Here is a 57,671-nt window from a genome sequence, read left to right on the forward strand (position 1 = left end):
CCGAGTCCCGGTCCCCGGTGTCCAGGTTCTCCAGCTTGGACTCCTGCAGCGCGGTGGCCAGCGCGATCACCACGGCCCGCTCGGGCATCTTGCGGCGCACGCCGACCGCGGTGATCGTGGCCGCATTGGCCATCTGCACCAGGTCCAGGGCGACTTCGCCGTCCGCCCGGACGATGCACTCCGGGCCCAGCTGGGGGAGCTTGATCTTGCCACCGACGGAGGTGACGGCCACGACCACGCCGAGGGCGCCGAGGAGCGCGAGCAGGGCCACGACCACTACCGGCTTCCTCCGCACGCACACTCCCTCCGTCGAGTGACAAGCGTAGTCAACGGGCGCTGGTCTCCTGCGGCGCCGGCACCCAGGAGGCCGGGCGCTTCTCCCGGAAGGCCGCCACGCCCTCGCGTCCCTCGCTCGACCGGAAGTATCCGGCCGAGCGCTCCGACAGCTCGGCCAGGTCGGCCCGTACGGACTCGGCGGGCCGGCGGCGCAGCAGCTGCTTGGCCCCGGCCAGGGCCAGCGGACCACCCCGCACCAGGGAATCGGTGTACGCGCCCACGGCCGCGTCCAGCCCCTCGGCCTCGACGGCCGCGGTGACCAGCCCGATCTCGGCCGCGCGGACCCCGTCGAACACGTCACCGGTCAGATACAGCTCGGCCGCGGCCCGGGGCGCCAGCCGGGGCAGCACCGTGGCGCTGATCACCGCCGGGATGACGCCGAGGCGCACCTCGGAGAACGCGAAGGTGGCCGCCCGCGTGCAGACCGCGATGTCCGCGGCCGCGATCAGGCCCAGCCCACCCGCGCGGGCCGGGCCGGCCACCCGGGCCAGCACCGGCTTCGGCAGCTCCCAGATCGCGGCCAGCACGTCGGCCAGCAGCTCCGCGGGCACCCGGCCGGACGCGCGGGCCTCGGCGGTCTCCTTCAGGTCGGCGCCCGAGCAGAAGACCGGGCCGGTGTGCGAGATCACCACCGCCCGGACCAGCGGGTCGGCGACGGCGGCGGCCAGGGCGTCCAGCAGCTGGCGCATCAGCGGCGTGGAAAGCGCATTACGGTTCGCCGGGCTGTGCAGCGTGACGGTGGTCACCCCGGCGGCGGTGACGGTACGGACCAACTCCATGCCGGAACCCTAACGGTGGACGTGCACACTTGACGGATGCCTGGTCCCCTGCCCGACGGCGAGCCCGTACCCAGTGACGGCTCGCTGCCCGACAGTGCCCTGCGCGACGTCGGCGGCCGCGGCTTCGGGGTCTACGTCCACGTCCCGTTCTGCGCGAGCCGGTGCGGGTACTGCGACTTCAACACGTACACCGCCAGTGAGCTCGGCGGGGGCGCCAGCCGGGAGGGCTACGCCGACGCCGTGCTGGCCGAACTGAAGCTGGCCGCCTCGGTCACCGGCGCGCGCGTCGACACCGTCTTCGTCGGCGGCGGCACGCCGACCCTGCTCGACCCGGCCGACCTGGGCCGCATCCTGGACGGCATCGACCAGGCGTGGGGTCTGGCCGCGGGCGCCGAGATCACCACTGAGGCCAACCCGGAATCGGTCACCCCGGGCTCGCTGCGGGCGCTGCGCGCGGCCGGCTTCACCCGGATCTCGCTGGGCATGCAGTCCGCCGCCCCGGCCGTGCTGCGGATCCTGGAGCGCCGGCACACGGCCGGGCGGGCGCCGCAGGCCGCGGTCGAGGCCCGGGAGGCCGGCTTCGAGCACGTCAACCTCGACCTGATCTACGGGACGCCGGGGGAGACGGCCGAGGACTTCGCCACCTCGCTGCGGACCGTCGTCGACGCCGGGGTGGATCACGTCAGCGCGTACTCGCTGATCGTCGAGGACGGCACCCGGATGGCCGCCCGGATGCGCCGCGGCGAGCTGCCGTACCCGGAGGACGACGTGGCCGCGGACCGCTACCTGGCCGCCGAGGAAGCCCTCGGCGCGGCCGGTTTCTCCTGGTACGAGGTGTCGAACTGGGCGACGACGGCGGCGGCTCGGTGCCGGCACAACCTGCTGTACTGGACCGGCGGGGACTGGTGGGGTCTCGGGCCGGGCGCGCACAGCCACGTCGGCGGGGTGCGCTGGTGGAACGTCAAGCATCCCGCGGCGTACGCGGAAAGGGTCGAGGCCGGTCTCTCGCCCGGGCTCGGCCGGGAGATCCTGACCGGGGCGGACCGGCACGTCGAGGACGTGATGCTGCGCGTACGCCTGCGTGACGGCCTGCCGCTGACCGTGCTCGACGCACCTGGCCGGGCCGGCGCGGCCGCGGCCCTGGCCGGTGGCCTGCTGGACCCCGCGGCGTACGAGGCCGGCCGGGTGGTCCTCACCCTGCGCGGCCGGCTGCTGGCCGACGCGGTGATCCGCGACCTGTTGCCGTGACGGCGGTGGCGCCGGGCCGGGCCCGGCGCCACCGGCGCACTACTTGATGAGCTGGACCGTCATCGGGTAGTTGTACGGCTCGTTGTTGTTCGCCTTCACGCCGGCGATGATGCCGAAGATCGTGGCGATCGCCCACGCGGCGATGCCGACGAAGAAGCCGACGATGATGCAGGTGAGCACCCAGCCGACGATCGCGATGATCGACCAGAGGATCTGGAAGTTCAGCGCCTTGACCGCCTCGGCCCGCACGGCCGGGGACTGGTTGCCCTTGGCCAGCAGCGCCACCAGCGGCGCGATCCAGCCGGAGCAGCCGCCACCGAGGAAGGCGCCGGCCGCACCCCCGAAGTGGGCGACCAGGATCCAGGTCTTGTCGTCGCCACCCGGGGCGTAGCCGCCGGGCGGGTAGCCACCCGGCTGCTGACCGTAGGCGCCGGGAGCGCCGTACGGGGTGCCGCCGGGAGGCGGGCCGTAGCCGCCGGCGCCGGAGCCGGGCGGCGGAGCGTAACCGCCGGCGCCCGAGGACGGCGGCGGTGCGTAACCGCCGGCACCCGAGCTGGGCGGTGGCGCGTAGCCTCCGGCACCCGAGGTGGGCGGTGGGGTGCCGTAGGTGGGCGGCGGGCTGCCGTAGGTGGGCGGCTGCGGTGAGCCGTACGCCGGGGGCGGCGGGGCCGATCCGGAGGTGGGATCGTTACCCGAATAAGGGTTCAGCGGCGCGGTGGGGTCCGAGGGATTCCCCTCACCGGGCGGACGCGGCGGTTCAGTCATGCGCACACGGTAGGACCGCTGGTCGAACGTGGCGAGAGCAACACCCTGGCAAGGTCGGAGAATAGACACTCGGCTAAGTGGCACGGGCCCTGTCGGCTGATCATCGCGCGGCGGGCCCGGGCGACGTAGACTGGCACTCGACTTTGAGGAGTGCCAAGGGAGTCAAGGGAGGATCTCGCCATGAGTCTTGACGACCGCAAGCTCGAGGTGCTCCGCGCCATCGTCGAGGACTACGTGGCGACCCAGGAGCCGGTGGGCAGCAAGGCCCTGGTCGAACGGCACCAGCTCGGCGTCTCCCCGGCCACGGTCCGCAACGACATGGCGGTGCTGGAGGAAGAGGGCTACATCCGCCAGCCGCACACCAGCGCCGGCCGGGTGCCGACCGACGCGGGCTACCGGCTCTTCGTCGACCGGCTCTCCCGGGTCAAGGCGCTGAGCCCGGCCGAGCGCCGCGCCATCGAGCGCTTCCTGGTCGGCGCGGTCGACCTCGACGACGTGGTGCACCGCACGGTGCGTCTGCTCGCGCAGCTCACCCGCCAGGTCGCCGTCGTGCAATACCCCAGCCTGGCCCGCTCCTCGGTGCGCCACCTCGAGCTGGTGCCGATCTCCACCACCCGGCTCATGCTGGTGATGATCGCCGACACCGGCCGGGTCGAGCAGCGCCTGGTGGAGCTGCCCGCCCCCACGGCCAGCGACGACGTGCTGGACATGCGCCGCACGATCAATTCCAAGCTCACCGGCGAGAAGCTGGCCGACACCCCGCCGCTGGTGCAGACACTGGTCGACGAGTGCGCCCCGGAGAAGCGCACCACGATGGCCTGTGTCGCCTCGGTGCTGCTCGAGACGCTGGTCGAGCGCAGTGAGGAACGCCTCGCCCTGGCGGGTACGGCGAACCTGACCCGCGGCGGCGTGCTGGACTTCCAGGGCTCGCTGCGGCCGGTCCTCGAGGCGCTGGAGGAGGAGGTCATCCTGCTCAAGCTCATCGGAGAGGTGGAACCGAGCACCACCCGGGTCCGCATCGGCGACGAGAACGAGATCGACAACCTGCGGGCGGCATCCGTGGTCAGCACGGGTTACGGACCAGGCAAGACGATCGTTGGTGGGCTCGGCGTGCTCGGGCCGACCCGGATGGACTACCCCGGCACCATCGCGACGGTGCGTGCCGTGGCACGCTACGTTGGCGATTTGCTGGCACAAAACTGACGGAACCGCTCAGCGCTGGGCAGACATGAGGACTCGAACCCCTGTGGCCAAGGACTATTACGGAATTCTCGGCATCAGCCGCGAAGCCACCGACGACGAGATCAAGCGCGCTTACCGCAAGCTGGCCCGTCAATACCACCCGGACGTCAACCCGGACCCCGAGGCGCACGAGAAGTTCAAGGACATCAACGCCGCGTACGAGGTCCTCTCGGACGACCAGAAGCGGCAGATCGTCGACCTCGGCGGCGACCCGCTGGCCCCGGGCGGCGGCGGCGCGGGCGGACCGGGCGGACCCGGCGGCGCCGGCCCGTTCGTCGGCTTCCAGGACATCATGGACGCGTTCTTCGGCACGGCCGCCGGCGGCGGCTCCCGCGGACCGCGCCCCCGCACCCGGCCCGGCGCCGACGCGATCCTGCGCCTGGAGCTCGACCTGGTCGAGACGGCCTTCGGCGTCGAGGCCCCGATCACGGTCGACACCGCGGTCCTGTGCACCCAGTGCTCCGGCGCGGGCACCGCACCCGGCACCCACCTGGCCACCTGCGAGACGTGCGGCGGCCGCGGCGAGGTCCAGTCGGTGCAGCGCACGTTCCTCGGCCAGGTCGTCTCGTCCCGCCCGTGCCAGGTCTGCCAGGGCCACGGCACGGTCATCCCGCAGCCCTGCCCGACCTGCGCCGGCGACGGCCGGATCCGCACCCGCCGCTCGCTGACCGTGAAGATCCCGGCCGGCGTCGAGGACGGCATGCGCATCCGCCTGGCCCAGCAGGGCGAGGTCGGCCCGGGCGGCGGCACGGCCGGCGACCTGTACGTGGAGATCCACGAACGCCCGCACGACGTGTACTCCCGCAAGGGCGACGACCTGCACTGCCGGGTCACCCTGCCGATGACGGCGGCGGCGCTCGGCACCAGGCTGACCATCAAGACCCTGGACAGCGAGGAGAACATCGAGGTCAAGCCGGGCACCCAGCCGGCCTCGACGCTGCGCATCCGGGGCAAGGGCGTGCCGCACCTGCGCGGGCAGGGTCGCGGCGAGCTGTTCGTGCACCTGGACGTGAAGACGCCGACCAAGCTGACGGCGGACCAGGAGCGGATGCTGCGCGACTTCGCCAAGACGCGGGGGGAGGACATCGCCGAGCTGAGCAAGCAGGGCGGGTTCTTCTCGCGGATGCGGGACGCCTTCAACGGGCATTAAGATCAAGATCAATTTCTGGTCGTGCCTGGTTGCCGATAACTGACCGTCGCTCCCGCCGATTGCGGGGTGCGTGCTGGGTTCATCCGGTTTCTGGGCTTCGGGGGATGCCTTGCTCCGGGCGGATGTCAGGCTTGGGTTCTGCTCGGGGCATCCCCGTTCGGCCGAGTGTGGATCGCGGGCGGCAGTCATCGGTTGCCGCAGGGCGGGTCTCGGGCCAGTGCGCGGCGAGCGCCTCGAGATCGCCTCCGCCGGCTGGCCAGCAGACCTCATCACCGTCGCCCTCCCGGTCAAGCACGAGGCAGGCGGCCCCGACGGACTCGGCCAGCCCGGTGAAAGCACCCCTGACGCATGCCGACTGCTCGAACAAGCGGCTCATGCTGGTGGTGGCCGCGGTGAAGTCCAGCCGCGAGTAGCCGGAACGCAAACCGCAGTCCCGCCAGAAATGCAGATAGACCGCACCGACCCAGATCCGTCCCAGCGCGTCCGGGTGCTCCTGCCTCCCCTCGCGTCGTTCCACCTCGGCCCAGGCCCGGATCGCCTCGTCGCCGACCGGGAAGTACAGGCATGCGTCCAGCGACCAGTGGTCCACATCCCCGGCCGGCTCACCCCGGAACGGCACCGTGATCCGCTCGCCGCCAGGCACCACGACATCCACCGACCCGATCCCTTCCCGGGCGATCGAGGCGACTGCCCGCAAGGCCCGGCCGACCGCTCCGGTGGGCAGGTAGAGGTCGTATCCGTAATCGATTCCCATCAACGCACCCCGCCGAACCTCATCCTGTCGCACAGCGCGCGGAACCCGTTGCCGCCGGGATCCGAGCGGCGATCCGCATCCCGCTTCGTGTAGCCGTCACTATGCGCCGGCTCGCTGGCAGGCGCAGCCCTCGTCATCGAGGGTGGACCCGAACTCCTCAAGATCCGGGCGGTGGGGCGGTGGGGCTGCTGTTCGGCTTCGGCTCGGCCTGGGTTCTCGCAGTTTGTCCAGCTCTGGCCCCGCTCGGCTTCTCGGGCCTGCTCGGCTCGGCTTGGCCTACCGCTCCCATGCTGCTCCCCATCCCCCGATCCTGCTGAGAGCTTCCTCGCGGTTCTGGCCTCGGGCTGGCGCGTCGTCGATGCCCCTTTCTCGCTGGATGTTGAAGCGCTACGGCCTGAAAAGCGGGCCGGGCTCTGCAAGATCCGGAGGGTGGGACGAGGGCGGGCTTCTCCTGGAGCGGCCGCCGCCCATCGAGGGTGAATTGCGACATCTTGCGGACCGCGACCCGTGACTCCTGACGGAGACCTCCGGCCTGCGACTGCGCCTGCGGTCCCCGCGACTGGGGTCCCCGCGACTGGGGTCCCCGCGACTGGGGTCCCCGCGCCTGCGGTCCCCGCGCCTGCGGTCCCCGCGACTGCGGTCCCCGCGCCTGCGGGCCGTGAAGCGGGCCACGACCGGCGAGCCGGACCGAGACCCATGACTGCCGACCGCAACCCGCGACCCCGCGAATGCCGACCGTCGAAGCAGCCCCCGCCCTGCCGCTTCACGCGGCGATCCCGTCGGCTGGAACATGTGCCATTTCCCGGCCGCCCGTTGCTCACGGTTCGATGAGTTCCAGGTCTCGCAGCAGGCTCGGGTGCTTCGGCTGCCACCCGAGCGCCGCCCGCGTGTACGCACTCGAAGCAGGCTGATCAGCCGAGAAGATCGGTGCGAGTGGCCCGTACGTTTCCGCCGGCACGGCCTCCACGGGTAGGCCCAGGCGGCGGCCGATGACCGTGGCGAGGTCGCGTACCGCGTCGCCCTCGTCGGCGACGGCGTGCCAGGCCGATCCGGCCGGCGCCTGTTCCAGGGCGAGCCGGAAGAGCGTGGCGGCGTCCCGGGCGTGCACCGCCGGCCAGCGCTGGAGGCCGTCGCCGGGGTAGCCGGACACCCCGGTGCGGCGGGCGATGTCGGTCAGCAGGCCCGCGAAGCCGCCCCGGCCTTCGTTGTGGACCGTGCGCGGCAGGCGTACGGCTGTGCTTCTGACGCCGTGCGAGGCCAGGTCCAGGATCGCCGTGACCGCGCGACCGCGACCGCCGACCGGCCCGTCGGTCGGCAGCGGGTCGGTTTCGGTGGAGACGCGGCCCGGCACCCAGGGCGTGCCCGAGACGGTGACGAACGGGCGGTTGCTGCCGGTGAGTTCCTCGCCGAGGGTCCTCAGGGCGGCGCTTTCCTCCTCGACCGCCCGGGCCAGGGCCTCGGGGCTGCTGAAGTCGTTGCTGAAGGCCAGGTGGATCACGCCGTCGGCGCGAGCGGCGCCGGTGCGGAGGGCGTTCAGGTCGGTGAGGCCGCCGGGAAGGGGCTCGGCGCCGGCGGTCTCGGCGGCCAGGGTGGAGGCTTCCGAGCGGGTGAGGGCGAGGACGGTGTGGCCGTTGCCGAGCAGCTCGGCGATGACGGCGGTGCCGATCAGGCCGGTGCCGCCGGTGACGAAGACGTGCATGGGTGCCCTCCGAAAGTGATGGGACTCTTGTCCCGTCACGCTAGCACGGTGATGGGACAATGGTCCCGTCACTATGATGGGCCCATGGCGCGGTGGGAACCTGGGGCACGGGAACGACTTGTCCTGGCTGCCGTCGACCTGTTCGTCGAGCAGGGGTACGACGCCACGACCGTCGCGCAGATCGCCGAGCGGGCCGGGGTCACCAAGAGCACGTTCTTCCGGCACTTCCCCGACAAGCGGGAACTTCTGGTCGCCGGGCAGGAGACGCTGAGCCGGCTGCTGGTCGAGGGGATCGCCGGTGCGCCCGCGGAGGCCAGCCCGCTCCAGGCGGTCGGCGCCGGTCTCGTCCGTGCGTCGAGCGCGATGGGCCCCGCGAACCGCGAGCTCGGCCCCCGCCTGAAGGCGGCCGTCGCCTCCAGCGCCGAGCTCCAGGAGCGTGACGCACTCAAGAGCGTCAGCCTCGCCGCCGCGATGACGAATGCCCTGCTCGCTCGGGGTGTGTCGGGCGCGACCGCGGCCCTCGCGGGTGAGCTGGGGGTGCTCGCGTTCAAGCGGGGCTACGCGGCGTGGTCCGAAGGGGACCGCGACGACGAGGACGACCTCGGCCGGCACGCCCTGGCGGCCCTGGACGAGTTGCGGGCGGCGAGCGCGTCGCTGGGCTGACGGGCCGGGGCTGCGGCGGACCGAAGGGACGCGCCGTCGGCCCGGAGCGGGCCACGCCCGCCCGTCGACGCGTTTGGGTAGCGTGAGCCCGTGTCTGCGCCTCTTTTCCTCGTTGACGAGCTGCCCAGCGGCCGGCGGTTCACGCTCGCCGGTGCCGAGGGGCACCATGCCGCCACCGTGCAGCGGCTCAAGGTCGGCGAGGATCTGCTCCTCTCCGACGGGCGCGGCGGCACCGCCGTGGCCGAGGTCACCGCGGTCGGCCGGGGCAGCGTCGACGTCGCCGTGCTGGGCTGGGAGCTCGCCGACCCGCCCGATCCGCGGCTCGTCGTGGTGCAGGGCATCGCCAAGGGCGACCGCGGTGAGCTCGCCGTGCAGGCCATGACCGAGATCGGGGTCGACGAGATCGTGCCCTGGGCCGCCTCCCGCTCCGTGGCCCAGTGGCGGGGCGACCGCGGCGTCAAGGCCCGGGAGAAGTGGGTGAGCACCGCCCGGGAGGCCGCCAAGCAGGCCCGGCGTTCCTGGCTGCCCGTGATCGCCGGCAACCCGGACGTCTCCACCAAGAAGGTGTCCGCGCTGCTGCCGGCGGCCGCCGCGGCGTTCGTCCTGCACGAGGAGGCCACCGACCGGCTCAGCCGGGCCAAGCTGCCCGGCGGAGGGGACATCGTGCTCGTGGTCGGGCCCGAGGGCGGGATCAGCGACCAGGAGCTCGGGTCCTTCGTCGCCGCCGGGGCCCAGCCGGTGCGGCTCGGGGACTCGGTGCTGCGCACCTCCACCGCCGGCATGGCCGCCCTCGCCGTGCTGTCGGCGCGCCTCGACCGTTGGTAGCCATGGTGACGGCTTAGGAAGGGTAGCCTAAGCTTCGCCCATGGTTCTGACGCGGACGCCGGTGCGGCCCCCGGCCCCGGCCGCCGCGGGCATAGCCGCCACCCAGGCGCGGCGCGGCCTCGGCCTGCTCGTCTGCCTCGGCGTGCTGGCGCTGGTCTGCCTGCTCAGCGTGGCGCTGGGCACCCGTACCGTCTCACCGGGCGTGGTGTGGGACGCGTTCTTCCACTTCACCGACACCGACGACCAGTCGATCGTGCGGGACCTGCGGGTGCCGCGCACCGCGCTCGGGCTGCTGGCCGGGGTCGCGTTCGGACTGTCCGGCGCCGTCATCCAGGCGGTCACCCGCAACCCGCTGGCCGACACCCAGATCCTCGGCATCAACGCCGGCGCGGGGCTGTTCGTGGTGTTCGCGGTCGGTGTGCTCGGGCTGACCAGCCTCGCGCAGTACCTGTGGTTCGGCTTCGCCGGGGTCGCGTTCGCGCTCACCCTGGTCTACCTGCTCGGCTCGGCCGGGCGCGGCGGCGCCACCCCCATCCGGCTCACCCTCGCCGGGGTGGCGCTCGGCGCCGTCATGGACGGCATCTCCGGGGGCATCCGGCTGGTCCGGCCCCGGGCCTTCGACTACCTGCGGTTCTGGGACGTCGGCTCGCTGGCCGGGCGGCCGCTGGAGGTGGCGGCCACGATCCTGCCGTTCGTGCTCGCCGGGGCCGCGCTCGCGCTGGTCGTGGCCCGGTCGCTGAACGCCGTCGCGCTCGGCGACGATCTGGCCCGTACCCTCGGCGCCCGGGTCGGGCGGACCCGGGTGCTGGCCACCGTCTCGGTCATGCTGCTGGCCGGCGCGGCGACCGCCGCGGTCGGGCCGATCGGGTTCGTCGGGCTGATGGTGCCGCACGTGGTGCGCTGGATCGTCGGCCCGGACCAGCGCTGGATCTTCGGCTACACCGTGGTCTGCGGGCCCGTCCTGCTGCTGCTCGCCGACATCGCCGGCCGGCTCGTGGTGCGCCCGGGTGAGCTGCGCGTCGGGGTGGTCACCGCGTTCCTCGGCGCGCCCGTGCTGATCTGGTGGGTCCGCCGGGCCCGGGTGAGCGGCCTGTGAGCGTCGACTTCGGCCGCCGGGTCCTGGTGGTCCGGCCGCACCGGGGCGTGTCCGGCCGGCTGTCCGTCCGGCCCGCGCTGGTGTGCCTCGCCCTGCTGCTGGCCGCGCTGGCCACCGGGGTGCTGGCGCTCGGCGCCGGCGAGTTCACCCTCACGCCGTCGGAGGTGCTGGGCGCGCTGGCCGGCGAGGGCACCCGGGCCGCCCGGCTGGTGGTGGTCGAATGGCGGCTGCCGCGGGTGCTGCTCGCCCTGGTCATCGGCGCCGCGCTGGGGCTGGCCGGGGCCGTCTTCCAGGCGCTGACCGGCAATCCGCTGGGCAGCCCCGACGTCATCGGGTTCGGCACCGGCGCCTACACCGGCGTGCTGGTCGTGACCGTGCTGGCCGGCAACGGGTACTACCTGGTCGCGGCGGGCGCGCTGGCCGGCGGGCTGGCCACCGCGGCAGTCGTCTACCTGCTCGCCCACCGGCGCGGCGTGCCGGGCTTCCGGCTGATCATCGTGGGCATCGCGGTCAGCGCCATGCTGGCCTCGGTCAACCAGTGGTTCATCGTCACGGTGGACCTGCAGGCGGCCTTCGCCGCCATGCTGTGGGGGCAGGGCAGCCTCAACGGTCTCGGCTGGGCCCAGGTCACCCCGGTGGTGGTCACCGTCGGGGCGCTCGGCCTGCTGCTGATCGGGTACGGACCCCGCCTGTCGCTGCTGGAGATGGGCGAGGACGCGGCGGCCGCGCTGGGCGTACGCGTCAACCGCACCCGGCTCGCGTACCTGGTCATCGGGGTCGCCCTCACCGCGGTGGCGACCGCGGCCGCCGGACCGATCTCCTTCGTCGCGCTCGCCGCCCCCCAGCTGGCCCAGCGGCTCACCCGCACGCCCGGTATCGCCCTGCTGCCGTCGGCGGCGATGGGCGCGTGCCTGCTCATGATCAGTGACTTCCTCGCCCAGCGGGCGTTCGCGCCGACCCAGCTGCCGGTCGGCGTGGTGACCGTGTCGGTCGGCGGCCTGTACTTCGTCTGGCTGCTGGTCCGCCAGGCGCGACGGTAAGGGAGCTGCGATGAGCCTGGCCGCCCGCGACATCACCATCGGCTACGACCGCAAGACGATCAGCGAGCACCTCGACCTGGTCGTGCCGGAGGGCCGGATCACGGCGATCATCGGGCCCAACGCCTGCGGCAAGTCCACCTTGCTGCGTGCGCTGTCCCGGCTGCTCAAGCCGAGCGCCGGCGAGGTGCTGCTGGACGGCCGGGACATCCACACCCGCCCGGCCCGGGAGGTCGCCCGGCGGCTGGGGCTGCTGCCGCAGTCGTCCGTCGCCCCGGACGGGATCACGGCGGCCGAGCTGGTCGCGCGGGGCCGGTTCCCGCACCAGCGGCTGATCCGGCAGTGGTCGGCCGAGGACGAGGCGGCGGTGGTCGCGGCGATGGCCGCCACCGGGGTGACCGAGCTGTCCGGCGAGCTCGTCGACACCCTCTCCGGCGGGCAGCGGCAGCGGGTCTGGGTGGCCATGGTGCTGGCCCAGCAGACGCCGATCGTGCTGCTGGACGAGCCGACCACCTTCCTCGACATCGCCCACCAGATCGAGCTGCTGGAGCTGTGCGTGCGGCTCAACCGGGAGCAGGGCACGACGATGCTCGCGGTGCTGCACGACCTCAACCAGGCCGCCCGGTACGCCGACCACCTGGTGGTGATGAAGGCGGGGGCGATCGTGGCCCAGGGCGACCCGCGCGCGGTGCTGACGGCCGAGCTGGTCGCGGACGTGTTCGGGCTGGGCTGCCGGATCATCGACGACCCGGAGACGCACACCCCGCTGGTCATCCCGCGCTCCGGCGTGGCCCGGCGCATAGGTTAGGCTGTCCTTACTTCTGACCGACCTGTGGGGAGACCGCGTGTCCAGCAACCCGTTCGACGACGAGAACGGCACCTTCCACGTCCTCGTGAACGACGAGGAGCAGCACTCGCTCTGGCCGTCCTTCAAGGAGATCCCGGCCGGCTGGCGCAGCGTCTTCGGGCCGGCGCCGCGGCAACAGGCCCTCGACTACGTGGACGCCCACTGGACCGACCTGCGGCCCAAGTCGCTGCGCGACAGCATGGCCCAGTGAGCCGATCGGGCGCCCGGATCCTGCTGCGCACCACCACCCGCAACGCCCGGAAGCTGTGGACCGGCACCGCCCTGATCGCGGTGCACCAGGCCTGCGAGACGTTCGTGCCGATCCTCATCGGCGTGGTCATCGACCGGGCCGTCACCCCCGGCGACCCGGGCCGGCTGCTGCTCTGGGTGGGCGTGCTGGCCGTGCAGTTCACGGTGCTGACCATGGCGTACCGGTTCGGCGCGCGGCAGCTCATGCGGGCCATCGCCGAGGAGGGCCACCGGCTGCGGCTGGAGGTGTCGGCGAAGATCCTGCACCCGCGCGGGGTGCGTACCGAGCTGCGGGCCGGGGACCTGCTGACGGTGTCCACCAGCGACGCCGACAACACCTCGTACCTGCTGGACTACGTGCCGCGGATCGCCGGGGCGGTGGTCGCCACGGTGATCAGTGCGGTGGCGCTGCTGCTGATCTCCGTACCGCTGGGCCTGGTGGTGTTGGTCGCCACCCCGGTCGTGCTGGTGCTGCTGCAGCTCAGCTCGCCGCTGATCACCCGGCGGGTGGCCGACCAGCAGGAGCAGGCCGGCCGGGCCACCTCGCTGGCCACCGACCTGGTCAGCGGGCTGCGGCCGCTGCGCGGCCTCGGCGCGCAGGACGCCGCCGCCGGCAACTACCGGGTGGTCAGCCGGCGCTCGCTGGCAGCCACCCTGCGCGCCGCGCGCACCCAGGGCGGCTACCTGGCCGCCTCCACCGTGCTGAGCACGCTGCTGGCCTGCGGCATCGCGATCCTGGCGGGCTGGTTCGCGCTGACCGGGCGGATCACCGTCGGGCAGTTCGTCACCGTGATCGGGCTGGCCCAGTTCCTCATCGAGCCGTTCGGGACCCTCGCGGTCGTGCCCGGCTGGATCGCCGAGGCGCGGGCCTCGGCCGACCGGGTCGCGCTGGTCGCCGACGCCGGGCTGGTGCTGCCCGAGGGCGCCGACAAGCCCGCCGAGCACCCCTGCGACCTGCGGCTGTCCGGCGTCCGGCACGGCCCGCTGGACGGGCTCGACCTGCACGTGCGGCCCGGCGAGTTCGTCGGCGTCGTGGCCCGCCGCCCCGGCGACGCCGAGGCGCTGGTCAGGCTGCTCAGCGTCCCGGCCGGCTACCACGGCAGCGTGCTGCTCGGCGGCTCGCCGCTGGAGCAGGTGGACCGCGCCCACGCGCGCCGGCTGCTGCTGGTCGAACCGCACCACAACGACCTGTTCACCGGCACGATCGCCGCCAACCTGACCGGGCCCGCCGACGGCGAGATCCCGCCCGGCGTGCTGCGCGCGGCCGCCGCCGACGAGGTGCTCGACACCCAGCCCGGCGGGCTCGCCGCGCCGGTGGCCGAGCGCGGCGCCAGCCTCTCCGGCGGCCAGCGCCAGCGGATCGCCCTGGCCCGCGCGCTGCTCGCCCGCCCGCCGGTGCTGGTGCTGCACGACCCGACCACCGCCGTCGACGCGGTCACCGAGCACGCCATCGCCCAGGGGATCCGGTCGCTGCGGCACGGCCCGGGGTCCGGCTTCGCCACCGTCGTCATCACCAGCAGCCCCGCCCTGCTGGCCGCCACCGACCGGATCGTCGTGCTCGGCGACGGGACGGTCGCCGCGGAGGGCGCGCACGAGACGCTGGGCGCGAGCGACGAGACCTACCGACAGCTGGTGCTGCGATGAGCGAGAGCCCGATCCTGCCCATCGCGCCGGCCCGGCAGACCCGGGCCTGGCTGGGGGCCGAGCTGCGCGGCCGGCCGGCCGAGGTCACCGGGACGCTGCTGGCCGGCGTCCTCGCGGCCGCGGCCGCGATCGTGCCCGTGTACGCCCTCGGCCTGCTCGTCGACCGGGTCCGCGCCGGCGCCGGTACGGGCGCGATCGTCTCGATCTCCGTCGTCATCGTCGCCGCCGCGCTCGTCGGCGGCGGCGCGACCGGACTGTCCTCGTACCTGGTCGGCCGGCTCGGCGCCCGCATGCTCGCCGACCTGCGCGAGAGCACCGTCGCCACCGCGTTGCGGCTGCCGGCCCTCGTGCTGGACCGGGCCGGGCGGGGCGACCTGCTGTCCCGGGTCGGCGCGGACATCGCGGCGATCGGCAAGGCCGTCTCCGACGTGCTGCCCAATGTGATCTCGGCGTTGCTGCTGGGCGTGCTGAGCCTGGCCGCGATGGCCGGCATCGACTGGCGGCTCGGGCTGGCCGGGGCCGTGGCCGTGCCGTGCTACGTGGCGGCGCTGCGCTGGTACCTGCCCCGGTCGGCGCCCCGGTACGCCGCGGAACGCCGGGCCGTGGCCGAACGGTCCCAGCTGCTCGTGGAGAGCATGCAGGGGCTGCGGACCGTGCACGCGTACCGGTTGGAGGAGCGGCATCTCGCCGCCATCGACGCCGCGTCGGCCCGGGCCCGCGACATCGACGTCGGCGTCTTCACGCTCTTCACCCGCTTCGTCGGGCGGGTCAACCGGGCCGAGTTCCTCGGGCTGGCAGCGCTGCTCGTGGCCGGCTTCTGGCTGGTCCGGGACGGCTCGGTGACCGTCGGGCAGGCGGCCGCGGCGGCGCTGCTGTTCCACCGGCTGTTCAACCCGGTGTCGACGCTGCTGTTCACCTTCGACGAGGTCCAGGCGGCCGGCGCGAGCCTGTCCCGGCTGGTCGGCGTCGTGGCGATGCCGGTGGAGCAGCGCGGCCCGGGCCGCCCGCCGGCGGACGCCTCGCTGACCCTGGACGACGTCTCCTTCAGCTACGACGGCCGTACGCCGGTGCTCCGGCGGGTCGGCCTGCGCCTGGCGCCGGGGGAGCGGGTGGCGCTGGTCGGCTCCACCGGGGCCGGCAAGACCACGGTGGCCTCGATCGCCGCCGGGGTGCTGCGTCCCGCCGAGGGCGAGGCGCGGGTCGGGGGCGTGCCCGTGCCGCAGCTGCCGGCCGGGACCGTGGCCATCATCAGCCAGGAGACGCACGTCTTCGCCGGACCGCTCATCGAGGACCTGCGGCTGGCCCGTCCGGAGGCGACCGCCGAGGAGGTGTCCGCCGCGCTGGCCACCGTGAACGCGCTGGCGTGGGCCCGGGCGCTGCCCGAGGGGCTGGACACCCTGGTCGGCGACGGCGGCCACGAGCTGACCCCGGCCCAGGCCCAGCAGCTCGCGCTGGCGCGGCTGGTGCTGCTCGACCCCGTGGTCGCCGTGCTGGACGAGGCGACCGCCGAGGCGGGCAGCGCGGGCGCCCGGTCGCTCGAGGAGGCGGCCGCGGCGGCGACCCGGGGGCGGACGGTGCTGATCGTGGCGCACCGGCTCACCCAGGCGGCGTCGGCGGACCGGGTCGTCGTGCTGGAGCACGGCGAGATCGTGGAGGCCGGGTCGCATGCCGAGCTGGTGGCCGCCGGGGGACGGTACGCGCAGCTGTGGGCGGCGTGGGAGACGCGGAGCTCGGCGGCCGCACCGGGCTAGGGGGTGGGGTTATCCGCACCTTCGACCGGGAGCCAGCCCGGTAGGCGCGGCGGCCGGCCCGGACGAGCCTGTACGCATGACGACTTCCCTGATCTCCCGTCCCCGGCCGCGCGTGCGGATCGGGGGCCGGGCGCTCTACTGTGCCGCCCTGCTGCCACTGGCTGTCGCGGCGCTGCTCGCTGTGCCGCTCGGACGGGCCCGCGCCGCCGCGGGCTGGTGGCTGCGGCTGCGCTCCCGACTGCTGGGGCCCCTGCCGCCGGGCGGGGCCGGTGTCGCGGGGCGGCCCGGGCGAGCCGGTGGGCTGGTCGTCGCCGGCCATGCCGTGCTGAGCCTGCTGCTCGGCGCCGTCGCGCTGCTGCCGTTCGGGGCGCTGCTGGCGTTCGTGTTCCGCGGCGTCTGCTATGGCCTGGTGGATCCCGGCCCGTACGACACCTCCTGGGGCGGGCCGAGCCGGGCCGGCGCGTGGGCGGCGCACTTCCTGGTCGGGCTGCCGATGGCGGCGGTGGCGCTGCTGCTGCTGGCCGGCCTGGCCGCGCTGCACGGCCGGTTGTCGGGCGTGCTCGCCGGGCAGCGGCCCGCCCGGTGGGTGTTCGCGGTGGCGCTCACGGTGCCCCTGCCCGCGGTGGCGCTCTTCGTCGCCTGGCTGCATCAGATCTAGCCGGGTCCGGCCGCCGTGGGGAAGGAGACCTCGATGCGCAGGCCGTCGTGACCGGTGGACGACGCCGCGATGATGCCGTCGTGCGCGCGGGTGATCGAGCGGGCGATGGCCAGCCCGAGGCCGGCGCCCCCGCCGTGGTGGACGCGGGCGCCGGAGAGCCGGCGGAACGGCTCGAAGAGGCCGGCCACCGCGTCGCGGGGCACGTCGTCGCCGGTGTTCGTGACGACCAGGGCGGGGTCGTCGCCGACCTGGACGTCGATGGTGCCGTCCGGCCGGTTGTAGCGCACGGCGTTCTGCACCAGGTTGCTGACCAGGCGTTCCAGCAGCACCCGTTCGCCCGGCACGAGGCGCGGGCGCAGCGTGCTGGTGATCGTGAGGCCGGCCTCGGCGGCCCGGTCGCGCTGGGCGTCGAGCACCTCGGCGACGATGAGGTCGAGCCGCAGCGGCGTGCGCGACAGCAGGCCGCGGTCGCTCTCGGCGAGCACGAGCAGGCCCTCGATCAGGCGCTCGTTGCGTTCGTTGGTCTCCAGCAGCTGGCCGGCGAGCAGGGCGAGCTGATCCTCGGTGCGGGCGCCGGCCAGGCCCACCTCGATCAGCGTGCGCTGGACCGCGAGCGGGGTGCGCAGCTCGTGGGAGGCGTCGGCGGCGAAGCGGCGCTGGGCCTCGTAGCCCACGGCGATGCGATCCATCATGTCGTCGATCGTGCGGCCGAGCAGGGCCAGCTCGTCGCGGCCGGCCCCGGGCCGCAGCCGGTGACCCAGGTTCTGCGGCCCGACGTTCGCGATCACCGGGACCAGCTCCCGGACCGGGCGCAGGCACCACCGCACGGCCAACGGACACACCGCCAGGAAGGCCAGCAGCACCGGGGCCAGCGCGAGGGCGGTCACCACGTTCGGGCGCCGGTAGATCTGGGCGCAGGCGAACGAGGTCCCGGCGTCGGGCGCCGGCGGCATGCCCAGCTCGCACCAGGACGGCCCGAACTCCCGCCAGAGCGCGAGCACGTAGCCGGCGAGGGGGGGCGCGAGCTGCGCCACGACCAGGATGATCCCGCAGAGCAGCAGGATGCGGCGGGCCGGTGAGGGCGACCTCATGGCCCGAGCCGGTAGCCGGCCCGCAGCACCGTGTGGATCACCGGCGGGTCGCCCAGCTTGCGGCGCAGGGTCATGACCGTGGTGCGGACGGTGTTGGTGAACGGGTCGGCGTTCTCGTCCCACGCCTGCTCCAGCAGGTCCTCGGCGCTGACCACGCGGCCGTCGGCGCGCATCAGCACGTGCAGGACGGCGTACTCCTTGGGCGACAGCGACAGGGTCAGGCCGTCGCGGGTGGCGGTGTGCCGGCTCACGTCCAGCACGATGCCGGCCCGCTCCAGCACCGGCGGCACCGCCGGGGCCGAGCGCCGGGACAGCGCCTGCAGCCGCGCGACGAGCTCGGCGAAGGCGAACGGCTTGGTCAGGTAGTCGTCGGCGCCCAGGCCCAGGCCCTCGACGCGGTCGCGGATCCCGGCGGCGGCGGTCAGCAGGAGCACCCGGGTGCCGAGCCCGGCGGCGGTGATCTGCCGGCACACCTCGTCGCCGGTGCTGCCCGGCATGTCCCGGTCGAGGACGGCCACGTCGTAGCGGTTGACGCCGAGTTTCTCCCAGGCGGTGTCGCCGTCGTAGACCACGTCGACGGCCATGGACAACCGCCGCAGCCCCTCGGCCACCATGTCGGCCAGGACCCGCTCGTCGTCCGCGACCAGCACCCGCACCGCTACGCCTCCTCACCGTTCGCTCGTCGCGGCCGTCTGCGGCCGCCCGCCAGGCTGACACAGCGCCGATAAAGACCGCATAAGGACGGCGCCGACGTCCTCCGGACGGATCCCTGCGCAGCATGGCATCCCATGAGATCTGCCCGTCGCCGGCTGGCCGCCACCCTGCTGGCCGCGGCGCTGACCGTCGCACCCGGCGGCGCCCGGCCGGCCTCCGCCATCGCGCACGGCGAGGACGTCAGCGCCGGCCGTTACCGGTTCGCGGTGCTGCTCAGCATGACCGGCCTGCCCACCGCCGGCCCGGGCACCCGCGACAGCTCCTGCTCCGGCGCCCTGGTCGCGCCCCGCTGGGTGATCACCGCGGGGCACTGCTTCCGCACCGCTGACGGCCGCCGGGTGAGCCGTACCGTGGCGGCCCGTACCACCGCCACGGTCGGGCGCGCGGACCTGACCACCCGGGAGGGTCACGTGGCCGAGGTCGTCGCCGTACGCCAGGCGGACGGGGCCGACGTGGCGCTGGCCGAGCTCGGCGTCGCGGTCACCGACATCGCGCCGCTGCGGGTCGGCGCCGCCCCACCGCGGACCGGCGAAGTCGTCCGGCTGACCGGGTACGGGCTGACCGACGGGCACACGCCGGCGACCCGGCTGCGGACGGGGCAGTTCATCGTCGGCCGGGTGGGCGACGCGCTCGTGGAGACCTCGGGCCGGGCGCCGCGCGCCGACACCAGCCCGTGCCCGCACGACTCCGGCGGGCCGTACTTCCGGCAGCGGCGGGACGGGGTCGCCGTCCTGGTCGCCGTGGTCAGCGCCGGGCCGTCGTGCCCCCACCGCGGGCCGGACCTCGGCGCCCGTATCGATGGTCTGGCCCCGTGGATCGCCGTCACGACCGGCGGGCCGGGGGGAGCTTCGCCCGCCCGCGACCTGATCGGCTACGGCCCGGTCGTCTTCGTCGCGCTGGCCGCCGTTCTGCTGCCCGCCCTGCTCCTGCGGCGGCGACGAGCCGGCTCGCGACGGCAGTCGGCGGGGCCGGCCGGAGTGGCCTGCCGGCCTTCGTCGAGCCGGCCGGTGCGGGTTTCGGACCCGGCGTCGACCTCCTTCTCCCACCGGCGGGGCCGGCCGTGAGTCCGGGAGGACGGGGCTATAGAGGTTAGGCTAACCTAAGCTCGCGTCGACGGCGCGCGCCCGGGTGGGCGTCCACATCGGAGGGTGCGAGACAGATGACGGCAGGGCTGCAGGACGTCGAGGAGCTGCTCGCGCGGTGGAACAACCACTCCCGGCCGGAAACCACCTCGACGGCGGTCGCCGACTTCGTCGCCCAGGCCCGCCGTACCCCCGATGCCCTGGCCCTGGTGGCCGGGGCCACCCGGCTGACCTACCGGGAGCTCAGCGGCCGGGTCTTCGCCGTCGCCCGGCACCTGCGCGAGCGCGGCGTCCGGGCCGAGGACGTGGTCGGCATCGGCATGCCGCGCTCGGCCGAGATGGTCATCGCCGTGCTCGGCGTCATGGTCGCCGGCGGCGCCTTCGTGCCGGTCGATCCGGCCTGGCCCGCCCGGCGCCGCCAGCAGGTGCTGGCCGAGGCGCGGGCCCGGATCGTGCTGACCGAGCTGCCTCCGGGCGCGGCCGAGGCGCCCGAGGTGCCGATCGCGCCCGGCCAGCTGGCCTACGTCATCTTCACCTCCGGCTCGACCGGCACGCCGAAGGGCGCGATGATCCGGCACGAGGCGATCGCCGAGCGGCTGCGCTGGCAGGCCGAGCACGTCCTGCGCTTCGGCCCGGGCGACGCGTCGCTGTTCAAGGCGCCGCTGTCGTTCGACATCGGCGTCAACGAGATCCTGCTGCCGCTGGTCTCCGGCGGCTACGTGGTGGTGGCCGAGCCCGGCGGCGAACGCGACCCGCAGTACCTGCTCGACCTGATCGCCGCCGAGGGCGTGACGTTCGTCTACCTGGTCTCCTCCATGCTCGACGGGCTGCTGCACCTGGCGCACGGCACCCACCTGCTGGACGGGCTCAAGCACGTGTGGTGCGGCGGCGAGGTGCTCACCCCGGAGCTGTTCGACCGGTTCCGCGCGCAGCTCGGCACCACGCTGTACCACGGCTACGGCCCCGCCGAGGCGACCATCGGCGTCTCGCACGTGATCTACCGGGACGCGGCCGAGCGGATCGCCACCTCGATCGGCCGGCCCAACCCGCACACCCAGCTCTACGTCCTCGACGACGACCTCGCCCCGGTCGGCGTCGGCGTCACCGGCGAGCTCTACGCCGCGGGCTTTCTGCTCGGCCGCGGCTACGTCAACGCGCCCGCGCAGACCGGCGCCCGCTTCGTGGCCAACCCGTTCGGCGAGCCCGGCGCGCGGATGTACCGCACCGGCGACCTGGCGCGCTGGCACGCCGACGGCACGCTCGAGTTCGTCGGCCGGGCCGACCACCAGGTCAAGATCCGCGGGATGCGGCTGGAGCTGGAGGAGGTCGAGGCCGCGGTCGCGGCCCACCCCGCGGTGCGCCAGGCCGCCGTGGTCGTGCACGACCGGCACCTGATCGGGTACGCCGTCACGGCCGCCCCCGCCACGGGCGACGAGCTGCGCGCCTGGTGCGCCGGCCGGCTCCCGGAGTACATGGTCCCGTCGGCGTTCGTGCTGCTGGACGCGTTCCCGCTGACCCCGAACGGCAAGGTGGACCGCCGCGCCCTGCCCGCGCCCGGACCGGCCGGACCGGCCTCCCGGGCACCCCGCAACGCCACCGAGGCCGCCCTCTGCGACGTGTTCGCGGGTGTGCTGGGCCTGGCCGCGGTCGGCGCGGAGGACGATTTCTTCGCCCTCGGCGGGGACAGCATCGTGGCGATCGGCGCCGTCCGGGCCGCCCGCCGGGCCGGTCTCACCCTGCGCGCCCGCGACCTGTTCGCCCACCCGACCCCGGCCGCGCTCGCGCTGGTGGTGTCGGCCGCCGCCGAGCCGGGGGCCGCGACCGTGGAGCCGACCGGGCCGGTGCCGCCGACGCCGATCGTGGCCTGGCTGGACGAGGTCGGCTCGGCCACCGACGGGTTCTTCCAGGCCGTCACGCTGCGGACGCCCGCCGACCTGACCGAGGCCCGGCTGCGTGCGCTGGTGGACGGGTTGCTGGCCGCGCACGACGTGCTGCGGGCCCGGCTCGACGGCGCGGTGCTGACGATCCCCCCGGCCGCACCGGTCGACGTGCTCACCGTCGACGCCGGTTTCGAGGCCACCGTGGCCCGGCTGAGCACGGAACGGATGATCGCCGTGGACTGGGCGCCGGTGGAGAACCGCCTCGTCGTGGCGGTCCACCACGTCGTCGTGGACGGGGTGTCGCTGCGCGTGCTGGCCGAGGACCTGCGCACCGGGCTACCCGTCGCGCCCGCGCCGACCTCCTACCGGCAGTGGGCCACTGCACTGTCCGCGATGGACTTCAGCGCCGACGAGGCGCACTGGGCCGCGGTCGCCGCGGAGCCGGTCGCCCTGCTGGGGAGCCGCGCGCTGGACCCGGCCCGGGACACCGTCGCCACCGAGGAGACGCTGACCGTCACGCTGCCGGCCGAACTCACCGAGCGACTGCTGAGCGCCGTGCCCGCGGCCATCCACGGCGGCGTCAACGACGCGCTCGTGGCCGCGCTCGTGCTGGCGCTCTCCCCGGACGCGCCGCTACTGCTGGAGCTGGAGGGGCACGGGCGCGAGGAGGACGTCGTCGACCTCGACCTGTCCCGCACCGTCGGCTGGTTCACCACGCTCTTCCCGGTCCGGCTGGACGTCACCGGCCTGCCGGTCGCGGCCGCGGTCAAGGCGGTCAAGGAGCAACTGCGCGCGGTGCCCGCCAACGGCCTGTCCTACGGCGCCCTGCGGTACCTGGCGCCCCGGCCGGAACTCGCGGTGCAGCCGCAGGTGCTCTTCAACTATCTGGGCCGGTTCGGTGCGGGTGAGGACGTGGCCGAGCGGCGTGACCCGCGCATGCCGTTGCCCCGGGCGCTGGAACTCAACGCGGTCGCCCTCGACACCGGGCTCGCCGCCACTTTCAGCTGGGCCTCCGGCGTGCTCACCCGGGCGCGGGTCGAGGAGCTCGCCGGTCGCTGGGTCGAGCTGCTCACCGCGATCGCCGCCGACCCGGCCGTGACCGGGCACACCCCGTCGGACTTCCCCCTGGCCGGCCTGAGCCAGTCCGATGTGGACGCGCTCGGGCCGGACGTGACCGACGTGCTGCCGCTGACCCCGCTGCAGGCGGGCCTCTACTTCCACGCCACCTACGCGCCCGGCGCCGACCCGTACGTGGTGCAGCAGCTCGTCGAGCTGGCCGGGCCGCTGGACGGCGACCGGCTGCGCCGCGCGGCCGGGGAGCTGTTCGACCGCCACCCGAACCTGGGCGCCGCGTTCCGCCCGGTCGGCGACGGCGAGGTGCTGGCCGTGCTCGGCGCGCGCCCCGAGCTGCCGTGGCGGCTGGTGGTCACCGACGACGTGGAGGCCGTGGCCGCCGCCGAGCGCGCCGAGCCGTTCGACCTGGCCCGCCCGCCGGCCCTGCGGTACGCGCTGGTCCGGCTGGCCGCCGACCGGCACGTGCTCGTGCAGACCGTGCACCACATCGTCGCCGACGGCTGGTCCGTCCCGCTCCTCCTCAACGACCTGCTCGCTCGCTACGCCGGCCAGGCCCTGCCGCCGGCCCCCGCCTTCCGCGACTTCCTGGCCCGCCGCGGCGCCGGCGACCCGGAGGCGTACGCCCGCCTGCTCGCCGGCCTGGACGAGCCGACCCTGCTGGCCCCCGGCGCCGCCGGCCCGGCCGCCCGGGTCTCCGCGACCGTCGACGGCACCGGCCTCCGGGCCGTCGCCCGCACGTACGGCATCACCGTCGGCAACGTCCTCGCCGCCGCCTGGGGTGTGCTGCTGGGCCGCGTCACCGGGCGCACCGACGTCGTGTTCGGGCACACGGTCTCGGGTCGCGGCCTCGACCTGCCCGGCATCGAGGCGATCGCCGGCCTGCTCATCAACACGGTGCCCGCCCGGGTCCGCTGGTCAACCGCCGACCGCCTCGCTGACGTGCTGCGCGGCTTCGCGGCGGCCCAGCGGGAGGTGGTCGAGCACGAGCAGACCGCGCTGGCCGACGTGCAGCGCCGGATCGGCCGGCCCGAGCTGTTCGACACCCTCGTGGTGGTCGAGAACTATCCGGCGGCCGCCGCGCCCGCCGGCGGTGACCTGCGGGTCGCCGGGATGCGCGTGATCGAGGCGCCGCACTACCCGGTGACGCTGATGGTCAAGCCGGGCGACGCCGTCGCCGTCGACCTCGTCCACCGGCTCGATCCGGAGACCGCCGAGCTGCTGCTGGAGCAGTACGTCCGGGTGCTGGCCGCGATCGCCGCCGACGCGTCCCGGCCGGTCGCCGCGCTCGACCTGCTCTCCGGGGAGCAGCGGGCCGCCGCGCTCGCCCGGGGCCGGGGCGCGCCCGCGCTGACCGGCGCCGGCGTGCCCGAGATGATCGCGGCCGTCGACCCCTCCCGAACCGCCGTGCGCGGCGGCGCGGTGGAACTGACCTACGGCGAGCTGTGGTCGCGCGCCGGGGCGGTGGCGGGCGCCCTGCACGCCGCCGGGGTACGCCGCGGCGACGTCGTCGCGGTCGCCACCCGGCGGACCGCCGAGCTGCCGGTCGCGCTGCTCGGCGTGCTGCGCGCCGGCGCCGCGTACCTGCCCGTGGACCCGGGGTATCCGGCCGCCCGCATCGAGTTCATGCTGGAGGACGCCGCGCCCGCCGGCGTGCTCGTGGACGACGCGAGCGCCCGGACCCTGCCGCCGCACGACCGGCCGACCGTCCGGCTCCGGACCGCGCGCGGTGACGCGCCGGCGGTAACGATCGAGGGGTCCGACGCGGCGTCGGTGGTCTACACGTCCGGCTCCACCGGGCGGCCCAAGGCCGTCGTCGGCACCCACGCCGGCCTGGCCAACCGCCTGGCCTGGGCCCGCGACGCCTGGGACGGCCCGGTGCGGGTGGCCAAGAGCTCGATGAGCTTCATCGACGGCACCACCGAGCTGCTCGGCGGCCTGGTCGCGGGGGCCACCGTGGTGATCGCCGACGAGACCGCGGCGGCCGACGGCGCGGCCCTGGCCCGGCTGGTCGCCGAGTCCGGCGCCACCCAGCTGCTCGCCGTGCCGAGCCTGGCCGCCGCGCTGGCCGAGACCGCGCCGGAGCGGGTCCGCGGCCTGCGGCGCTGGATCACCAGCGGCGAGGCCCTGGACGCGGGCACCGTCGCCGCGCTGCGGGCGGCCTCGCCCGGCGCCACGATCGTCAACTCCTACGGCGCGTCCGAGAACACCGGCGACGTGCTGGCCGGCGCGGTCCGGCCCGGGGAGACGGTCACCCTGGGCCGGGCAGTCCCGGGGGTACGGGTCCACCTGCTCGACGCCACCCTCGCCCCGGTCGCCCCGGGCGCGGTGGGCGAGATCTACGTCGGCGGCGTCCAGCTGGCCCGCGGCTATCTGGGCCAGGGCGGCGCCACCGCGGCCCGGTTCGTGGCCGACCCGTTCATCCCTGGCGAGCGGCTCTACCGCACCGGCGACCTGGGCCGCTGGCTCGGCGACGCGGTGGAGTTCCGCGGGCGCAACGACGACCAGGTCAAGGTCAACGGCCACCGGGTGGAGCTGGCCGAGGTGGAGGCGGCACTGCTGCGCCGCCTGGGCGTCCGCGAGGCGGTGGCGGTGGCGCGGGACGGCAAGAGCCTGCACTCCTATGTGGTCGGGGAGCGCCTCGACCCGCCGGGCCTGCTCGCGACCCTGCGGCAGGAGCTGCCCGCGTACCTGGTGCCGGCGACGGTGACCGTGCTGGCCGCCGTACCGCTGCTGCCCAACGGCAAGCGGGACCGCCGCGCCCTGCCGGACCCGGCCGTGGCCGTGGCCACGCCGCCGCGCACCGCCCGGGAGGCGCTGGTCTGCGCGCGGTTCGCGGCCGTGCTCGGCGTCGCGTCGGTCGGCGTGCACGACGACTTCTTCGCCGCCGGCGGGGACAGCATCACCGCCATCCGGCTGGTCAACCTGCTCGCCCGGGACGGGATCGCGGTGTCCACCCAGGACGTCTTCCGCGCCCGGACGGCCGCGGCGATCGCCGCGGCCGGCCAGCAGCCGGCCGCCGAGCCGGAGGCGACCACCGCCGCCGAGGTCTGGGAGCTGTCGCCGCTGCAGCAGGGCGTCTACTACCAGGCCACCTTCGCCGAGGGCGCGAGCACCTACATCGCGCAGAACGTCTTCGACCTGGACCGGCGCATTGACGTGCCGGCGCTGGAGCTGGCGTTCGCGGCGCTGCTCGACCGGCACCCGACCCTGCGGGTGAGCTTCACCGGCGACCCGCGCCCGCGGCAGGTCGTGCACCCGAGCGTGCCCGCGGCCGTCACCGTGCGCGACGGCGACCCCGAGCTGATCGCCGCCGAGGACCGCGAGCGCCCGTTCGACCTGGACACGCCGCCGCTGCTGCGGCTCACCGTGGTCCGCCGCCCCGACGGCACCGACCGGCTGCTGCTGACCTGCCACTTCCTGCTCTGGGACGGCTGGTCGCGGGAGCTGGTGCTGCGCGAGCTGTTCGCCCTGTACGACTCGCGCGGCGAGCACGGCGCGCTGCCGCTGGACGGCCCCCGCTTCACCGACTACCTGGCGTGGATCGCCGCGCGCGACACCGCCGCCTCGGCCGCCGCCTGGACGGCCGCGCTGGGCGAGCCGACCATCGTGGTCCCGGAGGCCGTGGGCCGCGAGCCGATGGTCTCCGACCGGATCCTCGCCGCGCTGCCCACCGCGGTGACCACCCGGCTGCACGAGCAGGCGCGCCGGGCCGGCGTCACGCTCAACGCGGTGCTGACCGTCGCGCTCGGCCTGGTGCTGGGGCACCGCACCGGCCGGACCGACGTCACCTTCGGCACCACCGTCGCCGGGCGCCCCACCGACCTGCCCGGCATCGAGAACGTCATCGGCCTGTTCCTCAACACCGTGCCCGCCCGGGTCGCGGCCACCCCCGGCACGCCCGTCGCCGAGCTGGCCCGCCGGGCCCAGCGGGACCGGCTCGACCTGGCGCCGCACGAGTACCTGGGCCTGGGCGACATCCAGCGCGCGGCCGGCCACGACCAGCTCTTCGACACCCTGTACGTGCTGCAGAACTTCCTCGCCGACGACACGTTCGCCGAGCTGGAGGCCGCGCAGGGGATCGTCGACGTCGCGTACACCGACACCACGCACTACCCGCTGACCTGGGTGCTCACCCCGGACGCGAACCTGCGGATCAAGCTGGAGTACCGCCCGGACGTCATCACCGCGGCCACCGCGAAGTCCATGGTGGACGATCTGACCCGCGTGCTGCGGGCGCTGGCGGACGACCTCTCCGTCGCGGCCGGTGCGGTGCCGCTGGACGCCGCGACCAGCCGGGGCCGGGGCGCCGATGTCCCGGACGTCACCATCGCGGAGATGCTGGCGGCGCAGGCCCGGAGGACCCCGACGGCGGTCGCGCTCGTCGCGGGCGAGCGGCGCCTGACCTACGCGGAGCTGGACGCGCGGATCGACGCGGTCGCGCGGGGGCTGGTCGCCCGGGGCGCGGGCCCGGAGCGGATCGTCGCGCTGGCCCTGCCCCGCGGGGTCGACATGGTGGTGGCGCTGTTCGCGGTGCTGCGGGCCGGGGCGGCGTACCTGCCGCTGGATCGGGACCTGCCGGCCGAGCGGCGACAGCAGATGATCGACGACGCCGCGCCGCTGCTGGTGCTGACCTCGCTGGACGGCCTCGCGCAGGACGACGGCCCGGCCACCCATCCCGACTTCGCCGGCAACCGGCTGGACCGGCCCGCGTACGTCATCTACACCTCGGGCTCCACCGGGCGGCCCAAGGGGGTCGTGACGCCGTACCGGGGGCTGACCAACATGCAGCTCAACCACCGGGCCGAGATCTTCGGCCCGACCGTGGCGCGGGCCCGGGCGGCCGGGGTCGAACGGCTGCGGATCGCGCACACGGTCAGCTTCTCCTTCGACATGTCCTGGGAGGAGCTGCTCTGGCTGGTCGAGGGGCACGAGGTGCACGTCTGCGACGAGGAGCTGCGGCGGGACGCCACCGCGCTGGTCGCGTACTGCCACGCGCACGCCATCGACGTGATCAACGTGACGCCGACGTACGCGCACCACCTCTTCGCCGAGGGCCTGCTCGACGGGCACCGGATGTGGCTGGTGCTGCTGGGCGGCGAGGCCGTCACCGAGGCGGTCTGGTCCCGGCTCGGCGACCCGGCCGGCCCCACCGGCTACAACCTGTACGGCCCCACCGAGTACACGATCAACACCCTGGGCGCCGGTACGGGCGACAGCACCACCCCCACCGTCGGCCGGCCCATTCTCAACACCGTCGGTCACGTCCTGGACAGCTGGCTCCGCCCGGTCCCGCCCGGCGTGGTCGGGGAGCTGTACATCGAGGGCGCCGGCCTGGCCCGCGGCTACCTGCACGCGCCCGGCCTCACCGCCGCCCGCTTCGTCGCCGGCCCGGGCGGCACCCGGCTCTACCGCACCGGCGACCTGGTGCGCGAACGCCCGGACGGCAACCTGGACTTCCTCGGCCGCACCGACGACCAGGTGAAGATCCGCGGCTACCGGATCGAGCCGGGCGAGGTGGAGTCCGCGGTCGTGGCCGTGCCGGGCGTCCGCCAGGCCGCCGTGCTGGCCCGGGACGGCAAGCTGGTCGCCTACCTGGTCGGCGCGGTGGAGCCCGCCCTGGTGAAGTCGGCGCTGACCGAGCGCCTGCCGTCCTACCTGGTCCCCTCGTTGTACGCCGTCGTGGACGCCCTGCCGCTGACCGTCAACGGCAAGCTGGACACCGCCGCGCTGCCGCCGGGCGCTCCGGTCATGGCGGCCGTCCGCGGCCCGCGCGACGAGCGCGAGGCCCTGCTCTGCGGCATCTACGCCGACGTGCTCGACCTGCCCGAGGTCGGCCTCGACGACGACTTCTTCGCCATCGGCGGCGACAGCATCTCCTCGATCGCGGTCGCCGGCCGGGCCCGCAAGGCCGGCCTGCACGTCACCCCGCGCGACGTGTTCCGCCGCCGTACGGTCCAGGCGCTCGCCGCCGGCCTGCCCGCGACCACGGTGGCCGTAGCGGCCGACAGCGGCCTCGGCGACGTGCCGCTCACCCCGATGCTCGCCGAGACGGTGCGGTCCGCCACGCCGCTGACCCACTTCTACCAGTCGATGGCCTGGCACACGCCGGCCGCGCTGACCCGCGCCCAGCTCGAGACGATCCTGCAGGCCCTGCTGGACCGGCACGACCTGCTCCGGGCGAGCTTCGACGGCACCCTGCACGTGCCCGCGCCCGGCCTGCGCGCCGGGGGCCTGTTCGCACCCGACGAGACCGAGGCGGTCCGCCGGCTGGACCCCGCCCGCGGGATCATGCTGCAGGCCGTCTGGACCGGCCGCCGGCTGACGCTGGTCATCCACCACCTGGTGATCGACGGCGTCTCCTGGCGGATCATCACCGGCGACCTGGCCCGGGCGTGGACCGACGTGTCCGCCGGCCGCCCGGTCACCCTCGACGAGGTGGGCGCGTCCTTCCGCACCTTCGCCGCCGCCGGGGCCGACCATGCCGGGGAGGCCGCCTTCTGGCGCGCCACGCTGGCCGAGCCCGGCCCGGACCTCGGCGACCGGCCGGTGGACCCGGCGGTCGACACCGCCGCCACGGTCCGCTCGGTCACCGTCAGCCTGCCCGCCGAGGTGGCCGTCCCGCTGCTGACCACCGTGCCCGCCGCGATGTTCGGCGGCGTCAACGACGTGCTGCTCACCGCTCTGGCCGTCGCCGTCAACCGCTGGCGCGACGCCGACGGGCCGGTGCTGGTCAGCCTGGAGGGCCACGGCCGCACCGGCGAGCTGGACCTGTCCCGCACGGTCGGCTGGTTCACCGCGATCCACCCGGTGCGGCTCGACCCCGGCCCGGCCGGCGACATCGCCGCCGCCGCCCGGGCGGTCAAGGAACAGCTGCGCGCGGTGCCGGCCGGCGGCATCGGGTACGGCCACCTGCGCTGGCTGCACGAGGAGGATCTGGGTCCGGCGCCGCAGATCCTCTTCAACTACCTGGGCCGCTTCGGCGCCGGGGACGGCGGCGACTGGAGTCCCGCCGCGCCGCTGCGCGAGGGCGTGGACCCGGCCAACCCGGCGATGCCGCTGGAGATCAACGCGCACACCACCGGGGACGTCTTCACCGCCACCCTGTCCTGGCCCGCCGGCCTGCTCACGGAGGAGCGGGTCGTCGCGCTGGGCGAACAGTGGCTGGCCGCGCTGCGCGAGCTGGCCACGGCCGACGTCGGCGGGCACACCCCGGCGGACTTCCCGCTGGTCACGCTGACCCAGGACGACGTGGACGCGTTCGCCGACGCCGCCGACGTGCTGCCGCTGCTGCCGCTGCAGGAGGGCATGTACTTCCACGCGGTGACCGCCGAGGTCGACACCTACGCGGTGCAGCAGATCGCCGAGCTGACCGGCGAGGTCGACCCGGCCCGCCTGCGCCGCGCGGTCGAGGCCGCGGTACGCCGCCACGACGCGCTGCGCGCCTCCTTCCGCGAGCTGCGCGACGGGCGGATCGTGCAGGTCGTCGCGGCCGACGTGCAGGTGCCGTGGCGCGAGTACGCCGCCGACGGCCCGGAGCGGCTGGCCGAGATCGCGGCGGCCGAGCTGGCCCAGCCGTTCGACCTGGCCCACCCGCCCGTGCTGCGGTACGCGCTGGTCTCGCTGAGCGCCACCGAGCACCGGCTGATCGAGACGATGCACCACATCCTGGCCGACGGCTGGTCGTACCCGCTGGTGTTCTCCGATGTCGTGGCCGCGTACCACGGCCGGGAGCTGCCGGCCCCGGCCGTGACGTTCCGCGACCACGTCGAGTCCGTCGTCACCCGCGACCGGGACGCCGCGCGCGCCGCCTGGGCCACCGCGCTGGCCGGTGTCGAGCCGACCACGCTGTACCCGGACATCACCACGGTCTCGCGCCACGACAGCGCCTTCGCCACCTTCACCCGGACCCGCGAGCTGGCCGAGGTGGCCCGGGCGCACGGCGTCACCGTGAGCACGCTCGTGCACGGCGCGTGGGGCCTGCTGCTCGGCCGCCTGCTGGGCCGCGACCGGGTGGTGTTCGGCTCGACGGTCTCCGGACGCGGCGGCGCGCTGCCCGGGGTGGAGTCCGTCGTCGGCCTGCTGATCAACACCGTGCCGGTGCCGATGGCCTGGCGGCCGGACGAGCCGCTGGCCGCCGTGCTGCGCCGCCTGCAGGAGCAGCAGACCGACGTGCTCGACGTGCAGCAGGTCGGGCTGGCCGAGCTGAACCGGCTGGCCGGGGTCCGCGAGCTGTTCGACTCGATGGTGGTGGTGGAGAACTTCCCGGCGGTCGCCGGCGGCGATCCGGACGGACTCGGCGTACGCGGCTTCACCGGCACCGATTCGCCGCACTATCCCGTGTCGCTGGTGGCGTTCCCGGGGGAGACCCTGACGCTGGAGATCAAGTACGACGTCGGCGCCCCGGGCGCGCAGCGGCTCGCCGGCCTGGTGCACCGGATCCTGGACCAGTTCGCCGACGGCCTGGACCGCCCGGTGTCCACCCTGGACCTGGGCGCCGTGGTGAGCGACGGCCAGGCCCTGGAGGTCGGCGACAGCACGCTCGATCTGGTGCTGGACCGGCCGGACGCCGTCGCGGTGACCGCGGGGGACACCACCCTGACCTACGCCGAGCTGGAGGCGCGGTCGAACCGGCTCGCGCACGAGCTGATCGCCCGGGGCGTGCGGCCGGAGTCCCGGGTCGCGGTCACCCTGCCCCGCGGCGCCGACCTGGTCGTGGCGCTGCTGGCGGTGGTCAAGGCCGGCGGCTGCTACGTGCCGGTGGACCCCGGCGCCCCGGCCGCCCGGCAGCAGTACATCCTCGGCGACGCGGCGCCGGTCTGCCGGATCGGCGCGGGCGGCCTGCCCGTCGACGCCCCGGGCCGCCCGGACACCCGGCCGGTCGTGGCGCTGGCCGGCGCCAACGCCGCCTACGTCATCTACACCTCCGGCTCGACCGGCCGGCCCAAGGGCGTGGTCGTGACGCACCGGGACGTGCTGGCGCTGTTCGCCGCCGCCGAGCGGCACTTCGCCTTCGGCGCGGACGACGTGTGGACCATGTTCCACTCGTACGCGTTCGACTTCTCGGTCTGGGAGCTGTGGGGCCCGCTGCTGCACGGTGGCCGGCTCGTCGTCGTCCCGCACGACGTGGCCCGTGACCCGCAACGCTTCCGGGCGTTGCTGGGCACCGAGGGCGTCACGGTGCTCAGCCAGACGCCGTCCGCGTTCTACCCGCTGATCGAGGCGGACGCGGCCGAGCCGGACCGGCTGCCGCTGCGGTACGTCGTCTTCGGCGGCGAGGCCCTGGACCTGTCCCGCCTCACCGCCTGGTACGCCCGTAACACCACCCCGCAGCTGGTCAACATGTACGGCATCACCGAGACCACCGTGCACGTCTCCTTCCGGGCCCTGCGCCCGGACGACGTGACCGGGCCCAGCGTCATCGGCGCCGCCCTGCCCGGCCTGACCGTGCACCTGCTTGACGCCTACCTGCAGCCGGTGCCCGAGGGCGTGACCGGCGAGATGTACGTGGCCGGCGCGCAGCTGGCCCGCGGCTACCTGGACCGGCCGGCGCTGACCGCGTCGCGGTTCGTGGCCAACCCGTTCGGGTCCGGCCGGCTCTACCGCTCCGGCGACCTGGCCCGCCGGGAGCACGGCGAGCTGGTCTACCTCGGCCGCTCGGACCACCAGGTGAAGGTTCGCGGCTACCGGATCGAGCCGGGCGAGATCACCGCGGCCCTGCTGGCCCTGGGCGGCGTCTCGGACGCGACGGTGACCGTGCGCGACGGCAAGCTGGTCGGCTACCTGGTCGCCCGGGCCGGGACCCGCCCCGACGTCGACGCCGTCCGCGCCCACCTCGCCACCGTGCTGCCCGACTACATGGTCCCAGCGGCGTTCGTGACGCTGGACGCGCTGCCCCTGACCGTCAACGGCAAGCTCGACCGGGACGCGCTGCCGGCACCCGTCGTCGCCGTCGCCGAGATGAAAGAGGATGAGCCACCTGCGGTCACCGCGCTGCGCGGGCTGTTCGCCGAGGTGCTGGGGGTCCCGGTGCCGGCCGACGGCGACTTCTTCGCGCTGGGCGGCGACAGCATCGTGGCCATCCAGCTGGTCAACCGGGCCAAGCGCAGCGGCGTACGGATCTCTCCCCGCGACGTCTTCCTCAAGCGCACGCCCGCCGCGCTGGCCGCGACCGGGGCCGCGCCGGCCCCGGTGGCGGCGCCGAGCGACGGTATCGGCGAGGTGGCGCTGCTGCCGATCGTGCACCGGCTGGCCGAGCTGGGCGGCGACATCAACCGCGTGCACCAGTCCGACCTGCTGCGCACCCCGCCGGGGGCGACCGCGGCCCGGCTGCAACGGGCGCTGGACGCCCTGGTGGAACGGCACGACGCGGTGCGCCTGCGGCTGAGCCGCCCGGCGCCCTGGCTGTGGTCGCAGGAGATCACCGCGACCGGCCGGGTGGCGCTGACCACAGTGGACGGCGTCGACCCGGACGTCATCAAGCAGGCGGCCGAGGAGGCCGTCGCGCGACTCGACCCGGACGCCGGACGCGTGCTGGAGGCGGTCTTCTTCGACGCCGGTCCGCAGGCCCAGGGCCGGCTGCTGCTGGTCGCCCACCATCTGGTGGTCGACGGCGTCTCCTGGTCCATCCTCACCGAGGATCTGCGCCAGGCGTACGAGGGTCGTGCCCTCGACCCGGTCGGCACCTCGCTGCGGACGTTCGCCCGGCAACTCACCGAGGAGGCCGGCAGCGCGTCCCGGCTGGCCGAGTTCCCGCGCTGGCAGCAGGTCCTCGCCCCCGGCGGCGAGCTGGTGCCGGGCGCGCCGGCGGCCGGGCCGGTCCGCGACCACGAGCTGCGCGTGCCGGTGGACCCGGCCCTGCTCGGCGGGGACGTGACCGGCAAGCTGCTCGCCGCGCTGCACACCGCGGTCAACCGCTGGCGGGGCGCCGAGGCCGACCTCGTGATCGACCTGGAACGGCACGGCCGCGAGCCGATCGGCGACGCGGATCTGTCCCGTACCGTCGGCTGGTTCACCGCGATCTCCCCGGTCCGGCTGCCCGCGACGGCCCCCGCGGACGACGGCCTCGGCTTCGGCCTGCTGCGCTACGTCAACCCGCGCTCGGCCGCCGCGCTGGCCCGGCTCGGCGCCCCGCAGGTGCTCTTCAACTACCTGGGCCGCTTCACCGAAGACACCACGGACTGGTCCCCGGCCGACGAGGACATCCGGGTACGGACCGAGGCCGGGACGCCGTACCTGTTGGAGGTGAACGTCTGGATCCGCGGCCGGGAGCTGCACGCGGTCCTCACCTACGCCGACGAGGGCCTCGGGCTGGACGCCACCCGGACGATCGCCGACGGCTGGGCGGCGGCGCTGGCGCCGGCCGAGCAGCAGTGGCCGCTGTCGCCGTTGCAGGACGGCCTGTTCTTCCAGGCCAAGCTGGCCGGGGCGGCCGACGTCTACGTCGCACAGAACGCCTTCGACGTCGGCTACCGGCTCGACGTGCCCGCGCTGGAACGCGCCTTCGCGGCCGTGCTGGCGGCTCATCCGGCGACCCGGCTGGGCTTCACCGACGAGGGCCGGGACAAGGCGGTCGCGATCCTGGGCACCGAGGTCCCGGCGGTCGTCGAGGTCGTCGAGGCCGGCCCGGACCGGCTCGACGAGATCATGGCGGCCGACCGGGCCCGCCCGTTCGACCTGGCGCGACCGCCGCTGGCCCGGCTCACCGTGGTCCGGCTGCCCGGCGGCCGGGACCGCCTGCTGTTCACCTACCACCTGCTGCTCTGGGACGGCTGGTCCCGCGAGCTGGTGCTGCGCGACCTGTTCGGCGCGTACGCGGGCCGTCCCGTCGCGCCGCGCAAGGCCGCCTTCACCGACTACCTCGACTGGCTGAGGGAGCAGGACACCGCGGCCTCGGCCCGCGCCTGGGCGGACCGGCTCGGCGAGCCGACCATCCTGTACCCGGCCGCCGCGGGCACCCGGCCGGTGCTGGCCACCAGCCTCGCCCTGCGGCTCACCGAGGCGCAGACGGCCCGGCTCACCGAGCAGGCCCGGGCCGCCGGGGTCACCCTCAACGCCGTGCTGAGCACCGCCCTGGGCATCGTGCTGAGCCACGCGTCCGGGCGCGCCGAGGCCACCTTCGGCACCACCGTCGCCGGGCGGCCCACCGAGCTGGACGGCATCGACGAGGTGGTCGGCGTCTTCCTCAACACCGTCCCGCAGCGGGTCACCCTGGCCGCCGGCGAGCCGGTGCGCGACGTGCTGCGGCGGGTGCAGGCCGAGCGGATCGACCTGATGGCCCACGAGTACGTCGGCCTGGGCGACATCCAGCGCGCGGCCGGCCGCGGCCCACTCTTCGACAACCTGTACGTGCTGCAGAACTTCCTCGGCGACGACACGTTCACCGACCTGGAGACCGAACACGGCATCGTCGGCGTCGAGGCTGTGGACGCCACCCACTACCCGCTCACCTGGGTCGCCACCCCCGGGCGGGAGCTGCGGATCCGGCTGGAGTATCGCTCGGACGTGGTGCCCGAGGCGGAGGCCCGGGCGCTGCTCGCGCGGCTCGGCCGGGTGCTGCGCACGCTGGACACCGACGCCGCGGTCGCCGCCGTGCCGCTGCCGGTGCCGCCGCCGCAGCTCGGCCGGGTCGCGGAGATCCCCGACCTGACCATCGCCGAGATGCTGGCCGAGCAGGCCCTCCGGACGCCGGCCCAGGCCGCGCTGACCCACGACGGGGTCACGCTGAGCTACGCCGAGCTGGACGGGCGGGTCAGCGCGGTGGCCCGCGGCCTGCGGTCGCTGGGGGCCGGCCCGGAGACGATCATCGGCCTGGCCCTGCCGCGCGGGGTCGACATGGTGGTGGCGCTGTTCGCGGTGCTGCGGGCCGGGGCGGCGTACCTGCCGCTGGATCGGGACCTGCCGGCCGAACGGCGACAGGACATGATCGACGACGCCCGGCCGCTGCTGGTGCTGGAGTCGCTGGCCGGGCTCTACGCCGAGGTCGGCGAGCCGTGGCTGGCCGACTTCGCGCCGGGCACACCCGGGCGGCTGGACCGGCCCGCGTACGTCATCTACACCTCCGGCTCGACCGGGCGGCCCAAGGGGGTCGTGACGCCGTACCGGGGGCTGACCAACATGCAGCTCAACCACCGCGAGGCGATCTTCGCGCCGACGGTCGAGGCGGCCGGCGGCCGGGTGCTCACCATCGCGCACACGGTCAGCTTCTCCTTCGACATGTCCTGGGAGGAGCTGCTCTGGCTGGTCGAGGGCCACCACGTGCACGTCGCCGACGAGGAGCTGCGCCGCGACGGCCGGGCCCTGGTCGCCTACTGCGCCGAGCACCGGGTGGACGTGGTCAACCTGACCCCGACGTACGCGCAGGCCCTGCTCGACGAGGGCCTGCTGGCCGGCGACCACCGCCCGTGCCTGGTGCTGCTCGGCGGCGAGGCCGTCTCCGAGAAGCTCTGGACGGCGCTGCGTGACACCGAGGGCGTGGCCGGCTACAACCTCTACGGGCCGACCGAATACACCATCAACACCCTGGGCGCCGGTACGGGTGACAGCGCCACCGCCACCGTCGGCAAGCCGATCTGGAACACCGTCGGCTACGTCCTGGACGGCTGGCTGCGCCCGGTCCCGCCCGGGGTGGCGGGGGAGCTCTACATCGCCGGCGCCGGACTGGCCCGCGGCTACCTGAACCGGCCCGGCCTGACCGCCGCGCGGTTCGTCGCCGGCCCCGGCGGCACCCGGCTCTACCGCACCGGCGACGTGGTGCGCGAACGCCCGGACGGCAACCTGGACTTCCTCGGCCGCACCGACGACCAGGTGAAGATCCGCGGCTACCGGATCGAGCTGGGCGAGGTGGAGACGGCCGTGTCCGCGGTGCCCGGCGTCCGCCGGTCGGCTGTGCTGGCCCGCGACGGCGCGCTGCACGCCTACCTGGTCGGATCCGTGGCGCCGGCGGCGGTGCGGTCCGCGTTGCGCGAGCGCCTCCCGTCGTACCTGGTCCCGTCGTTGTACGCCGTCGTGGACAGCCTGCCGCTGACCGTCAACGGCAAGCTCGACACCGCCGCGCTGCCCCCGACCGCCCCGGTGGCCACCGGCTCCCGGCCGCCCGCCGACGACCGGGAACGCCGGCTCTGCGCGCTCTTCGCCGAGGTGCTGGGGCTGCCGTCGTTCGGCGTCGAGGACGACTTCTTCGACGCCGGCGGGCACTCGCTGACCGCGCTGCGGCTGCTCGGCCGGGTGCGCGCCGAGCTGGGCGGGGACCTGTCGCTGCGGGCGCTGTTCGATGCCCGTACCCCGGAACGGCTGGCCCGGGCCACCGCCGGCCCGGCACGGGCCGCCGTCACCGCGCGGCCCCGACCGGACGTGCTGCCGCTCTCGCCGGCCCAGCAGCGGCTCTGGCTGCTCGACCAGCTCGACCCCGGCTCCAGCGCCTACCACTACCCGCTGGTGGTCCGCCTGGCCGGCCCGGTCGACGTGCCCACGCTGTCCCGGGCGCTGGCGGACGTGGTGGCCCGGCACGAGGTGCTGCGCACGCTGATCTCCGGCTCGGCGCAGCGCATCACCGAACCGCCGGCGAGCCTGCCGGTGCTGACCGGCGTCGCGGTGGCCGAGCTGGTCGCCCGGCCCTTCGACCTGGCCGCCGACCTGCCGATCCGGGCGGCCGTCGTGGACGAGGGCGACAGCACGGTGCTGGCGCTGGTCCTGCACCACATCGCGATGGACGAGTGGTCGGACGGCCCGCTGCTGCGCGACCTGAGCACCGCCTACCTGGCCCGCCGGGCCGGCCGTCCGCCCGCCTTCACCCCGTTGCCCGTGCAGTACGCCGACTACGCGCTGTCCCTTGAGGACGACCCGGCCGACCTGGACTTCTGGCGGACCGCGCTGCACGGGCTGCCGGACGAGATCACCCTGCCGGCCGACGCCCCGCGCGGCCCGGGACGCCGGACGGCCGGGCTGGTCCGCGCCACCCTGCCCGCCGGCCTGATCGACCCGCTGCGGGAGATCGCCCGCGGCGAGTCGGCCAGCCTCTTCATGGCCCTGCACGCCACCCTGGCCGTGCTGCTGTCCCGGCACGGCGCCGGCGCCGACGTGCCGATCGGCAGCCCCACCTCCGGGCGGGGGGACGCCGCGCTGGACGACCTGGTCGGCTTCTTCGTCAACACCGTCGTGCTGCGCGCCGACCTGAGCGGCGCGCCCACCTTCGCCGAGCTGCTGCGCCGGGTGCGCGCCGCCGACCTGGCCGCGTTCGAGCACGCCGGGGTGCCGTTCCAGCAGATGGTGGAGCTGGTCAACCCGCCTCGGGCGGCCGGGCGCAACCCGCTGTTCCAGGTGATGATCGGCTACTTCCACCGGCCGGCGGACGGTGGCCCGGTGCTGGGGCTGCCGGTGCTGGCCGCGCCGGACGTGCCGGCCGAGCCGAAGGTCGACCTGAACGTCACCTTCGTCGACGGCGGTGCGGACGGGGTCGAGGTCACCTGCGAGTACGACGCCGGCCGCTTCCGGGCCGGGACCGCCCAGCGGCTGCTGGAGCGGCTCACCGCGCTGCTGGCCGCCTTCGCCGCCGGTCCCGGGGTCCCCGTGACCGACGCGGACCTGCTCACCGAGGACGACCGCCGCGACCTGGCCCTGGCCGCCCCGGCCGCCCCGGCCGCCCCGGCCGGTCCCTGGTTTGCCGCGCTCTCCCGTCACCACGGCGAGGCCCTCGTCGCCGACGGGGTGAGCTGGAGCTACGCCGAGCTGGACCGGGCCTCCGACGCCCTGGCCGCCCTGCTGATGGCGCGCGGCATCGGCCCGGAGAGCCTCGTCGGCATCCACCTGCCCCGCTCGGCCGGCCTGGTCGTCGCGGTGCTGGGCGTGGCCAAGGCCGGCGCGGCGTACCTGCCGCTCGACCCGGCGTTCCCCGCCGCGCGGCTCGCCATCATGGTCGAGGACGCCCAACCGGCCGCGGTGATCGGCGCCACCGACCTCGCCGGGGTGCCGACGATCCGGTTGGCCGAGGCGGTGCCCGCTCCCGCGCCGCCCGTGTCGATCCGGCCGGAGCACGCCGCGTACGTCATCTACACCTCCGGCTCGACCGGCCGGCCCAAGGGCGTCGTGGTGACCCACCGCGACCTGGCGGCGTTCCTGGCCGCCGTGCCGCTGGCCGGCGACGACCGGCTGCTCGCGGTCACCACCTTGTCGTTCGACATCTCGGTGCTGGAGCTGATGGGCCCGCTGCTGGCCGGCGGCACCGTCGTGCTGGCCTCGCCGGAGCAGGTCCGCGACCCGCTGTTGCTGGCCACGCTGCTGCGCGAGCAGCGGGTCACCGCGATGCAGGCGACCCCGTCGCTCTGGGCCGCCCTGCTGGAATCCTCCGATGTGGACCTGTCCGGGGTGCGGGCGCTGGTCGGTGGCGAGGCGCTGCCCGCCCCGCTGGCAGCGGACCTGGTCGCCCGGACCGCCGCGGTGGTCAACCTGTACGGCCCCACCGAGGTCACCGTGTGGGCCACCCGCGACGACGTGACGGCGGACTGGGCCGGCTCCATCGGGCGCCCGCTGCCCGGCACCGCCGCGTACGTGCTCGACGAGCGGCTCCAGCCGGTGCCGCCGGGCGTGGTGGGGGAGCTGTACCTGGGTGGCGCCCAGGTGGCCCGGGGCTATCTGGGCCGTCCGGGGCTGACCGCGTCCCGCTTCGTCGCCGCGGCCGGCGGGCAGCGGCTCTACCGCACCGGCGACCTGGTCGTGCTCCGGGACGGCCGGCTGGTCTACCTGGGCCGCACCGACCACCAGGTGAAGGTGCGCGGCTTCCGGATCGAGCCGGGCGAGATCGAGGCGGTGGCGCTGGCCCACCCGGACGTGACCCGCGCCGTGGTGGTGGCCCGCGGCGACCGGCTGGTGGCGTACCTGACGACGACCACCGGCGCGGCGCCGGCCGGGCTGTGGGACGACGCGCTGCCCGGCTACCTGGTGCCGGCCGTGACGCACGTCCTGGACGCGGTGCCGCTGACCCCCAACGGCAAGGTGGACCGGGCCGCGCTGCCGGAGCCGGCCGTCACCGCCACCGGCACCACGCCCCGGTCCCGGACCGAGGCGGCGGTCGCCCGCATCGCCGCCGAGGTGCTCGGCGTGCCCGAGGTCGGCGTGCACGACGACTTCTTCGCGCTCGGGGCCCACTCGCTGCTGCTGGTCCGGCTGGCCACCGCGCTGCGCCGGGAGCTGGGGGCGGACGTGCCGGTGGCCCGGCTCTTCACCGCCCCCACGGTCGCCGGGGTGGCCCGGCTACTGGCCGGCGACGCGCCGGCCGGCGACGCCCTGGCCGCGGTGCTCACCCTGCACCCCGGCGGGGACCGGCCGCCGCTGTTCTGCCTGGCCCCGGCGAGCGGCCTGAGCTGGCAGTTCGCCGGCCTGAAGCGGCACCTGCCGGGCGTACCGCTGATCGGCCTGCAGTTCCCGCCGCTCTCCGGCGGCGAGCTGCCGTCGTCGCTCACGGCGCTGGCCGAGGCCCACGCCGGGCGGATCGCCGCGCGGCAGCCGACCGGGCCGATCCGGCTGCTGGGCTGGTCGTTCGGCGGGGCGCTGGCGCTGTGCGTGGCCGCCGCGCTGACCGCGCGCGGCCGTACCGTCGCGTTCGTGGGAATGCTCGACGCCCGCCGCGATGCGGCCCGGGGCCCGTCGACGGTCGCGGCCCTGCTCACCGAGATGGGGTACGCCGTCAGCGACCCCGACCTCACGGTGCCGGAAGCCGTCGGCTTCGTCCGCGCGGCCGGCGGCAGCGTGGCGGCGCTGACCGAGGAGCAGATCGGGCTGGTGCTGGAGAGCTACCTGGCCGCGGACCGGCTGCTGGCGGCGGCGGAGTATCCGGCCTACGCCGGCGAGGTCTTCTTCGTCGAGGCGACCGTGCCGGAGCAGGGGTTCAGCGGCCCGGCGGCGCCGGCCTGGCGGCCGCTGACCGGCCGGATGGAGGTGCACGAGCTGGCGGTGGCCCACTCCGAGCTGCTGGACCCGGCGACCCTGGAAGTGCTGGGGCCGCTGCTGGCCGAGCGACTCGGGTAGCCGGGCCTCAGCGGACCACCGGCACCAGGTCCGCGCCGAGCAGGCCGCGCAGGCCCAGCACGGCCAGGCTGACCGCGAAGCCGGCGAGGATGCCGATGCCGATGCCGGCCCACCACCTGAGCCGGTTCTCCCGGCCGGGCGGGCCGAAGCGGGGCTCGGCCCGCGGCCGCCAGGGCCGTTCGCGGGCCAGCCACCAGAGCATGCCGAGGCCGAGCGGCACGCCGGAGACCAGCCAGAACCAGAACCACTTGGTGCCGGTGACCGGGTCGGGCGCGGAGACCAGGGCCCAGAGCACCAGCAGGGTGCCGGCGATGAGCAGGCCGACCTGCACGGTCTCGACCGGCGGGTCGGCCGGCCGGCGCGGCTCGTACGCCTGCAACTCCTGGTCGAGCCGGGTGGCCTCGGGGCGGGAGTACAGGGTGCCGTCCTCGGCGGGCGGCTCGCCGTCGACACTGTCGTTGTCGACCGTGGTGTAGTGCCGGCGCCCGTCGGTGGTGCGCCACAGCAGCATCGGCCCGGGGCCATCCTGCTGCTCCAGGCCGGAGGGGAAGGCGCTGACGGGGCCGGAGTCGTGCTCCCAGCCGTTGCCCCACTCGTAGTACGTCAGCCGGCCGGCGGCGATGTCGGCGCGGGCCTGCTCGACGGTCGCCTCGCGGGGGGCCGACCACCAGGTGAGGCACGCCCACGCGACCCAGCCGACGACCAGGGCCACCCGCAGCACCTGCCACCAGGAAATCGTCGGCCGGCCGCCGACCTCCTGCACCACCGCGTCACCCGTCACGGGCGTCATCGTCGCAGGCCACCACAACGAGGCGGCGGGGACGGCCGGTGACCGTCCCCGCCGCGGGCCGGCTCGGGTCAGGCGGCGTTCGACAGGTCGGTGACCGCCGTCGCCCGGTCGCCGTCGGTGGCGTTCTTCAGCTGCGGCACCAGCACCTCCAGCGCGTACAGCAACGCGTTCGGCCCGCTGTAGGCCAGCGCCCCACCCAGCGGCGTGGAGAACGACGTGTACAGGGTCCGGTCCTCGGTCGCCACCTTCAGCCGGCTGAACGCGGGGGAGGCCAGCATGTCCTTCCTGGTGGCGCCGTTGACGAAGAGCACGTCGCGGTCGAGCAGGTCCAGCCGTTCCTCGCTGACGTCCTCCGACTCGCTCTGGGCGGCGAAGCCGAGCGCGTCGAACAGCGCGCGGCGCGGGTCCTTGGCCGGGATCAGCCAGTGCTGGCCCTTCTCGGGGCCGAAGTCGACCACCAGCGTCTTGCCGGCGAACTGGGGGTTGGCCGTCTTGGCGGCCTCGACGGCGGCGTTCACCTTGGCCACCAGCGCCTGTGCCTCGGCCGGCTTGCCCAGCGCCTTGCCGGTGGTCAGCGTCTGCACGTCCCACGGCGTCTGCTCGTCGGCGTAGTCCGCGGACTGGATGACGGTCGGCGCGATCCGGGAGAGCTTGTCGTACGTCTCCTTGTTGATCGTCTCGTAGATGGCCAGGATCAGGTCCGGCTGCTGCTGGAGGATCGCCTCGAAGTTGATCTCGGCGGAGAACGTGGGCAGCGGCTTGCCGCCCAGCGCCTCCTTGACCCACGGGTACGTGGGGTATTCGGTGAACCATTCGCGGGTGCTCACCGGCACCACGCCGAGCGCCAGCACCGGGTCCTGGTCGTTCCAGCCGACGGTGACGACCCGCTCGGGCTGCTTCTCGATGGTGGTGGAGCCGAACTTGTGCGCGATGCTGACCGGGAAGGCCGCGGCGGCCGAGCCGGAGGCAGCCGGCGCGGCGGCACTGTCCTCATCGGAGGCGCACGCGGTGACGGTCGTGGCGGCGAGCAGGCCGGCGGCGACGGCGGTGAGGGCGCGTCGCCAGCCGCCCGGGCGGCGGTTCATCTATGGGACTCCTCGCTGAGGGGGCATGGGATCACTGCTAGGTTAGGTTAGGCTAACTTGGCTTCCGCGATGACCCCCGCGTGGGCCGCATCCACCCCAGGAGGACGACACATGCAGCGCACGCTGCTCGGTGGCAAGATCCACCGCGCCACCGTGACCCAGGCCGATCTGCACTACGTGGGCTCGATCACGATCGACAGGACGCTGATGGACGCCGCCGACCTGGTCGAGGGGGAGCAGGTCCACGTGGTCGACATCGACAACGGCGCGCGGCTGGTCACGTACGTCATCGCGGGGCCGGCCGGCTCCGGGGTGATCGGCATCAACGGCGCGGCCGCCCGCCTGGTCTCGGTCGGCGACCTGATCATCATCATGTCGTTCCAGCAGGTCGACGAGCGCGAGCGCGCCGACCACCGGCCGCGGGTGGCCCACGTCGACGCCCGGAACCGGCTGGTCGAGATCGGCTCGGACCCGTCGGCCCCGGTGCCGGGCGCGGACGACCAGGTCTCCGGCAAGGTGCTGGTCCCCTGAGGACGGCCCGGGCCGGTGGCGCCGCGATGGGCGCGCTGACGGTCTGCCGGGACTGCTGCTGCGGCGACACCGGCAAACACCCGGACACCGACCACGACGCGCAGCTGGCGGCGATCCGCGGCGCGGTCGGCGACCGCCACCGGGTACGGGTGAGCGAATGCCTGCGCGTCTGCGAACGGTCCAACGTGGTCGTGGTGCACCCGACCCCGGCCGCCCGCCGCGCCGGCGCCCGCCTGGTCCACCTGGGCGACGTGCTCGACGACTCCCTGGTCGCCGCGGTGGCCGCCTGGCTGGACGCGGGCGGCCCGGGCGTGGCCGCGCTGCCGGCGGCGCTGACCGAGCGCGTCTTCGATCCGGCCGACTACGCCGACTGAGCCGCCCGCTGCCCTAGGCTGCTGGTTGTGCCGGATGCCGTGGGTCGACGTGTGCTGGTGACGGGCGCCCGCCGGGGGATCGGCGCCGCGATCGCCGCCGACCTCGCCGCGCCCGGCTGGACGCTGCTGCTGCATCACCTGGACGCCGCCGACGAGGCCGGGGCCGTCGCCCGGCGGTGCCGGGAACGCGGCGCAGTGGCGGAGTTGCTCGACGCCGATCTCGCCGACCTGGCCGCCGTCGCCGATCTCGCCGACCGGGCCGGCCCGGTCGACATCCTCGTCAACAACGCCTCGCGCGCCTCGAACGTCGCCCTCGCCGAGCTGTCGCTGCCGGAGTGGCAGGAGACGTTCATGGTCAACGTCACCGCGCCGATGCTGCTGGCCCGGGCGCTGGGCGCCGGGATGGCCGCCCGCGGCTGGGGCCGGATCGTCAACGTCACCTCAGCCACCGTGGCGCTCGGCGGGCCGTCCGGGCCGTCGTACGTCGCCAGCAAGGCCGCCCTCGTCGGCCTGACCCGGTCGCTGGCCCGCAGCCTCGGCCCGGCCGGGGTCACGGTCAACGCGCTGTCACCCGGGGCGGTCCTGACCGAGCGGGAGGTGGAGATCCTCGGCCCCGAGCCGCACACCGGCCTGCTGGCCGCCCAGGCCGTGCCGCGCCGGCTGGTGCCGGAGGATCTGCTCGCCGCCGTGCGCTTCCTGATCGCCGACGGCGCGGGCGCGATGACCGGGCAGGTCGTCGAGGTCGGCGCGGGACTGGTGCTGGGCTAGCGGTCCGGGTGGCTGGTCAGGTAGCCGCCCATGGCCCGGAAGTACTCGTGCGCGGGCAGTTCCACGCCCTCGTCCGTGCGGACCGAGCGCACCAGCAGCGCCTTGCTCCGGCCGCGGCGGGCCTCGGCGCCGGCCACGATGGCCACGCCGTCGCCCTCGCGGAAGAAGATGCGGCCCGGCGTGCCGCCGTAGACCGCCTGCGAGACCGCGGCCGTGACGATCTCCAGCCGCCGTCCCCGGTGGAAGCAGAAGGCCTGCGGGTACGGCGCCGACTGCGCCCGGACCAGACGCTCCAGCTCCTCGGCCGACCAGCTGAAGTCGATCCGGATGTCCTCCTCCGACCGCTTGTGGAAGAAGCTCGCCCGCGAGCGGTCCTGCGGGACGAAGTCGCGCCGGCCGCTCCCGATCGCGGCCAGGCCGTCCACGGTGATCGGGCCGAACAGCTCCAGCGTGCGGTGGAACAGGTCCGTGGTGGTGTCGGCCGGGCCAACCGGGACGGCCCGCTGGAGCACGATCGGCCCCGCGTCCAGGGTCTCGTCCATCAGGTGCGCGGTGACCCCGACCTCGCGTTCGTCGTTGAGCAGGGCCCAGATCAAGGGCGAGAAACCCGCGTACGCCGGCAGCAGCGCGTCGTGCACGTTGAGCGTCCCGTACGGCGGCAGCGTGAAGACGCGTGGCGGGATCCAGGTACGCCAGTTGGTGGCCACTATGACATCCGGCGCGGCCTGCTTGAGGGCGTCGTACAGCTCCTCGTCGTCCGGCCGCTCCCGCAGCAGCACCGGCACGCCGTGCGCCTCGGCCAGCTCGGCCACCGAGTCCGACCACACCTTCTCGTACGCGCCCGCGCCGGCCGGATGGGTGACCACCATGACCACGTCGTGGGGCGAATCCAGCAGCGCCCGCAGGGTCCGGTGCCCCCAGGTCTGGAAGCCGAACATGACGACGCGCATGGATTTTCTCCCTCACTCGGCACGGCGGACGCCTCCGTGTTTGCTTAGGTTAGGCTAACCAAAATCCGGGGTCAGGTCGGCCCCGCCGTGGAGGGGACGGACATGTCTGAACCTGAACTCGATGTCGTGGGGATCGGCTTCGGCCCGTCCAACCTGGCCATGGCCATCGCCGTCTCGGAGCACAACGGCCGGCCGGGCGCGGGCGCCGGCGTCCGGGCCCGGTTCCTGGAGCGGCAGGCCACCTTCGGCTGGCACCGCGGCATGCTGCTCGACGACGCCACGATGCAGGTCTCGTTCCTCAAGGACCTGGTGACGCTGCGGAACCCGACGAGCGAGTTCAGCTTCCTGTGCTACCTGCACAGCCGGGGCCGGCTCATCGACTTCATCAACCACAAGAACCTGTTCCCGCTGCGGGTGGAGTTCCACGACTACTTCGCCTGGGCCGCGGCGCAGGTCGAGGACCAGGTCACCTACGACACCGAGGTGCTCTCGGTGACGCCGGTCGCCGGGCCCGACGGGGAGGTGGCCGCGGTGGACGTGCTGTCGCGCCACGGCGGGGAGCTCAGCACCCACCGGGCCCGCAACCTGGTGATCGGCACCGGCCTGCGCCCGCGCCTGCCCGAGGGCGTCACGGCCTCCGACCGGGTCTGGCACACCAGCGACCTGGTGCACAACATGGCCAAGCTGCGCGGCACCGAACCGCGCCGGATCGTGGTGGTGGGCGCCGGGCAGAGCGCGGCTGAGGCGGTCGCCACGCTGCACCGCGAGTTCCCCACCGCGGAGATCTGCGCGGTGTTCTCCCGGTACGGCTATTCGCCCGCCGACGACAGCAGTTTCGCCAACCGCATCTTCGATCCCGCGGCGGTCGACGACTTCTACGTGGCCCCGGAGGACGTGAAGCGGCAGCTGATGGACTACCACGCCAACACGAACTACTCCGTGGTGGACATGGACCTGATCGACGACCTGTACCGGCGGGCGTACCAGGAGAAGGTGCTCGGCCGGCAGCGGCTGCGGATGCTCAACGTGTCGCGGCTGACCGAGGTGACCGACGGCCCCGATCAGGTGGTGGCCGGCGTGCGGTCGCAGGTGACCGGGGAGACCGTACGGCTGGTGGCCGATGTGGTGGTCTGCGCGACCGGCTACCACCAGGCCGACCCGTACGCGATCCTCGGCGAGCTCGGCGCGCTGTGCCGCCGCGACGAGGGGGGCCGGCCGCGGGTGGAGCGCGACTACCGGGCGGCGACCGACCCCCGGCTGCGCGTGGGCATCTATCTGCAGGGCGGCACCGAGCACACCCACGGCATCACCTCGGCGCTGCTGTCGAACACGGCGATCCGGGTCGGCGAGATCCTCGCCTCGGTGGTGGCCCGCCGGGCCGCCCCCGCCCTGATCGCCGCCTGATCAAAACTATTCCGTCTTTTGCATTTCTATGCATAGGATCGTCGGATGGTGGATGTTCAGGTCCAGGTGGAGGCCGCGGCCGCGGCGGCGTGGCCGGCCGGGCGCACGGACACGGCGGCCGGGTGGCTGCTGCGGCACACGCCCGGCGTCCCCCGGCGCCGGTCCAACTCGGCGCTGCCGCCGGCCCCGGACCGGCATCCGGAACGGACGCTGGAGGCCGTCGAGGCCTTCTACACGGCGGCCGGTCTGCCGGTCGCGGTGCAGGTGAGCCCGGCCGGACGACACCGGGCGCTCGACGCGGCCCTGGCCGCCCGCGGATACCGGCGGGAAGCGCCCACCCTGGTGCTGGTCGCGCCGGTCGGTGAGGTCCTCGTCCGCACGGCTCCGGCGGCGGACCGGGGGCCGGGCGCGGCCGTCACGATCGGCGAGGCGGCCGACGAGGCATGGGCGTCCACCTATCGGTCGGTGCACGCCACCGTGGACACGTCGGCGGTGGTGGAACGGGTGCTGGCCCGCGTGCCGTCGCCGGCCGCGTTCGCCCGGGCCGAGGTGGCCGGAAGGGGAGTGGCGACCGGCCTCTTCGTGGCCGACGGGCAGTGGACCGGGGTCTTCTGCATGACCACGCATCCGGACCACCGGCGACGGGGAATCGCCCGCGCGATCCTCGGCGCCGGGGCGCGCTGGGCGGCCGCCCGCGGCTGCGCCGGGCTGTATCTCCAAGTCGAACAGGACAACGTTGCGGCCCGTGAGGTGTACGCCCGGTCAGGTTTCGCCCATTCGCACGACTACCACTATCGGGTTTCCGACTCGCCGGGCCGCAGACATAGCTCTGCGTCAACCTCTGCTCTCTGACTGTGGCAAATATGACTGTGCGTGACGGATCATGAGGGGTGGGGTAAGACTTACTTCCACAGTCGACTCGTCCGATTAGTCAGTTCGTGGCGTGATCATTGTCTTGCCGCTGGCCGGAGCGCACACTTTCGACCGCGCGTCCGCCCCCTCCCCTGGCGCGAAGGAACCCATATGACACAGCCCCGCCAGCCCCCACCTGCACCGCACGTCCGAAAGAGCAGCCCGATCCCCTGGGTGATCTTCGCCGTGCTGGTCGTCGTCGCCGGCATCGTGCTGGTGCCCAAGCTGTTCGGCAACGACAGCGCCGACGACGGACCGCAGCCCGTCGCCGCCGCGGAGCAGGATCCGCTGCTCGTCGCCGTGCAGAAGTGCGACCCCGGCAAGGACGGCACCAAGCTCTCCGACAGCAACCGCAAGCTCACCATCAAGGGCGCCGGCGTCAAGTCCCCGGACGGCCTCTCCGAGAGCGCGGTGACCTGTGTCTTCGACACCCTGCAGGTGCCCGGCGCGCTGGCCGACCGGATGTACGGCACCGTCGCAGCCGACGGCAAGCTCCAGGGCGACTGGCCCGGCTTCACGGCCGCCTGGACCAACGACCAGAACGAGGGGCTGACCGTCACGGTCACCCGCGACTGACCCGCCCGCGGCTGACCGCAGTCGGGGCGGCACCCGGCCCCGACGGGCCACGACCGGCCTCGGTCGTGGCCCGTTGCCGTGCTCGGCTCAGAGCGACAGGGTGGCGGTCAGGCGCGGGTCGTCCAGGGCGTGGGCCGCGGTCACCTCGTACGCGCCCGGGACCGACCGCCAGCCCTCGTCCCAGACCTGCCAGGTGCGCGCCGGCAGCGGGACGCGGACCGTCACGGTCTCGCCCGGGTGGGCCTCGACGGGGTGGAAGCCGGCCAGCCACTGCGCCGGCCGCTCGGGGACCCCCGCCGGCGGCTCGCCCCGCACCCCGGCGTACACCTGGACGACCTCGCGGCCGAACCGGGCGCCCGTGTTGGTCAGCGTCACCACCGCCTCGGTGGCCGCCACCGACAGCGTCTCGTACTGCCACGTCGTGTAGCCCAGGCCGTGGCCGAAGGCGTACAGCGGGGTGGCGCCCGCGCGCTGCCAGCCCCGGTAGCCGATGAACACGCCCTCGTCGTAGCCGACCCGGCCGTCGCGGGGGACCACGTGCAGCACCGGGCAGTCCTGCTCGCGGCGCGGCCACGTGGTCGGCAGGCGCCCGCCCGGTTCCGCGGCGCCGAGCAGCACGTCGGCCAGCGCCGCCCCGGCCTCCTGCCCGGGGAACCAGGTCAGCAGCACCGCCGCCACGTCGTCGGCCCAGGGCAGCAGCACCGGCGAGCCGGCGTTGACCACCACGACCGTGCGCGGGTTCGCCGCGGCCACCCGGGCCACCAGCTCGTCCTGCCGGCCCGGCAGCGCGAGCGACGTGCGGTCGAAGCCCTCCGACTCCACCTGCTCGGTCGTGCCCACCACGACCACCGCGACGTCGGAGGCGGCCGCGAGCGCCACCGCCTCGTCGATCATGCCGTCGGCGGACACGCCCGGGGCCAGGTGGCCCAGCGTCGCGCTGACCGTGTGCGCCAGGCCCGGCTGGATGCTCTGCCGCAGCACCACCTCGACCGGCTCGCCGGCCGTCAGCGGCACGGTCGCCCGCTGCTCGCGCGGGGAGAGCAGCAGGTCGGCGCGGGTCGCGCCGGGCGGGTGCAGGGTGCCGGCGTAGAGCTCCCGGTCGCCCACCCGCAGGTCGAACGTGCCGAAGCCGGAGACCGCGAACGTGTGCTCGCCGTCCTGCTCGGGCGTGAACGTGGTGCGCAGCTCCAGGCCGGTGACCACCGCCGGGTCCAGCCCGCCGGGCAGGTCGCCGATCCAGCGCACGGCGGCCGTGTCCACCTCGAACCGGTGCCCCGCGCCCAGCAGCTCGATCGACGCCGGCTGCGGCAGGGCGGGCAGGAACGGGCGTGGGTCGGCGCCGACCGCGTGGCCCACGTCCACCCCGGGCAGGGCCCGGCGCAGGCCGTCCAGCGGGGAGATCACGTGCGGCGGGACCACCTGGGCGCTGCCGCCGCCGAGCACCCGGGCGTCGGTGGCCAGCGCCCCGATCACGGCGACCCGGGTCAGCGTCGCCGCCTCCAGCGGCAACGTGAAGCCCTCGTTGCGGGCGAGCACGAAGGACCGGGCCGCGACCTCGTGGGCCACGGCGTCGCCGTCCAGGTCCGCCGGGGGAGTCGTCACCGCCGGGGGTACGCCGTCGAGCACCCCGACCCGGCCGGCCAGCCGCAGCACCCGGCGTACCTTGTCGTCGATCAGCTCCTCCGCCACCTGGCCGGCGCGGACCGCCGCGACCAGCTTGGCGCCCCACGGGTTCTCCATCGCCGGCATGGCGATGTCGAGCCCGCCCAGGGCGGCCGGCACGGTCTCCCGGGCCGCGCGCCAGTCCGAGACGACGATGCCGTCGAAGCCCCACTCGTCCTTGAGCACGTCCGACTGCAGCCGCCCGTTGGCGGCCATCGGCAGGCCGTTGACGGCGTTGTAGGCGCTCATCACGCCCCAGCCGCCGGCCCGCACCACCCGCTCGAACGGCGCCAGGTACAGCTCGCGCAGGGCCCGCTCGCCGATCCGCACGTCGACGGTCATCCGGTCGGTCTCGAAGTCGTTGCCCACCAGGTGCTTCACCGTCGTGCCCACGCCGTGCTCCTGCACCCCGGCCACGAAGCCGACCGCGATCTCGCCGCTGAGCAGCGGATCCTCCGAGTAGCACTCGAAGTGCCGCCCGCCCAGCGGGGTGCGTTGCAGGTTGACCGTGGGGCCGAGCAGCAGGTGCACGCCCTTGCGCCGCGACTCCTGCCCGAGCAGGCGCCCGGCCCGCCGGGCCAGGCCCGGGTCCCAGGTGGCGGCCAGCGCGGTCGGGCTGGGCAGGGCGATCGACGGGTCGTCGGGGGCCCAGCCGGTGCCGCGTACGCCGATCGGCCCGTCGGACATCACCAGCGAGCGCAGCCCGATCTCCTCGATCGCGGGCAAGGACCAGAAGTCCTGGCCGCCCAGCAGCGACACCTTCTGCTCGAGGGTCAGCCGGGCCAGCAGGTCATCCATGGAAGCGCTCCCATCACGTCGGATGCCAAGATCCTACGTGCGCAGGTAAGACGCCCCGTTGAGGTCGATGATCGTCCCCGAGGCCCACTCCGCCTCGGCCGACGCCAGCCAGTGCACCGCGCTCGCGATCTCCTCCGGCCGCGCCACCCGCCCGAACGGGCTCTGCGCCCGGATCGCGTCGCCCCGCTCGGCCTTGAGGTGCTCGTTGGTCATGTCGGTGGCCACGAAACCCGGCGCGACGCAGGCCACCGCGATCCCGTACGGCGCCAGGGCCACGGCCAGCGACTGGGCCATCGCGTTCAGGGCCGCCTTGCTCGCGCCGTACGCCGGCTGCTCCGGCTCGCCCCGGAACGCCCCGCGCGACGACACGTTGACGATCCGGCCCCCGCGCTCGCGCATGTGCTGCGCCGCCGCCCAGGCCGCGTTCGCCGCCCCGAACAGGTTCACCGCGAACGTGTCCCGCCACATCGCCTGCCACCGGTCGTAGTCGGTGCCGAAGACCGGGTGCGGCGGATCCGTGGGCCCGAACGCGCCGGCGTTGTTGACCAGCACGTCCAGCCCGCCGAGCCGGTGCGCCGCGTCGTCGACCATGGCCCGTACCGCCGCCGCGTCGGCCAGATCGGCCCGCACCACGACGTGGCCGCGGCCCGGCAGCGCGGCCACCAGCTCCTCGGCCAGCGCGGCCGAATCGCGGTGATGCACCGCCACCCGGTCGCCCGCGGCCGCGAAGCGGGCCGCCACCGCCCGGCCGATGCCGCGGGAGGAACCGGTCACGAGGATCGCACGTCCTGACATGACCTCACTCTAGGATCTTCGGGGTGGACAACGACTGCCTGTTCTGCCGCATCGTCGCCGGGGAGATCCCCGCGACCGTCGTGCACGAGACCGCCACCACGCTGGCCTTCCGCGACATCGACCCGAAGGCCCCGGTGCACGTCCTGGTGATCCCCAAGGCCCACCACCGCGACGTGCTCGCCCTCGCCGGCGACCCGGCCGCGGCCGCCGACCTGCTGGCCGCCTCGGCCGCCGTGGCCCAGGCCGAGGGGCTCACCGGCGACGGCTTCCGGCTGATCTTCAACACCGGCGGCCACGGCGGCCAGGAGGTCTTCCACGTGCACGCGCACGTCGTCGGCGGCCGCGCGCTGGGACCGATGGTGTCGCGGTGACCCCGCAGCAGCGCCTGGAGCGCGCCGTCCGCAAGGTGCAGGCCGAGGCCCGGGTGCCGGCCCTGTCCGTCGCGCTGCACCGGGCCGACCGCGGCCTCTGGACCTGCACCGTCGGCAGCTCCGGCGACCCCGGCCGCCCCCTGGACGCCGGCAGCCGCTTCCGGATCGGCTCGGTCACCAAGACCTTCACCGCCGTGCTGGTCATGCAGGCCCGCGACGACGGCCTGCTCGACCTCGACGACCCGGTCTCGGCCCACCTCGACGTGCCCGCCCACGGCGGCGCCACCATCCGCCGGCTGCTCTCGCACACCGCCGGCTACCAGCGCGAACCGCACGGCGACCTGTGGGACGTGCTGGTCGCGCCGGACGACGCCGCCCTGCTGGCCGACCTCGCCCGGGCCGAGCGGGTGCTGCCCAACAACCGCCGCTACCACTACTCCAACCTGGGCCTGGCCGTGCTCGGCCAGCTCGTGGCCCGGCTCCGCGGCGGCACCTGGGCGCAGGTGCTGCACGAACGGATCCTCGAACCGCTCGGGCTCACCGCGACGACCGTGCCCCCGCCCGCCGAGGCCGTCGTCGGCTACCTGGTCGACGCGTACTCCGACGCCGCCCGGCCCGAACCGCAGCTCGACATGGGCGGCGCCGGACCCGCCGCCCAGCTCTGGAGCACCGCCGCCGACATGGCCCGCTGGGCGGCCTTCCTGGCCGCCCCCCGGATGGTCGACCCGGGTGGGCTGGTGCTCGCCCCCGAGACCCTCGACGAGATGCGCTGGCCGCAGACCACCACCGACGAGACCCTCTGGTCGGGCGGCTTCGGCCTCGGCCTCATCCTCGCCCCGCAGGGCCGCCGCGTCATGCACGTCGGGCACGACGGCGCGATGCCCGGCTTCCTCGCCGGGGTCTACGGCCGGCGCGGCGGCGAGGGCAACCCCGGCGCCCTGGGCGCGGCGGTGCTCGCCTCCTCCGGCACGGCCACCGAGATCAACGACCTGGTGCACGAGCTGCTCGCCCTGGCCGTCGAGGCCGACCCCGCCGGCATCACACCCTGGAAGCCCGGACGGGCCGCCCCGCCGGCGTACCAGTCGGTGCTCGGCCCCTGGTGGAGCGAGGGCTTCGCGCACGTCTTCAGCTGGCACGACGGCGCCCTGCAGTCCCGCGGGGCCGACGCGCCGGCCGACCGGCCGCCCTCGGTCTTCCGCCCGCTGCCCGACCAGCCGGACGTGCTGCGCACGGTCTCCGGCCGCGAAGCCGGCGAACTGCTCCGGCTGACCCGCGACGACGACGGCCGGGTGGTCCGGATGCACTGGGCCACCTACCGCTTCACCCGGACCCAGGAGACCTTCGACGGCGTGCCGGTCTCGCAGGGCTGACCCGCCGGGCGCCGGGCGGCGGACCCGCCGATAATGGCATCGGCGCGGCTGCCGCCGACCGGATACGATGGCACGATCCTTACCTGGGCCGCCGACGAGGCCCGGCCGCTCCCCCCGGGACGAGAACGAGAGCAGGTGGCTGAGGCCTCACGGCCGCCCTATGACCGGCACCGATCCCAGCAACGCCGCCGCTCGGGCGCAGACCAGGATCTCGGTCTCCGACCCGAAGATCATGGTGAATCTGCTCGGCGCCAAGGACGAGATCCTGCGGCACATCGAGCGCACCCTCACCAGCGACGTGCACGTCCGTGGCAACGAGATCACCATCACCGGGGTGCCCGCCGACAACGCCACCGCGGAGCGCCTCTTCTCGGAGCTCATCGAGCTGATCGAGAAGGGCGAGACGCTCTCCGTCGACGCGGTCCGCCGCACCGTCGCGATGCTCGAGCAGAACACCGCCGAGCGCCCCGCCGAGGTGCTGACGATCAACATCCTCTCCCGGCGCGGCAAGACCATCCGTCCCAAGACGCTCGGGCAGAAGCGCTACGTCGACGCCATCGACGAGAACACGATCGTCTTCGGCATCGGCCCGGCCGGCACCGGCAAGACCTACCTGGCCATGGCCAAGGCCGTGCAGGCGTTGACCTCCAAGCAGGTCAACCGGATCATCCTGACCCGCCCGGCGGTCGAGGCGGGCGAGCGCCTGGGCTTCCTGCCGGGCACGCTCAACGAGAAGATCGACCCGTACCTGCGGCCGCTGTACGACGCGCTGCACGACATGCTCGACCCGGAGTCGATCCCGCGGCTGATGGCGGCGGGCACGATCGAGGTCGCGCCGCTGGCCTACATGCGGGGCCGTACCTTGAACGACGCGTTCATCATTCTGGACGAGGCGCAGAACACCACGCCCGAGCAGATGAAGATGTTCCTGACCCGGCTCGGCTTCGGCGCCAAGATCGTGGTCACCGGCGACGTCACCCAGGTCGACCTGCCCGGCGGCACGACCAGCGGCCTGCGTATCGTCCGGGAGATCCTGCAGGGCGTCGAGGACGTGCACTTCTCCGAGCTCACCAGCTCCGACGTGGTCCGGCACCGGCTGGTCGCCGAGATCGTCGACGCGTACGCCCGGTACGACGCCGACCAGGAGCAGCAGGCCACGCAGTCCGTCCATGCCGTGCCGGGCCGGGCCGCCAGTGGTGGCCGCCCGAACCGCCGGCGCTGATAAGGGGTCAGTCACTACATGTCCATCGAGATCGCCAACGAGTCCGGAGTCGAGGTCGACACCGACGCGATCCTGGCGGTGGCCCGGCACGCGCTCGAGGAGATGGGGGTCAACCCCCTCGCCGAGCTCTCGATCCTGCTGGTCGACATCGACTACATGACCGAGCTGAACCATCGCTGGATGGGCAGCGAGGGCCCCACCGACGTGCTCGCCTTCCCCATGGACGAGGGCAGCGTCGACCACGGCCCGGGCGAGGCCGGCACCGGTGAGCCGGCGCTGCTCGGCGACATCGTGCTGGCCCCCGAGGTGGCGGCGAAGCAGGCGGCGGCGGCCGGGCACACCCCGGCCGACGAGTTGCACCTGCTCACCGTGCACGGGGTGCTGCACCTGCTCGGCTACGACCATGCCGAGCCCGAGGAGGAGCGCGAGATGTTCGCGCTCCAGGCCCGGCTCCTGCAGAGCTGGCGCGCCGGACGGCGGGCCGGCTGATCCCCGTGGAGCCGTCGTTGTTCGCGGCCGGGCCGGCCAGTGGCCTGCCCGACGTCCAGCTGGTGATCTACGCCGCGGTCCTGGTCTTCCTGGCCGGGCTCGCGTCGATGACCGATGCGGCGCTGGCCGCGGTCTCCTCGGCGCGCGCCGCGGAGATGGCCCGGGAGGGTCAGCGCGGCGCGGCCGCCCTGGAGGCCGTCGCGGGCGACGTGGTCCGTCATCTCAATCTGCTGCTGTTGCTGCGGCTGCTCTGCGAGCTGACCGCGACCACGCTGGTCGCGCTGGTCGCGGTGGACAGCTGGGGGGTCGGCTGGCGCGCGGCGCTGGTCACGGCCGGGGCGATGACGCTGGTCAGCTTCGTGGTCGTCGGGGTCGCGCCGCGCACGGTGGGGCGCCAGCACGCGTACGCGGTGGGCAAGGCCGCCGCGCCGCTGGTGCGCTGGCTGGGCCGGGTGCTCAACCCGCTGGCCTCGCTGCTGATCCTCATCGGCAACGCGGTGACGCCCGGCAAGGGCTTCCCGGAGGGTCCGTTCGGCAGCCAGGTGGAGCTGCGCGAGCTGGTCGACCTGGCCGAGCAGCGCGGCGTCGTGGAGCACGGCGAACGCGAGATGATCCACTCCGTCTTCGCGCTGGGTGACACCATCGCCCGCGAGGTGATGGTGCCGCGCACCGAGATGGTGTGGATAGAGGCTCCCAAGACGCTGCAGCAGGCGCTCTTCCTCTTCCTGCGGTCCGGCTTCTCCCGCATCCCTGTGATCGGCGAGAGCGTGGACGACGTGCTCGGGGTGCTCTACCTCAAGGACGTCGTGCGCAGCACCCAGAACGGCGACCCGGCGGCGGCGTCCATGCCGGTCGCCGAGCTCATGCGCAGCGCCACCTTCGTGCCCGAGTCCAAGCCGGTCGACGACCTGCTGTCGGAGATGCAGGCGGCGCGCACCCACCTGGTGATCGTCGTCGACGAGTACGGCGGCACGGCCGGCCTGGTCACCATCGAGGACATCCTCGAGGAGATCGTCGGCGAGATCACCGACGAGTACGACGTCGAGCGCCCGCCCGTGGACCACCTGGAGGACGGGGCGGTGCGGGTCACCGCGCGGCTGCCGATCGAGGACCTGGGTGAGCTGTTCGGCGTCGAGCTGCCGGCCGACGAGGTCGAGACCGTCGGCGGCCTGCTGGCCCAGACGCTGGGCCGGGTGCCGATCCCGGGCGCGTCGGCCGACGTGGGCGGGCTGCACCTGATCGCGGAGGGCACGACCGGCCGCCGCAACCGGATCGACTCGGTGCTGGTGCGCCGGGTCGAGCCGGCCTCGGCGGACGCCGAGGACACCGAGAACGTTCCCGAGACCGAGGAAAGACAGCACGCTGATGCCTGACCAGACCAGTCCCGCCGGATCCACCGTCCCCACCGCCGAGGGCGAGTTGACCGCCGAGGACGCCAAGCTGGTCACGCTGGCCCGCGGCGCGCGCGCCCGGGTGGGCGCGGCCGAGGGAGCGGCGGTCCGCGACCAGGACGGCCGCACGTACGCGGCGGCGACCGTGGCGCTGCCCAGCCTGTCCCTGACCGCCCTACAGCTCGCGGTGGCGTCCGCCGCGGCGGCGGGCGCGACGAGGCTCGAGGCGGCGGCGGTGGTGACGGAGGCGCCCTCGCTCGACCCCGAGGGGCACCGGGCGGTGCGCGACCTGGCGGCGGACGCCCCGGTGCACGTGGCCTCGCCGGCCGGTGCGCTCGTGGGCACGGTGACGGCGTGACGGCTGGCGCGGAGGGCGAGGGCCGGGCGAAGGCGTCCCGCTCCGGCGGCCCGGCAGGTGCTCGTGGTGGCGCGGGCCGATCCGCGGCCTCCGGCGGTGCTCGGGGGAATGGGAGTGGCAGTGCCGGGCGCTCGGCGGTCGGTGGCGACGGTGTCCGCGGGAGTGCGGGGCGCTCGGCGGTGGGCGGCGACGGTGTCCGCGGGAGTGCCGGGCGCTCGGCGGCCGGTGGCGACGGTGTCCGCGGGGGCGCGGGGCGTTCCTCGGGCGGGACGGGTGCCGGCGCCGGTCGGGCGGCGCTGCCGCGGCGGTCGGATGCCGTCAGCGAGACCGGTGAGTTGCGGCCCGAGCGGGCCAAGCCCAAGTGGAGTCCCCGGGTCGGCCGGCCGCCGGCGGCGGGCGGGGCCGGGCGGGCCAAGGGCGGGGACGCCGGGCGTTCCCCGGCGGCCGGCGCCGGTGGCGAGCGGCGGGCAGCGGCCGGTGGCGAGCGGCGGGCAGCGGCCGGTCGCGGTGGCGGGTCGGCTGCCGGGTCCGTGGGTGCCGGTGGCGCCGGGCAGTCCGCTGCGGCCGGTGCGGGGGCGGAGCGGCGGCTGACCGCGGGGGAGCGCAACGAGCTGCGACGGCAGGAGCGGCGGGCGGCCCGGCGGGAGCAGGGCGGCGCGGCGTCCGGCGGCAAGCGGGGCCTCGGCGCGCCGAAGGCGGGCGAGATGGTAGGCGGGAGCACGGCACCGCCGGCGAAGTCGGCGACGGAGCGGAAGCCCAGAACGAAGGCTGCGGCCTCCAGGGCCGCCGTAACGAAGGACGCTCCGGTGACCGTGGTCGGGGAGGCGGCGGGAGTCGTCGGTACTGACGGCCCGGAGGGCGACGTGAGCCCGGGGCCACGGGTTTCCGGCGGGGCGGGGGAGGCGCGTACCGGAAGAAAGAAGCACCGGCACAAGGCCGCCAGCCGGGAGATCAAGACCGAGGACGTCTACCGTGCCGGTTTTGCGTGTTTTGTCGGAAGGCCGAATGCCGGCAAATCGACCCTGACCAATGCGATCATCGGTCAGAAGATCGCCATCACGTCGAGCAAGCCGCAGACCACCCGGCACATCATCCGCGGCATTCTGCACCAGGAGAACGCCCAGCTCGTGCTGGTCGACACCCCCGGCCTGCACCGGCCCCGCACGCTGCTCGGCGAGCGCCTCAACGACCTGGTCCGGGAGACCTGGAGCGAGGTCGACGTG

General features: G+C 74.7%; 39 protein-coding genes (2 of these 39 cut by a window edge). 27 read left to right on the forward strand and 12 right to left on the reverse strand.

Annotated features, from left to right (window positions below; translation table 11 throughout):
• Positions 1 to 301, reverse strand: partial view of a hypothetical protein gene (locus Ani05nite_RS21920; protein WP_203770898.1) — the start only. It extends 560 nt beyond the left edge of the window; only the first 301 of its 861 coding nucleotides appear in the window; the start codon lies at positions 299 to 301; its stop codon lies beyond the left edge, outside the window.
• Between the two features lie 25 nt (positions 302 to 326).
• Entirely contained in the window at positions 327 to 1,115 is a 789-nt protein-coding gene (locus tag Ani05nite_RS21925; protein WP_203770900.1) for an enoyl-CoA hydratase-related protein, read from the reverse strand.
• 36 nt (positions 1,116 to 1,151) lie between these two features.
• Between Ani05nite_RS21925 and hemW the strand changes: the two genes are divergently transcribed.
• The gene (gene hemW / locus Ani05nite_RS21930) at positions 1,152 to 2,363 is read left to right on the forward strand and encodes a radical SAM family heme chaperone HemW (protein WP_203770902.1); all 1,212 of its coding nucleotides are present in this window, start codon (positions 1,152 to 1,154) and stop codon (positions 2,361 to 2,363) included.
• A 39-nt stretch (positions 2,364 to 2,402) separates the two neighbouring features.
• Here the strand turns inward: hemW and Ani05nite_RS21935 are convergent, their stop codons facing one another.
• On the reverse strand, positions 2,403 to 3,128 hold the full coding sequence (locus tag Ani05nite_RS21935; RefSeq protein WP_203770904.1) for a DUF4870 domain-containing protein: 726 nt from the start codon (positions 3,126 to 3,128) through the stop codon (positions 2,403 to 2,405).
• Between the two features lie 180 nt (positions 3,129 to 3,308).
• Here Ani05nite_RS21935 and hrcA point away from each other — a divergent pair, with 180 nt between their 5' ends.
• On the forward strand, positions 3,309 to 4,331 hold the full coding sequence (gene hrcA / locus Ani05nite_RS21940; RefSeq protein ID WP_203770905.1) for a heat-inducible transcriptional repressor HrcA: 1,023 nt from the start codon (positions 3,309 to 3,311) through the stop codon (positions 4,329 to 4,331).
• A 43-nt stretch (positions 4,332 to 4,374) separates the two neighbouring features.
• A complete protein-coding gene (gene dnaJ, locus Ani05nite_RS21945; RefSeq protein WP_203770907.1) occupies positions 4,375 to 5,520 on the forward strand; it encodes a molecular chaperone DnaJ in 1,146 nt (381 codons plus the stop codon).
• A 79-nt stretch (positions 5,521 to 5,599) separates the two neighbouring features.
• On the opposite strand, the gene Ani05nite_RS21950 is transcribed toward dnaJ, so the two are convergent.
• Positions 5,600 to 6,274 (reverse strand): hypothetical protein, encoded by a 675-nt coding sequence (locus tag Ani05nite_RS21950; protein ID WP_203770909.1) that lies wholly within the window; start codon positions 6,272 to 6,274, stop codon positions 5,600 to 5,602.
• Positions 6,275 to 7,091: 817 nt separating this feature from the next.
• Positions 7,092 to 7,973 carry an SDR family oxidoreductase gene (locus Ani05nite_RS21955; RefSeq protein ID WP_203770910.1) on the reverse strand — a complete coding sequence of 294 codons (882 nt, stop codon included), beginning with the start codon at positions 7,971 to 7,973 and terminating at the stop codon, positions 7,092 to 7,094.
• An 84-nt stretch (positions 7,974 to 8,057) separates the two neighbouring features.
• Between Ani05nite_RS21955 and Ani05nite_RS21960 the strand changes: the two genes are divergently transcribed.
• From Ani05nite_RS21960 to Ani05nite_RS22000, 9 genes are all read left to right on the forward strand, one after another.
• The gene (locus Ani05nite_RS21960; RefSeq protein WP_203770912.1) at positions 8,058 to 8,636 is read left to right on the forward strand and encodes a TetR/AcrR family transcriptional regulator; all 579 of its coding nucleotides are present in this window, start codon (positions 8,058 to 8,060) and stop codon (positions 8,634 to 8,636) included.
• Positions 8,637 to 8,726: 90 nt separating this feature from the next.
• The gene (locus Ani05nite_RS21965; protein WP_203770914.1) at positions 8,727 to 9,461 is read left to right on the forward strand and encodes a 16S rRNA (uracil(1498)-N(3))-methyltransferase; all 735 of its coding nucleotides are present in this window, start codon (positions 8,727 to 8,729) and stop codon (positions 9,459 to 9,461) included.
• A 40-nt stretch (positions 9,462 to 9,501) separates the two neighbouring features.
• Complete coding sequence (locus Ani05nite_RS21970; protein WP_203770916.1) at positions 9,502 to 10,557, forward strand: iron chelate uptake ABC transporter family permease subunit; 1,056 nt, start codon at positions 9,502 to 9,504, stop codon at positions 10,555 to 10,557.
• On the forward strand, positions 10,554 to 11,597 hold the full coding sequence (locus Ani05nite_RS21975) for a FecCD family ABC transporter permease (protein ID WP_203770918.1): 1,044 nt from the start codon (positions 10,554 to 10,556) through the stop codon (positions 11,595 to 11,597). Before Ani05nite_RS21970 ends, Ani05nite_RS21975 begins: the two co-directional genes overlap by 4 nt.
• Positions 11,598 to 11,607: 10 nt before the next feature.
• Positions 11,608 to 12,402 (forward strand): ABC transporter ATP-binding protein, encoded by a 795-nt coding sequence (locus Ani05nite_RS21980; RefSeq protein ID WP_203770920.1) that lies wholly within the window; start codon positions 11,608 to 11,610, stop codon positions 12,400 to 12,402.
• 37 nt (positions 12,403 to 12,439) lie between these two features.
• Positions 12,440 to 12,652 carry an MbtH family protein gene (locus Ani05nite_RS21985; RefSeq protein ID WP_203770922.1) on the forward strand — a complete coding sequence of 71 codons (213 nt, stop codon included), beginning with the start codon at positions 12,440 to 12,442 and terminating at the stop codon, positions 12,650 to 12,652.
• The gene (locus tag Ani05nite_RS21990) at positions 12,649 to 14,334 is read left to right on the forward strand and encodes an ABC transporter ATP-binding protein (protein WP_239130485.1); all 1,686 of its coding nucleotides are present in this window, start codon (positions 12,649 to 12,651) and stop codon (positions 14,332 to 14,334) included. The genes Ani05nite_RS21985 and Ani05nite_RS21990 overlap by 4 nt, the downstream gene beginning before the upstream one ends.
• Positions 14,331 to 16,085: an ABC transporter ATP-binding protein gene (locus tag Ani05nite_RS21995; RefSeq protein WP_203770924.1), complete on the forward strand. Its 1,755-nt coding sequence runs from the start codon at positions 14,331 to 14,333 to the stop codon at positions 16,083 to 16,085. The genes Ani05nite_RS21990 and Ani05nite_RS21995 overlap by 4 nt, the downstream gene beginning before the upstream one ends.
• A gap of 76 nt (positions 16,086 to 16,161) precedes the next feature.
• Positions 16,162 to 16,743, forward strand: a complete 582-nt coding sequence (locus Ani05nite_RS22000; protein WP_203770926.1) for a hypothetical protein — start codon at positions 16,162 to 16,164, stop codon at positions 16,741 to 16,743.
• Here Ani05nite_RS22000 and Ani05nite_RS22005 read toward each other — a convergent pair.
• Both Ani05nite_RS22005 and Ani05nite_RS22010 read right to left on the reverse strand, forming a co-directional pair.
• Positions 16,740 to 17,834: an ATP-binding protein gene (locus Ani05nite_RS22005; RefSeq protein ID WP_203770928.1), complete on the reverse strand. Its 1,095-nt coding sequence runs from the start codon at positions 17,832 to 17,834 to the stop codon at positions 16,740 to 16,742. The two genes, Ani05nite_RS22000 and Ani05nite_RS22005, sit on opposite strands and share 4 nt — an antisense overlap.
• Entirely contained in the window at positions 17,831 to 18,490 is a 660-nt protein-coding gene (locus tag Ani05nite_RS22010; RefSeq protein ID WP_203770930.1) for a response regulator transcription factor, read from the reverse strand. The genes Ani05nite_RS22005 and Ani05nite_RS22010 overlap by 4 nt, the downstream gene beginning before the upstream one ends.
• Before the next feature lie 132 nt (positions 18,491 to 18,622).
• On the opposite strand from Ani05nite_RS22010, the gene Ani05nite_RS22015 reads away from it, so the two are divergent.
• A complete protein-coding gene (locus Ani05nite_RS22015) occupies positions 18,623 to 19,612 on the forward strand; it encodes a S1 family peptidase (protein ID WP_203770932.1) in 990 nt (329 codons plus the stop codon).
• Positions 19,613 to 19,707: 95 nt separating this feature from the next.
• Positions 19,708 to 40,602 carry a non-ribosomal peptide synthetase gene (locus Ani05nite_RS22020; protein WP_203770934.1) on the forward strand — a complete coding sequence of 6,965 codons (20,895 nt, stop codon included), beginning with the start codon at positions 19,708 to 19,710 and terminating at the stop codon, positions 40,600 to 40,602.
• Between the two features lie 7 nt (positions 40,603 to 40,609).
• Here Ani05nite_RS22020 and Ani05nite_RS22025 read toward each other — a convergent pair whose 3' ends face one another.
• Together Ani05nite_RS22025 and Ani05nite_RS22030 are read right to left on the reverse strand one after the other, a co-directional pair.
• Positions 40,610 to 41,383, reverse strand: coding sequence for a hypothetical protein (locus Ani05nite_RS22025; protein ID WP_203770936.1), 774 nt, complete (start codon positions 41,381 to 41,383; stop codon positions 40,610 to 40,612).
• A 77-nt stretch (positions 41,384 to 41,460) separates the two neighbouring features.
• Positions 41,461 to 42,477, reverse strand: coding sequence for an ABC transporter substrate-binding protein (locus Ani05nite_RS22030; RefSeq protein WP_203770938.1), 1,017 nt, complete (start codon positions 42,475 to 42,477; stop codon positions 41,461 to 41,463).
• Between the two features lie 111 nt (positions 42,478 to 42,588).
• Here Ani05nite_RS22030 and panD point away from each other — a divergent pair, with 111 nt between their 5' ends.
• The 3 genes from panD to Ani05nite_RS22045 are packed head-to-tail and all read left to right on the forward strand — an operon-like array spanning position 42,589 to position 44,150.
• Positions 42,589 to 43,008, forward strand: coding sequence for an aspartate 1-decarboxylase (panD, locus tag Ani05nite_RS22035; protein WP_203770940.1), 420 nt, complete (start codon positions 42,589 to 42,591; stop codon positions 43,006 to 43,008).
• 26 nt (positions 43,009 to 43,034) lie between these two features.
• Positions 43,035 to 43,382 carry a hypothetical protein gene (locus Ani05nite_RS22040; protein ID WP_239130486.1) on the forward strand — a complete coding sequence of 116 codons (348 nt, stop codon included), beginning with the start codon at positions 43,035 to 43,037 and terminating at the stop codon, positions 43,380 to 43,382.
• A gap of 57 nt (positions 43,383 to 43,439) precedes the next feature.
• Positions 43,440 to 44,150 carry an SDR family NAD(P)-dependent oxidoreductase gene (locus Ani05nite_RS22045; protein WP_203770941.1) on the forward strand — a complete coding sequence of 237 codons (711 nt, stop codon included), beginning with the start codon at positions 43,440 to 43,442 and terminating at the stop codon, positions 44,148 to 44,150.
• On the opposite strand, the gene Ani05nite_RS22050 is transcribed toward Ani05nite_RS22045, so the two are convergent.
• Positions 44,147 to 45,100, reverse strand: a complete 954-nt coding sequence (locus tag Ani05nite_RS22050; RefSeq protein WP_203770943.1) for a methionyl-tRNA formyltransferase — start codon at positions 45,098 to 45,100, stop codon at positions 44,147 to 44,149. The genes Ani05nite_RS22045 and Ani05nite_RS22050 overlap by 4 nt on opposite strands.
• A 102-nt stretch (positions 45,101 to 45,202) precedes the next feature.
• Between Ani05nite_RS22050 and Ani05nite_RS22055 the strand changes: the two genes are divergently transcribed.
• From Ani05nite_RS22055 to Ani05nite_RS22065, 3 genes are all read left to right on the forward strand, one after another.
• Positions 45,203 to 46,504, forward strand: a complete 1,302-nt coding sequence (locus tag Ani05nite_RS22055) for a lysine N(6)-hydroxylase/L-ornithine N(5)-oxygenase family protein (protein ID WP_203770945.1) — start codon at positions 45,203 to 45,205, stop codon at positions 46,502 to 46,504.
• Positions 46,505 to 46,549: 45 nt separating this feature from the next.
• Positions 46,550 to 47,356 carry a GNAT family N-acetyltransferase gene (locus Ani05nite_RS22060; RefSeq protein WP_203770947.1) on the forward strand — a complete coding sequence of 269 codons (807 nt, stop codon included), beginning with the start codon at positions 46,550 to 46,552 and terminating at the stop codon, positions 47,354 to 47,356.
• Positions 47,357 to 47,527: 171 nt separating this feature from the next.
• Entirely contained in the window at positions 47,528 to 47,992 is a 465-nt protein-coding gene (locus Ani05nite_RS22065) for a hypothetical protein (RefSeq protein ID WP_203770949.1), read from the forward strand.
• 87 nt (positions 47,993 to 48,079) lie between these two features.
• Here Ani05nite_RS22065 and Ani05nite_RS22070 read toward each other — a convergent pair whose 3' ends face one another.
• On the reverse strand, positions 48,080 to 50,452 hold the full coding sequence (locus Ani05nite_RS22070; protein WP_203770951.1) for a beta-glucosidase family protein: 2,373 nt from the start codon (positions 50,450 to 50,452) through the stop codon (positions 48,080 to 48,082).
• 33 nt (positions 50,453 to 50,485) lie between these two features.
• On the reverse strand, positions 50,486 to 51,247 hold the full coding sequence (locus tag Ani05nite_RS22075; protein WP_203770953.1) for an SDR family NAD(P)-dependent oxidoreductase: 762 nt from the start codon (positions 51,245 to 51,247) through the stop codon (positions 50,486 to 50,488).
• A 23-nt stretch (positions 51,248 to 51,270) separates the two neighbouring features.
• On the opposite strand from Ani05nite_RS22075, the gene Ani05nite_RS22080 reads away from it, so the two are divergent.
• From Ani05nite_RS22080 to era, 7 genes are all read left to right on the forward strand, one after another.
• Complete coding sequence (locus Ani05nite_RS22080; RefSeq protein WP_203770955.1) at positions 51,271 to 51,618, forward strand: HIT domain-containing protein; 348 nt, start codon at positions 51,271 to 51,273, stop codon at positions 51,616 to 51,618.
• Entirely contained in the window at positions 51,615 to 52,988 is a 1,374-nt protein-coding gene (locus tag Ani05nite_RS22085; RefSeq protein ID WP_203770957.1) for a serine hydrolase domain-containing protein, read from the forward strand. Before Ani05nite_RS22080 ends, Ani05nite_RS22085 begins: the two co-directional genes overlap by 4 nt.
• Before the next feature lie 160 nt (positions 52,989 to 53,148).
• On the forward strand, positions 53,149 to 54,210 hold the full coding sequence (locus tag Ani05nite_RS22090; RefSeq protein ID WP_203770959.1) for a PhoH family protein: 1,062 nt from the start codon (positions 53,149 to 53,151) through the stop codon (positions 54,208 to 54,210).
• A gap of 18 nt (positions 54,211 to 54,228) precedes the next feature.
• Positions 54,229 to 54,699 carry an rRNA maturation RNase YbeY gene (gene ybeY, locus Ani05nite_RS22095; RefSeq protein WP_203770961.1) on the forward strand — a complete coding sequence of 157 codons (471 nt, stop codon included), beginning with the start codon at positions 54,229 to 54,231 and terminating at the stop codon, positions 54,697 to 54,699.
• A 5-nt stretch (positions 54,700 to 54,704) separates the two neighbouring features.
• Entirely contained in the window at positions 54,705 to 56,072 is a 1,368-nt protein-coding gene (locus Ani05nite_RS22100) for a hemolysin family protein (protein WP_203770963.1), read from the forward strand.
• On the forward strand, positions 56,065 to 56,448 hold the full coding sequence (locus Ani05nite_RS22105) for a cytidine deaminase-like protein (protein ID WP_203770965.1): 384 nt from the start codon (positions 56,065 to 56,067) through the stop codon (positions 56,446 to 56,448). Before Ani05nite_RS22100 ends, Ani05nite_RS22105 begins: the two co-directional genes overlap by 8 nt.
• Before the next feature lie 950 nt (positions 56,449 to 57,398).
• Positions 57,399 to 57,671 carry the start of a GTPase Era gene (gene era, locus Ani05nite_RS22110; RefSeq protein ID WP_203771216.1) on the forward strand. 618 nt of this gene lie beyond the right edge of the window, so 273 of the gene's 891 nt are visible here — the first part of the coding sequence; the start codon lies at positions 57,399 to 57,401; its stop codon lies off the right edge, out of view.

This window comes from Actinoplanes nipponensis (genome assembly GCF_016862275.1).
Classification (GTDB): Bacteria; Actinomycetota; Actinomycetes; order Mycobacteriales; family Micromonosporaceae; genus Actinoplanes; species Actinoplanes nipponensis.

Coding starts and splice junctions, on each gene's coding strand:
- Ani05nite_RS21925 (WP_203770900.1), bottom strand. CDS start 1,115: ATGGAGTTGGTCCGTACCGTCACCGCCGCCGGGGTGACCACCGTCACG.
- hemW (WP_203770902.1), top strand. CDS start 1,152: ATGCCTGGTCCCCTGCCCGACGGCGAGCCCGTACCCAGTGACGGCTCG.
- Ani05nite_RS21935 (WP_203770904.1), bottom strand. CDS start 3,128: ATGACTGAACCGCCGCGTCCGCCCGGTGAGGGGAATCCCTCGGACCCC.
- hrcA (WP_203770905.1), top strand. CDS start 3,309: ATGAGTCTTGACGACCGCAAGCTCGAGGTGCTCCGCGCCATCGTCGAG.
- Ani05nite_RS21950 (WP_203770909.1), bottom strand. CDS start 6,274: ATGGGAATCGATTACGGATACGACCTCTACCTGCCCACCGGAGCGGTC.
- Ani05nite_RS21955 (WP_203770910.1), bottom strand. CDS start 7,973: ATGCACGTCTTCGTCACCGGCGGCACCGGCCTGATCGGCACCGCCGTC.
- Ani05nite_RS21960 (WP_203770912.1), top strand. CDS start 8,058: ATGGCGCGGTGGGAACCTGGGGCACGGGAACGACTTGTCCTGGCTGCC.
- Ani05nite_RS21970 (WP_203770916.1), top strand. CDS start 9,502: ATGGTTCTGACGCGGACGCCGGTGCGGCCCCCGGCCCCGGCCGCCGCG.
- Ani05nite_RS21980 (WP_203770920.1), top strand. CDS start 11,608: ATGAGCCTGGCCGCCCGCGACATCACCATCGGCTACGACCGCAAGACG.
- Ani05nite_RS21995 (WP_203770924.1), top strand. CDS start 14,331: ATGAGCGAGAGCCCGATCCTGCCCATCGCGCCGGCCCGGCAGACCCGG.
- Ani05nite_RS22000 (WP_203770926.1), top strand. CDS start 16,162: ATGACGACTTCCCTGATCTCCCGTCCCCGGCCGCGCGTGCGGATCGGG.
- Ani05nite_RS22005 (WP_203770928.1), bottom strand. CDS start 17,834: ATGAGGTCGCCCTCACCGGCCCGCCGCATCCTGCTGCTCTGCGGGATC.
- Ani05nite_RS22015 (WP_203770932.1), top strand. CDS start 18,623: ATGAGATCTGCCCGTCGCCGGCTGGCCGCCACCCTGCTGGCCGCGGCG.
- Ani05nite_RS22020 (WP_203770934.1), top strand. CDS start 19,708: ATGACGGCAGGGCTGCAGGACGTCGAGGAGCTGCTCGCGCGGTGGAAC.
- Ani05nite_RS22030 (WP_203770938.1), bottom strand. CDS start 42,477: ATGAACCGCCGCCCGGGCGGCTGGCGACGCGCCCTCACCGCCGTCGCC.
- panD (WP_203770940.1), top strand. CDS start 42,589: ATGCAGCGCACGCTGCTCGGTGGCAAGATCCACCGCGCCACCGTGACC.
- Ani05nite_RS22040 (WP_239130486.1), top strand. CDS start 43,035: ATGGGCGCGCTGACGGTCTGCCGGGACTGCTGCTGCGGCGACACCGGC.
- Ani05nite_RS22050 (WP_203770943.1), bottom strand. CDS start 45,100: ATGCGCGTCGTCATGTTCGGCTTCCAGACCTGGGGGCACCGGACCCTG.
- Ani05nite_RS22055 (WP_203770945.1), top strand. CDS start 45,203: ATGTCTGAACCTGAACTCGATGTCGTGGGGATCGGCTTCGGCCCGTCC.
- Ani05nite_RS22060 (WP_203770947.1), top strand. CDS start 46,550: ATGGTGGATGTTCAGGTCCAGGTGGAGGCCGCGGCCGCGGCGGCGTGG.
- Ani05nite_RS22065 (WP_203770949.1), top strand. CDS start 47,528: ATGACACAGCCCCGCCAGCCCCCACCTGCACCGCACGTCCGAAAGAGC.
- Ani05nite_RS22070 (WP_203770951.1), bottom strand. CDS start 50,452: ATGGATGACCTGCTGGCCCGGCTGACCCTCGAGCAGAAGGTGTCGCTG.
- Ani05nite_RS22075 (WP_203770953.1), bottom strand. CDS start 51,247: ATGTCAGGACGTGCGATCCTCGTGACCGGTTCCTCCCGCGGCATCGGC.
- Ani05nite_RS22090 (WP_203770959.1), top strand. CDS start 53,149: ATGACCGGCACCGATCCCAGCAACGCCGCCGCTCGGGCGCAGACCAGG.
- ybeY (WP_203770961.1), top strand. CDS start 54,229: ATGTCCATCGAGATCGCCAACGAGTCCGGAGTCGAGGTCGACACCGAC.
- Ani05nite_RS22105 (WP_203770965.1), top strand. CDS start 56,065: ATGCCTGACCAGACCAGTCCCGCCGGATCCACCGTCCCCACCGCCGAG.